This window comes from Gordonia sp. YY1 (genome assembly GCF_009872315.1).
Taxonomy (GTDB): Bacteria; Actinomycetota; Actinomycetes; order Mycobacteriales; family Mycobacteriaceae; genus Gordonia; species Gordonia amicalis.
The window spans coordinates 1-55675 of sequence record NZ_WXYI01000023.1 but is presented as its reverse complement, the minus strand read 5'-3'; the positions used below and the strand labels follow the sequence as shown (position 1 = coordinate 55675).

Here is a 55675-nt window from a genome sequence, read left to right as displayed (position 1 = left end):
GGTCGACTACGAGAACACCGCAGTCACCGAGCCCGAAGCCGCATAGAGGAGTCCTCCACGATTCCGGGGGAACCACAGTGAGCGGCGATCGTGCGTAGTCCCGGCGAGGGCAATCCCACCGCCAGGCCCAGCCACAAACGCAGTACTTCTCTGATCTCTTCCACTGCAACCTCCCGGTAGCCCATGCCCGCCGCCCCTCCTGCGAATCTTGCAGTTGAGTCAACGAGCAAAACGAAGGGACCACCGACGCGACGCGCCGGTGGTCCCATAACTGGCAATCCAGGTGGTCCCATCCTCGTGGCAAAAATCAGCTCACGGTGGTCCCTTCACGGTGGCAACTGACAATCGAGGTCTTGTCGCCAACCTGAACGGCCCTTGACCCACCCGACCAGACCTCGGAAGGCAGTCGCGGTCGCCAACGGCGATCCGAGTCCGAAACCTACGCCTTTGGCCGGATCACCGGCAGCAAGATCGATGATCACTTCCGCCCAGCGCGTCACCTCGTCGAGCTCTCCCGCTTCCAGTCTGCGCGTCGTCGACACTTCCGTGATGCCGACTCTGCCGTCGGGGCACACGAACGCGCCGACGATGATGCTCGCGCACCGAGGCGCCGAGATCCTCTCCCGGGGCGCGTAGTGTCTACACGGCTGATGTTTGGACTCTCCGACGTCCCGGGTACGCCCGTCGGGTGCGTAGCAACTCACCGGTGAACACACACCACGACACGAGTACCTCGCTCGCTCTGCCGGGAGTCGTCCTCGGCATCGGTCTCGGTGGATTCGTCGACGGCATCCTGCTCCACCAGATATTGCAGTGGCATCACATGCTGACGAGCACCGACGACGACCGCGTCGGCGTCGCCTACTACCCTGCCGATACGGTCCACGGACTGGAGATCAACACGCTCTGGGACGGACTGTTCCACACTTTCACCTGGCTGGCCGTGCTGATCGGCTTGGCCCTGCTGTATTCGCGTGTCACCCGTGCACGACAGCGGTTGTGGACTTCACGATCACTGTGGGGCTGGGTCCTGGTCGGATGGGGACTGTTCAACCTCGTCGAAGGAATCATCGATCACCACATCCTGGCAATCCACCATGTCCGGAGCGGTGACCACCAAACCCTCTGGGACATCGGCTTTCTGATCTTCGGTGCAGTCCTCGTAGCCATCGGATGGGCCCTACAGCGGACCGCAACACCACTCACGGCGCCCCCGCGGACAGAGCAGCGCAACCCGACGTCGTGAACACTGCTCATGAAGCGGGTTCCGGTGTCATCTCCGCCGGTGTCCTGCCGGCGATCGGTGCACTAGCTCTGCCGGCGATCGTCTACCTCATCGCCGCCCAGCGATATCATCGACAGCCGCGCGGATGGAACCACTGGCGCACCGCGAGTTTCATCGTCGGACTGGTCATCCTGGGTATGGCACTGCGTCCGAGCACATCCGACTCGTTCCAGGATCACATGCTCGGCCACCTGCTGCTGGGCATGTTTGCACCGCTGGCCCTCGTTCTCGGCGCACCGATGACTCTGGCACTGCGGACCACTCCGGCCTCGGTGGCCAAACCACTTGTGCATCTGTTGCGTTCGCGACCCGCGCGGATCGCCACTCATCCCGCGGTACTCTTCATCGCGACGGTGGGCGGCCTCGCGGCACTCTACTTCACCCCGCTGTTCACGCTCACCGAACGCCACGGAGCCCTCCACATGGTCGTTCACGCCCACTTCTTCGTGGCCGGCTATCTGTTCGCGTGGATGATCGCCGGTCCGGACCCCGGACCTGACCGTCCGTCGGTCCGCATGCGTCTGGTGGTCCTCGGCCTCGCCATCCTCGGCCACGCCGTCATCGCCCAGCTGCTGTACGCCGGATTGTTCGTCGCGGTCGATGCACCGCCCGACGAACTTCGGGCCGGTGGATCCCTCATGTACTACTGGGGTGACATCGCCGAGATCCTGTTGGCCCTGGCACTTCTGCTCACCTGGCGTCCGGACCACCGCGGATTCGGCGCTCGCTCGAGGGCACGAAACCACCCGAAGTCGTCGCCGCGGCGCGCAACCGACCTCCGGCCTCACCGACCGTCGCCGGCCGGCAACTCCGGTTCGGCGGGTCGAAAGGGCTGGACGATCTCGGTTCGCCAACCCGCCGGGTCGGTGGAGGGATCGCTGAAGTAGACCTCCCAGGGATCGCCGACCTTGCCGCCGTGTTCGTTCACCCACGTCTCGAGCGCCTTGTACGCCGGCTCCATCGCGTCGTAGGGCCCGACGTGGACGGTGACGGCGACCTGCCCGCCCGGTAGCTCAGAGGGCCCGACGTCGCCGACCGGATCGATCGGCGACGTCGTGGGAAACCCTGCCTCGATCTCGAATCGGCCACCCCCGAGCATGCGATAGCGAGCGAAGGGCGGCCCGGTGGGACCTGCCTGACGTTCCGACAGCACGCGATCGATGTCCCCGTAGCTCTTCTTCAGCCACGGCCCGATCTCCTCGACTGCGAGCGTGGACCTGACGACTGCTGTCACCTGGGCTATCCGGGACTCCTCATGTACCTCATAGTCCTGCATTCTCACAGGATCGCTCTGCGGAGCAACCGGTCACAGGGCCATTGGTCAACTGTTCGGGATTCGTTCGGTCCGTCGCGACCGCGCCGAGGTCGGCTTCCGCCGGATGGCGATGGCACACGCCGCTTCCTCATCGGCGTGGAACCCGCCGCCGTTCTCCGCCAGGGCAACTCGCGCGCCGTCCACCTGACGCCGGCCGTCGGGCCGTGGAGGCTCTCGGCTATCTAGTCGACTTCGAGCGGCAACGACTCGTCTGCACCCCATTCGTACATCGACGCGTCGTAGACCGCGACGTCGTCGCGGCCCAGGATGGCGAGCTCGAAGGCGAGCAAACTCGCGGCGAGGCCCCCGCCGCAGTAGGTGATGACCTTCTTGCCGGAATCCAGTGCGCCGATCTTCTCGTAGTCGGCGCGCACCTCGTCGAGCGGCCGGAGCAGTCCTGTCGCGTCGATGAGATCGGGATACGGAAGGTTGACACTTCCGGGGATGCGACCGGGCCGACCGTAGGTGTCGGTCTCTCCGCGGAAGGTCGCGGGATCGAGCGAATTGACCAGGAGAACACCGTCGTCGTCGATGGCTCGGAGCACTGTCTCCTTGTCGGCGTACAGCTCGTGTCGTCGCGACGCCTTGAAAGTGGCCACGGGATAGGACTCGACCCCTGGTCGGGTGGGTTGCCCAGCGAGCTGCCAGGCGGGCAACCCTCCGTCGAGGATGGAGACGCTGTCGAATCCTTCGAGATGAAGATTCCACCAGAGACGTGACGACCAGATGTTGCCTCCCTGGTCATAGATCACGACGTGGGAATCCGGACCGACGCCCAATGCGCCGAGGCGTTCGGCGAAGGTCTCGCTGTCGAGGGCCATGAACGGCACCGCCGCATCCGGGTCTGCGAGGTCCCGATCCAGATCGGCGTGCACCGCACCGGGGATATGCGCTCGCGCGTACAAAGCCGGGCCGAGAGAGGGCACGGGACGGCCGGAGCCATCGGGGTGTCCGCGCTCGGCCGTCGCGTCGAGAACCCGCACGTTCTCATCGTTGAGGTGCTCGGTGAGCCATGCGGCGTCGACGAGGAGAGGGTGGGTCGTCATCGGTTCGGCAATCCTTCTGAGTTGTCTTGTCCTGCGACTGCAGAGCAGCCCAGATCGTATGCGGCAAAGACACACTCCACAGCATTCAGATCGCTGGATCTCGGCGTTTCGATCACCGGAGATCGAACCCTTGACACCGCAGTGGGCCTCGGCGCGCGCACGGATTGCGTGATCCACGTCATACCGGTCCGTTCACTCGACATCGGTGCGCAGTCGCCGACCGCGCACTCCGTCGACATCGCATCGCGTCGCCGAAGAGCGGAGACCAGACGCCCATGACTGAGACCACGACCATCGGTGGCGGCACACCGTGTCGAGCAGTATGGGATCGTTCTGGGCCGTGACGAACCCGGATCGACCCGAATCCGGGGTCACCGCAACGCTCTACGCCGCGTCGAAGTCGGCCGCGACGATGCTCACGCTGCAGTACTCCACGATCGAACCGGGGATGAAGTTCAACGCACTCGAACCGGGCTTCACCGACTCCGACATGACCACCGGGGCCGGGATGACCGGCGGGCGTCCCGTGGCGGACAGTGCACGTACCGTCGTTCGGCCGGCGACGATCGGCCCCGACGGACCCACCGGGACGCTGCAGGACGAGAACGGCATACTCCCCTGGTGAAGGCGGGTTCGAGCGTCCGGCTGCGGGGTTACGCTGGGTCATGGTCTTCCAACGCGACGTCGCACCCGGAATCCATCGCCTCGAGCATGCGTACACCAATCAGTACCTCGTCGAGGACGACGACCGGCTCGTGATCGTCGACGCCGGACTGCCCCGCTCCTACGGGCCGCTCGTCGAGGCGATCCACCACCTGGGCCATGACGTCGACGCGGTGTCGGCATTGATCATCACCCACGGACACTTCGATCATGTGGGCACCGCGCGACGCCTGGCCAAGCAGTTGCACATCCCCGTGTACGTCCACCGAGACGATGCGTGGCTCGCCGCCCATCCCTACCGGTACGCGCATCAGAACGCCACCCGGTTCGGGGTCCCACTGCGCAACCCGCCATCGTGGAAGTTACTGAGCCGCATGGCATTTGCCGGAGCATTCACCGTTCGGGGAATCGACGCCGCGCATGTGTCCGTCTTCGACGACGACGCCGTGCTCCCGGGAGCGGCCGAGGTGGTGCCGACCCCGGGCCACACCTTCGGCCATGTGTCGCTGCACTACCCCGACCGCGACGCGGTCATCGCCGGTGACGCACTGGTCACCCTCGACCCCTACACCGCCGCGCAGGGCCCCCGCATGATCGCCGGCTCGGCGACCGCCGACCTCGAGCGAAACCGCGCCTCGCTCGACGCGCTGGCCGCCACCGGCGCGAAGTCCGTCCTACCCGGGCACGGTGTCCCGTGGCACCACGGTGTGGCGGCGGCCGTCGCGCGCGCACGCCACACCGACGGTTGACAGCGGGCGGCGTCACCACGGATCAGTCGAGGCGTTCATAGATCGTCGCGTTGGCGAGACCGCCTGCCTCACACATGGTCTGCAGCAGATAACGTCCACCACGCTGTTCCAGCGCGTTCAGTCCCGTGGTCGTCAAGCGTGCACCACTGGCACCCAGCGGATGACCGAGCGCGATGGCTCCGCCGTTGACGTTCACCTTGGCGAGGTCGACGCCGAGGTCGCGGGACCAGGCCAGGACGACCGGGGCGAAGGCCTCGTTGACCTCGAACAGGTCGATGTCAGCGAGATCGACCCCGCTGCGCGCGAGCACCTTACGGGTTGCCGGGATGATCGCGGTGAGCATCAGCAGCGGATCGTCCCCGGCGACCGCGATGGTGTGGATCCGTGCGCGCGGACGCAATCCGAGTTCGGCGGCCTTCTCCTCACTCATGACGAGAACGGCCGCCGAACCGTCGCTGATCTGGCTTGCACTGGCCGCGGTGATCCGCCAGTCGATCTCCGGGAATCGCCGGGCGATCACTTCGTCGTAGTAGGCGGGCCGCAGGCCGGCCAGTCCGTCGAGGGTGCTGCCCAGCCGGATTCCCTCGTCGGCGGTCAGACCGGAGATGGGCGCGAGCTCGTTGTCGAACAGTCCGTTCTTTGTCGCCCGGGCCGCCAGTTCGTGAGAACGCAGGGAGAATTCGTCGATCTCGGCACGAGAGATGTTCCATCGTGCGGCGATGAGTTCGGCGGAGATGCCCTGCCCGACCAGCCCGTCGGGATAACGCGTGTCGAACGCGATGCCGTTGAGGTCCGAGGCGCCGACCGCGGCCGAGCCCATGGGTACTCGTGACATCGATTCGACTCCTGCGGCCACGACCGCGTCGTAGGTCCCCGCGATGACGCCCTGGGCGGCGAACGCGATCGCCTGCTGTCCGCTGCCACACTGACGGTCGACCGACACGCCGGGCACCGACTCCGGGTAGCCCGCAGCCAGCAGGGCACGACGTGCGAGGTTGAGGCTCTGCTCGCCGACCTGGCTGACGACTCCGGTGATCACGTCGTCGATCTCGGCCGGATCGATCCCCGTGCGGTCGACGATGGCCCGGAAACTGTGCGCGAGAAGGTCGACGGGGTGAACGTCGTGCAAGCCGCCCGACGGCTTCCCCTTGCCGATCGGTGTGCGCACCGCGTCCACGATGACTGCCGTTGCCATGACTGCCCCTCCATCTGTGGGTTGGACCGTCCGCGGACGGTCCGAACGTGGCTGACTTTTGCCTGCCATAGTCAGAGGTCTACGCCCTGACTATAGTCTTGTCAAGTCAGGCTAGAATGGACGGATGATGAAGCTGGTGGGCCCGCTCGCGGAACGTGACCGGTGGGAGGCGACGCACTGTTCGATCGCCAAAGCGGTCGAACTCGTCGGCACGCGGTCGGCGATTCTCATCCTGCGCGAGGCCTTCTACGGCGCGACCCGGTTCGACCAGTTCGCCCGTCGCGTGGGGATCACCGACGCGGTCGCGTCCGCCCGGCTGAAAGAGCTGACCGAGGCCGGCATCTTCACCAAGGTCCCGTATCAGGAGCCCGGCCAGCGGGTCCGTTACGAATACCTGCTCACCGACATGGGGCGCGATCTGTTTCCGGTCGTGATGTCGCTGATGCAGTGGGGCAACGAGCATCTCCAGCCCGATGGCCCGCCGCTCACCGTCACCGACACGTCCCGGAACCCGATCCGGGTCGGCGTGGTGACCGGCGAGCAGGAGACCCTCGGCCCCGAGGATGTCGAGGTGAGGGTCACCCGCCGGTCGAGCTGAATCCGGCCCCCGTCGCCGTATTACCCGGCAGCCGTCCGACGCAGCTTGGTGTTGACGAATTCGCCCAGACCCCAACGTCCCAGTTCACGGCCGTAGCCGGAACGCTTGACCCCGCCGAACGGCAGACCCGGCAGCGTGGTGCCGTGTTCGTTGACGTAGGCCATCCCCACCTCGAGTCGGTCGGCGACCTGCTCGGCCTTCGAGATGTCGTTGCTCCACACCGAACCGCTGAGACCGAACTGCACGTCATTCGCCAGATCGACGGCCTCATCCGCCGAGGACACCTTGTAGACCATGGCCACCGGCCCGAAGATCTCCTCGGAGTAGGCGTCCATGTCCGGGGTGATGTCGGTCAGCACGGTCGGCTGGAAGAAGGCACCGTCGCGGTCGATCGGAGAGCCCCCGGTCCGCAGCGTTGCTCCTTGGTCGACAGCGGTCTTGACCTGTTCGGCGACGGTGTCTCGCGCGGAGATCGATGACAGCGGCCCCATCCGGGTCGACGAATCAGCCGGGTCCCCCACCTCCGTGGCCTCGAACTTCTCGACCAGCCCGCGCACGAAATCGTCGTAGAGCTCGTCGGTGACGATGAAGCGCTTGGGCGAGTTGCAGGCCTGCCCGGCGTTGGACAGCCGCGCCCGAGCGGCGATCGTGGTGGTGCGGTCCAGGTCTGCGGAGTCGAGGAGGATGAACGGGTCCGAACCGCCCAGCTCCAGGACCGACTTCTTGAGGTTCTCGGCGGCGACCTTGGCCACAGCCGCGCCGGCGCCCTCGCTGCCGGTCAACGAGACCCCACGGATGGCCGGATTCGCCAGCAGCTGGGCGACCTGCTCGCTGCTGGCGTACACATTCGCGTAGACATCCGGCGGCACCCCGGCGTCGTGCACGATCTCGGCCATCAGCGCCGATGATGCCGCGCAGATGGACGCGTGCTTGAGGATGATCGTGTTACCGGCCAGCAGGTTCGGCGCGGCGAACCGTGCCACCTGGTAGTAGGGGTAGTTCCACGGCATGACCCCGACGAGCGGTCCGATCGGCGCCGTCTGCACGATCGAGGACTGCGCACCCTGTGGATCGAGTTCCTCGCTGACCAGCAGATCCGGACCGTGCTCGGCATACCACCGGTAGATGTCGGCGGCGAGTTGGACCTCGCCGGCCGCCTCCTTCGCCGGCTTGCCCATCTCGGTCGTGATCGCCGAAGCCAGTTCCTCCGCACGCTTCTCGTAGAGGTCCGCAGTCCGGGACAGGATGTCGGCACGCTCCGCCACCTCGGTGCGCCGCCAGCTGTCGAACGCCTCGAGGGACCGCGCCGCGAGCCCGTCGATCTCGTTGTCGGCGAGTCCGGGAAACTCCTGCTCGGTCCCTCCTGTGGTGGGATTCGCGGTGACATAGGTGCTCACAGAGAGCCGTCCTTCCGATGTCGGTGGTTCTGATCGGCTGCGTTGATGAACCCACTCGATGGGGCACGGCCAGCCTCTCGGTCGGGTACCCGCGCGACCTCTGCGCAAACACGAGCCAGGAGCCCACTCCCGCCAGACTGACTCGTCCGTTCGGTCGAAAATCTGCGAACCACCCTGCAGCGACGCGCCGAGACCGGTCCGATACCTCGGCGGTTCGGCCGCGACTACGCCATCATTGAGCAAGTCATCGCCGGCGCGGAGCGGGGGGCACCCGTCGGAAGATCCCAAAGGGGGGAGCAGTGTCGAAATGGCCGAGAGCCGTGGCGCTCGCGTGCGCCGGCGTCATCGCCATGACCGGAAGCCTCGGCGTCGCGGAGCCTGTCGCAGCTGCGCCGCACGATACGAATGCTCATGAGGTCGCACGCGTCCTGTCGATTTCGCCGACAACCCCGACGCGGGCAACGGTGACGGTCTACTCTCCCGCGATGCAGCGACCCGTCCGGGTCAGCGTCCTCCTACCCTCGGATCGCGAGAAGCGTCGCCCGACCCTGTACCTCCTGGACGGGATCGACGGAGGCATCTACACCAACTACACGCAGAGCGGCTGGACATTCCAGACCGACATCGTGAAGTTCATGGCTGACAAACCGGTCAACGTCGTGATGCCCATCGGCGGCATGGCCGCGTACTACACGGACTGGCAGAAGACCGATCCTGTTCTGGGACGGAACAGGTGGGAGACATTCCTGACGAAGGAACTACCCCCACTGATCGACAAACGCTTCAATGGCAACGGCCGCAACGTCATCGGCGGGTTGTCGATGGGAGCGCTGGGCGCGATGTCGATCGCGGTTCGCCACCCCGACCTCTACCGCGGCGTCGTAGCGTTCAGTGGATGTCTCGACCAGGGTTCACCCGAGTACCGTCAGGCCACGGCCGCGTCGGTGTCCACCCGCGGCGGCAATCCCGACAATATGTGGGGTCCGTTGGGCCACTCGAGTTGGGATGACCACAACCCGGCCGCACACATCGAGGTACTGGACGGCAAGCCGATGTATGTCTCCGTCGGCAACGGACTGCCCGACCCGTCGCTCGGTATCGCAGGCCTCGCGTCCCCGGTGGGCGGCGTTCTCGAGGGCGTCGTTCTCCAGTGCACGCGGAGCTTCAAGCGCCGAGCCGACGCGGCCGGTGTGAAGGTCACCTACGATTTCAGGTCCGGGCTGCACTCGTGGGGCTACTGGAACCAGGATCTCCATCGTGCGTGGCCGACCATTGCCAAGGGACTCGGCGTCCGGCGCTGACGCCGCCTCGTCCCCGCGCGTGGGACGGGCACAGCGCGCCCGTCCCACGCGTAGGTCACCGACCTGCGGCGACGGCTGCGGCTCGCCGGGACTGGCTACGGACCGGGCGGTGCACGCCGGCCGGCGCCTCCCCGATGTCGAGCGTTCGACGAGCCACATCCAGGTGGTGGCGGGCGATGCCGAGCGCGGCGTGATAACCGACCCGGAACTCACTGTCGTCGGCGTCGGCAGCCCACCGGCCCTCGCGCTCGAGCCGGTCCACCAGCCCCTGGACGACGTCGAAGTCCCGGCGCAGACCCCCTGAGAGCACAGCTGCGCCGACGAACGCATCGGGACGGAGCGACTCGGTGGTGATCTCGTCGAGGACGCAGATGCGGGCGAACGTCATGCCCGCCCGGAACCCCCGAAGGAGTTCGGACTGCGGCCGCTCGACCGTCGCCAGGGTCGAGAAGCGGTCGTGGAGATAGGTGAGAACCTCTACGAGGCGCGTGTGCTGTGCCACGTCATCCAACATTCTTTCGTTTCCGAATGATCGAATTGTCTTCATTCGCGCGCTTTTTCTCCCGCCGCAACTTCAATTCTTGGCGACGCTTTTTCGAACTTGAATTTTTCTCTGCCATGATTCCTCGCTGACATGATTGATGAAAGTGGGTCTCGGACCCACTCACCTCCGTGACCATAGCCCAGAAAGAAAAAAAGTCCAGTCGCCGCCGACCACCCCTCGGCGCGCGGTCGACACTTTGCTGAATCTACTGCAGAACAGCGGATTTCAGTCACCACTCCGACGACGAACCCGAGCGAGCTGGCTTTTGCATTTTTTTCGGCTAGAGTCCGTGGGACCGGCCCGGAAGGCCGGTTTTTCAGCGAAAGGAAGAGTGGCCGTGAAAGCGGTTGTCATGGAATGCCGTATACGAGTATGCGGATCGACGGGGCGGCTCAGAGAATTCATCGACCAGGCGTCGTCACGGGCATTGAATGCTTTTCCGAATCCTGTGAAGCACTCACTCGTGGTGGAAGATTCCGACTCACTGCTCCTGCGTCGGCAGTGGCATCGGGAAAATGACGTCGACGACTTCGGGGTACCGGTGGGCAAGGACGTCTGCTTCGCGTTCGCGGACTCCTCGGGTCGGCTCACCGCGTCGAAGCTCGAGAGTCTGTCGCGGGACATCCTCGCCGATCTCGAGCTCGACCCGTGGGCCTCCGAGTTGCCGGCCGGTTCGTCGACGAGCGGGGCCGCCGAGTCCGTGCCCTGGATTCTCACACTGAGCACCGATGTGGACCGTGCCTCGCGAGAGGAGATCGCCGCACGACATCCGATGCTCGATCTACGCGCGAAACCCTTGATCACGACGTCCTGACCGTCACGTCGTGGACATTTCGTCACCGAAGCAGAGGAGTCAGCGATGACCACCGCCACACCTGTCCCGAACTCTCCCCTGACCCGAGAGCTTCTCGAGAACGAGCTGGCCGCGAGGTGCCGCGAACGAGCCTCCGTCAGCGCGGAGGTGCTCGAGCACCGTACCGCCGGAGATCTGGACAACAACGACGCCTACCACCGCGCACTGGCCCGACTCGACTCGCTCGACCGGCGGATCGCACAGCTGTACGCAGCGCTGTCCACCGCAGAGGTCGAGCCGTCTGCCGACGGGACCGTGCAGGTCGGCTCGATCGTCACCGTCGCCTTCGATCACGATCCGACCGACGTCACCACCTTCCTGGTGGGACCTCCGGAGCAGTACGCCCTGGTGGGCGTCGACGTCTGCTCGCCCGACTCACCACTCGGTCAGGCGGTCATGGGTGCCGACGTCGGCGACGTTCGCACCTACCGCCTCCCCAACGGAAAGGAGTGCACGGTCGCGGTGAAAGAGCACCGGATCGAGCTTCTCTGACGCAGCGTCGCGGTGGGCTCGCGGTCACGGCCGACGGGCGGCGTCCCGATGAGGGTCGTCGCAGGATCGGCCGAAGTCCCGGAGACCGGACTCCGGCCGCCTCCACTCCCGACGCGGAACTCCGCACCCGCGGCCGACGTCCTGGTGATCGGACGACCGGGTGCGCTGATGACCCGGTTGCGCCGGGTCCTCCGTGAACGAGGGCTGAGCACGGACGTCTTGGACGTCCGGTCCTCGGGCACGGGGTCCCGGGACGACGCCGGCGACGCGGAATCGATCCGGCGCATCCCGGTGGGTCTCAGATCGTGCGTCGCGCTGCTCGATCCCGCATCCCGGCCCCGGCGCGCGTGGTGGGACCGGCGAGGGCGCCGGCTCGAGAAGCAGCACGAGGACGCACTGATCGACGCGGTCCTGGACGCCGCGTCGAACAGCCGGAAGCTCGCGCTCCTGGTGATCGCGGAGGCCTCCACGTCGCACGAGACCGGCGTCGCCCGCGAACGGGCCCGACACGTCGCGCGCGCCGCCGACTACGAGTCGGCCATCAACGGCAACCCCCTGACCTCCGCTTTCTATCTCGTGACGAGTGCAGCGGACCGGTCATCCGGGGCATTTCCGGCAATCATCGACTGGGCTCAACGCCGACCGGATTTATAGATACTTCCTGTCGATCGATAGGCTGCAGGATGGCGGTGACCGATTTGGGGGTCCACCGCCTTTCCCAGAGGTATCGAAAAGGAAGTGGTGGCCACCGTGGCCGTGCTCGACGAGAAGATCAGCGATCTGTACGAACAGGTGGTTGCGCGCAACCCCGGAGAAGCCGAATTCCACCAGGCCGTTCGTGAGGTCTTCGACAGCCTCGGCCCCGTCCTGGCCAAGCACCCGCACTATGCCGATGCCGGAATCATCAAGCGTCTGACCGAACCCGAGCGGCAGATCATCTTCCGCGTGCCGTGGATCGACGACCGCAACCAGGTACAGGTCAACCGCGGCTTCCGCGTCGAGTTCAACTCGGCGCTCGGACCGTACAAGGGCGGGCTGCGCTTCCACCCGAGCGTCTACCTCGGTGTGGTGAAGTTCCTCGGCTTCGAGCAGATCTTCAAGAACGCACTGACCGGCCTGCCCATCGGTGGCGGCAAGGGCGGTTCCGACTTCGATCCCAAGGGCCGCTCGGACCACGAGATCATGCGGTTCTGCCAGTCCTTCATGACCGAGCTCTACCGCCACATCGGTGAGTACACCGACGTCCCCGCCGGCGACATCGGCGTCGGCGGTCGGGAGATCGGCTACCTGTTCGGCCAGTACAAGCGCATCACCAACCGGTACGAGTCCGGCGTCCTGACCGGGAAGGGACTCGCCTGGGGCGGGTCACAGGTGCGCACCGAGGCCACCGGCTATGGCGCGGTGTTCTTCGTCCGCGACATGCTCGCAGCAGTGGACGACAAACTCGACGGCAAGACGGTCGTCGTGTCGGGGTCGGGCAACGTCGCCATCTACGCCATCGAGAAGATCGAGCAGCTGGGCGGCCGTGTCGTCGCCTGCTCGGATTCGAGCGGCTACATCGTCGACGAGGCCGGCATCGACCTGGAGCTCCTCAAGGAGATCAAGAACGTCCAGCGGGGTCGCATCGGCGACTATGCGGACGCCCGCCCCTCAGCGCGACTCGTCACCACCGGCTCCCTGTGGAACGTGCCCACCGACATCGCCATCCCGTGCGCGACGCAGAACGAACTCAACGGTGCCGACGCCACCCAGCTGGTCAAGAACGGGGTCCGCATAGTCGCGGAGGGCGCCAACATGCCATGCACCCCGGAGGCCGTGCGCATCTTCGGCGAAGCCGGAGTCCGCTTCGCGCCCGGTAAGGCGGCGAACGCCGGCGGTGTGGCCACCAGCGCACTCGAGATGCAGCAGAACGCATCTCGCGACTCGTGGACGTTCGGCTACACCGAGGATCGTCTCTCCGAGATCATGACCTCCATCCACGATCACTGCCTGCACACCGCCGAGGAGTACGGCGCTCCCGGCAACTACGTGATGGGTGCGAACATCGCGGGCTTCACCCAGGTCGCCGATGCCATGCTGGCTCTCGGCCTGATCTGAGCCGCCACCCGCTCTGAATCCGTATGACGTTGTGCCCGGTTTCCGGGTACGACGTCATACGGCTTTCAGCGGACCCTTGACACCGCTCCGGCCCCGGCGCTTCAGTGTGCTCACTGACGGTTTGTCCGGCCGCAGCGATCGGCCTGTCCCCGAAAGATGCACTGTCCGAACAGCAATACCGAGCATTCTTGAGCGGTGGCGGGATCGGCGGCAGCCGTGACGCCGCGAGGATCATCGACGCCTGCCTGATCATCTTGACCAACACCACCGGTCGCCCGATGTTCGGCAACTCCGTTGTCGGAAGCTACGGCCTGTACGTGAACAAACAGGGCATGCTGCAGAGCCCCGCGAACGCGAGCGCGCCCACGCGACAGGTCAATTCGCTGATCGCTCCCGGCGGCTACGTCGGTACATGGCTGCGCAACAACGGGGCGATCGACACCCTGCTGGCGCTCTATCGGTCGGCCTACCCAGCCCCAACGGTCAAGTGCCCTACAGCGAGTAGGCGTCGTACTTCGACTGAGCGGATCGGGTCGTACTCGGACCGCGGTACGCGATCAGTACTCAATCCGTAGTACAGGGTCGCGCTGCAGCGGACGGTTGCGCTGTCGCGATGAGTGTCGTCGCGATCTCCCGACCCACCGTCGACTTCCGTAAGGGCCGGTCACGCAGTCTCATCGCGAGTTCGCCGGTGACCACGACGAGGATCTGCTCGGCCAGGTGGTCGGGATTCGCGCACGGCAGTTGCGCGGCGAGCTCGCGGAGGGTCTGTCGCATGTGGTCGGTGTCGCGCGTGACCGCGTCGGCGATCTCGGGCGGCGGGTCGGACATCTCGGCAGCGGTTCCCAGGAACGCGCACCACCGCGCGCCGTCGGGTCGGGCGGCGAACTCGTCGATGGCGTCGAAGATGGCCAGCAACCGGCCCTCGGCGTCGGGCGCAGCCGCGATGAGACTCCCCCACGTCTCGCGCCAGCGCTCGTGTCGTCGTGCGAGGGAGGCTGCGACCAGCGCCTCTTTGCTGCGGTAGCCGCGGTACAGGGTCGCCGCCGACACGCCCGCCCGCGCGAGGATGGCGTCGACGGGCGTCGATTCGATTCCGCGCGAGAACACCAGGTCATCAACTGCGTCGAGCAGTTTCTCCTCGGAGCTCTTGCGCATCGGCATGGCAATCAGCCTAGACTCGAAAATATGAAACGCACGTTTTCGTTTGGTCTCGGTCGTGAGCCATCGGTCATCGTGGCCGGCACAGCTTTCATCGCGGCGACCTACGGACTGGTGCGACTCGCATACGGGCTGTTCCTACCCGACATCCAGGCGGACCTGGCTCTCGATTCGGCCCGTGCGGGGTATATCTCCTCGGGGTCGTCGCTGGTCTACTGCCTCGCGGCGTTGTGCGGGTTCCGCTACGGACGCCGAAATCCTCGGGTCTTGATCGTCGTCGCCACAGCCACCGCGGCGGGTGGGGTCTGGGGCATGGCCGCCGCCGGGGACCTGCTCACCTTCGGACTCTTCGCCGTGATCAGTTCTGCGGGAGCAGGCCTGGCGTCGCCCGCTATGGTGAGCGTCGTCCGGCGCAACATCGCCGCGAATCGCGTGGACCGGGCGCAGTCGATGGTCAACTCCGGCACCGGACCCGGACTCGTCGGCGCCGGGGCGCTGGCACTCGCCTTCCTACCCGAATGGCGACTGACCTGGGCGATCATCGGCGTGGTCACCGCGGTCATCGCGGTCGCCCTCCTCATCACCGACCAGCCGGGTTCCGCCGCCCAGGACGAGCAGTCGCACGCCCTGTCCGTCGGGTGGATCCGCCGCCACGGCACCGCACTGACCATCGCGGTTCTGCTGGGCGGGGCGTCGAGCGCCATGTGGACGTACGGCCGTGCGATCCTCGTCGACACCGGCGGATCATCCCAACGTGGCACGATCATCGCGTGGATCATGATCGGAATCGGCGGCGCCGCAGTGGCTCTCACCGCCACACCGTTGGCGAGGTGGTCGGCGACCTCGGCGTGGACACTCAGCTGCGGAACGATGACGGTCGGGATTCTCCTGGTCGCCGCTGCTCCGGGACAGATGGCGGTCACGCTCGTCGGCTGCCTCTTCTTCGGGTGGGGTTTCACCTCGGCGACATCCGCGCTCATCGCCTGGACCTCGACCATCGATGCGGCACGATCGGCTGCGGGTACCGCACTCCTGTTCATCGCGTTGATGTTCGGGCAGGCAGTGGGTGCCACCGCCCTCGGTGCCACTATCACCGCCGCGGGTTACGGGCTCGCCTTCGTCGTGGCCGCGGTGGTGTCGAGTGCGTCCATCGCCGTGTCCGCACTCGACCGCACCGGTCACCGGGTGCCCGCGGACCGCGCGGACCACTCAGGCGAACCAGGACATGAACCGTCCGCGGGACCAGCACCGGCCGAGCGCGTCGCCGGCGACATCGAAGCGCGGCAATGCGGTTGACGGCTCGAACACGGTCAGCCCGATGATGCTGTGCCCAGACGCCGGACGATCCCCGAGGGTCGGAATGGTGGGCGCGACCCCGACCCCTTCGACCGACACCCAGGCAGTCCTCCTCGCCGAGGAGAGCTCCTCCAACGCATGCACGAATCGGCGTCGTCTCTCCGGCGAGAACCGCGACAGCGACCAGGTGGTGATGACCACAGGCAGCGCCCGATCCGGGACACACGAGACCGCATCCGACAGCGTCGTGATCGGATCTCCCGAAATCTGTTGCGGTGGAAATGATTCTGCGAGAGCGAGCTCGTCGTCGAGATGGCGTGACCGGTCGTCGGCCAGCCGGATGCGATTCCGGTGCTCAGGGTTACGCATGTCTAGCGGCGCGCGGTCGACCACGATCCGCGCCGCGACATCCGGCATCGGCACACTCGGAATCCGACGATCGCCCACCACCGAGCACTCCAGCTGCACGGGCGATGACACATCGCCAAGGGTCTGATCGTCTCCGTAGAAGATGCCGACGCGGTCGACGTTGAGGTTGAGACCGGCGGGACGGCCGACATCGATCAGCCCCACGCGCTCGGCGGCGCAGCGTCGGGCCGCCTCGGCGATCGCCGGATAGAGGACCGCGTACCGCCCGGTGTGATCTGAGAGCTTCACCGAGACCATCAGGGAGAGCCCCCATCTGACGCGACTCCCCGGACGCTCGTGCCGACCGGTCCGCCAGCGTCGCGAAGGCCGTCCGCAGCTCCTCCGGGCCGATCACCTCGACATCGGCATCGAATCGCGCGAGCGAAGCGCACAGACCGGCAGCGATCCCCGACGTCGCCGTGCAGTACACCGACGCATGACGCTCACGCCTGCTGTCGCTTTATCATCTCGGTGATCCAGGTGGGTAGTCGAGCGGCCGTGTCACCGGTAGCCCACAACGCCGAAGCGAGGTCGTGCTGGGTCTTCAGACGTTTGGCGACGGCCCGCAGCTTGGTCAGATTGACGCCGTGGTCGTCTCCGTGCCTCTCGTTGACCGCGCGGATCTTCGGGTCCTCGAGTTCGGCGAGTTCCGCGAGTACCCGGGCGACGGCAGCCTCGGTGTCGGCGGTTTCGGTCACGACGTCTCCGGTCTCCACCCAGATAGGTTATCGGCCCACGGACACCGTTCCACGGGCCTAGTCTGGGCGGATGGCGTTGGTACTGGGTCCGATCCTTCGGCACGTCGACGAGACATCCGCGCTGGTCTGGGTCCAGACGGACGGACCCGCGGAGGTGGAGGTCCTCGGCAGCCGCTCGCACACCTTCGAGGTCGTCGGAAATCACTACGCGCTCGTCGAGGTCACCGGTCTGACGCCGGACACCACGACCGAATACGAGGTGTTCGTCGACGGTTCTCGGGAATGGCCCCTGCCGGATTCCGACTTTCCGCCCAGCATCATTCGGACGCGCGGACCCGAAAGCGCCCGCCATCACCGGCTCGTCTTCGGGTCGTGCCGCTACCCCAAGGCGGAGGACCCGAAGGTCGACGAAAAACTCGGACTCGACGCACTGGACTGTTATGCGGTCCGCATGCGCCACCTGCCCGTCGACGAATGGCCCGACACCCTCATCCTCCTCGGCGATCAGGTCTACGCCGACGAACTGACGCCGCAGGTCAAGGAGAAGCTCGAGTCGACCAGGACCTCGACCGCCGGTCCGTCTGACGAGGTGGTGAGCTTCCAGGAGTACGAGGGTCTCTACCGGCACACCTGGGGCGACCCGGAGATACGCTGGATCCTGTCCACCGTCCCGACCGCGATGATCTTCGACGACCACGACATCCGCGACGACTGGAACACCTCGGACACCTGGCGCCGGCAGATGGACGACCAACCCTGGTGGCGTGACCGGATACGCGCCGGACTCGCGTCGTACTGGGTGTATCAGCACCTCGGCAACCTGTCCCCCGCGGAACTGGACGCCTCCGACGACTACCGCCAGGTGAGGGAGATCGACGGGGACTGCTGGCCGCATCTGGTCGATCTCGCCGACCGCGCCGATTCCGAAACCGACGGCGTCAAAGGGATCCGGTTCAGCTTCCGGTGGGATCTCGGCGCGACGCGACTGACGATGATCGATTCACGTAACGGCCGCATTCTCGCCGGTGGCGTCCGGAAGATGTTGAGTGACACCGAGTTCGATTGGATCGAAGACCAGGTCAACGACGACGTCGAGTCGGTGGACCACCTGGTGCTCGGGTCGTCGTTGCCGTGGCTGCTCCCGCCCGTCCTCAGCGACGTCGAGACGCTCAACGAGATCGGGGCCCGCCACGACGGCCGGGTCGGACAGCTGGCCGAGAAGATCCGGCAGGGTGCCGACCTGGAGCACTGGCCCGCCTTCTTCGATTCCTTCACCCGGCTGAGCCGGATGATCAGTGGGGTCGCCGGCCTCGGCAACAGCGATCGAACCCTCGGTCCGGCGACCATCAGTGTCCTGTCGGGCGACGTCCACCACAGTTATGCCGCGCGAGCGGATTTCGCCGAAACCACCGGTGCGGTGGTCTATCAGTTGGTGTGCTCACCGGTGCACAACGCCATACCGCCGTACATGAAGGGCGTGTTCCGGCTCGGCTGGTCGCCGCGTCTTGCCAAGATCGTCCGACGCTGGGCCGGTTCCCGCGGAGCGCCGCAACTCCCCGTCACGTGGCACAACGCGCTCGGCCCCCTGTTCGGTAACACCATCGCCTCCCTGATCGTCGACGGACGGGACGCGCGGGTCACGTTCGAACAGCCCGACCTGGACGGCACCCTGCACGTCGCAGCCGACATGTCGCTGACGGACGAATCCGTCGAACGCGTGGGGACATAGCGTCGTCGTCTGCTACGAAATGCGCTCAGTCCAGGCAGAATTCGTTGCCCTCGGGATCACGCATGACGATGTGCCCGGCACCGAGAGGCGGTTCCGGCTCAACTCGTCGAACGCGAGTTGCACCCAGGACCACGAGGCGGGCCGACTCCGCCTCGAGCGCGGCGAGGCGGTCGTCACCGCTCAGGCCGGGTGCGGCCCGGACGTCGAGGTGTACCCGGTTCTTGGCTGTCTTGCCTTCCGGCACGCGCTGGAAGAAGATCCGTGGACCGCGACCGTCGGGGTCGGTGACCGCAGACGCGTCGTTCCTGCGTTCCGGCGGGACACCCATCGCATCGAGCGCGGCGTCCCAGCTGTCGAACCCCGTGGGCGGCGCCTGAATCCGGTACCCGAGCACCTCGGACCAGAAGGCGGCGAGTGCCGCGGGATCAGCGCAATCGAACGTCACCTGGATTTCTGTGGACATTCCTCCACTGTGGCGCACAACGAGGACAACTGCGGTCCTCATCGCGAAGAACTTCGCCGGCGAATCAGCGAAGCCGCTCGCCGTAGACGCGCTTCACCGACATCACCATCAACACCCGACGATCAGAGACCATTACGCTGCGGTACTCGTCCCAGTCCGGGTGCTCCCCCGCGGCCTTCCGGTAGTAGTCGACGAGGGCCTCTACCTCGGGTCCGTGGGGATCGGTGCCGGGACCGATCAACACGACGTCACCTTCGGCCGTCGCCCACGTGTAGCGGTCGGGCCCGGTGACCTCCAGTGCTGCCCGCGGGTCGCGCCGCAGGTTTGCCGTCTTGGCCCGGCCCTCGGTCATCGACACGTAGATCGTGTCGGCATCACGGTCGTAGTACGCGGTCACCGGGGACAGCTGCGGGAGGCCGGAGGACTTGATCGTGGCGAGAACACCGAGCGATGATTCGGCGAGGAGGTCGCGCGGGTCGTACTTCGAGGTGGTCATGGTCTGGGCAACTGCCGAAGATCGGCGACTATTCCGGTGCGACGGCGACACCGACCCCGGTTCGGAACCCCGGCGACGGACAACGGGGACCGGTACTTTCGTACGGTGTTCACGATCGGAGTGGTGGCGGCTTCGCTCGCCGCGGTGGCCTACGGACTGTCGACGGTCCTGCGCGCACTGGGTGCACGGAACGCGGCCGGTACCACCGAGACCGCGTCGGTCACGACCGAGCGCGGACCGTCGCTGCGCTCCACACTCGACACCTTCCGCGATCCGGCCTTCCTCATCGGCACGCTCATGGTGATCCTCGGTTTCGCCGGCGGTGCCGTCGCGGCGCGGCTTCTCCCCCTCTTCCTGGCACAGACGATCGTCGCCGGGAACCTGATCATCACCGCGCTTCTCGGCAGCGTTCTGCTCGGCACGACGCTGAGAGGTCGGGACCTGGCCGCGATGGGCGTCGTCGTCGCCTCGCTCTGCATGCTCGGCGCATCGGCATCGCATGAAGCCGCGACCGCGCACGACATGGCGTTCCACTGGGCGCTGTTCATCGTGTCGACCACTGTCGCCGTGGTCGGTGTGGTCGTAGTGCATCTCCTGGGACGACGCGGCGCCATCCTGGCGGGAGCGCTTGCCGGCGCGATGTACGGCGCCTTGGCGGTGGCGGTTCGCGTTCTGGACGGCGTTCATCCGTTCGACGCCGCGGCGCTCGTCACCGACCCGGCGGCCTGGACGATCGCCATCGCCGGCGCCGTCGCGTTCTACGTACAGACGGTCGCGCTGCAGCTCGGACCGGTCAACGCCGTCACCGCTGTGCTGGTCGTGGGCGAGGTGGGCATCCCATCGGTGATCGGCGTCCTGTTCCTCGGCGACCGCGCCGTCGACGGACTCGGTTGGCTCGCGTACGTCGGTTTCGCGGGAGCGATCGCCGGCGCGTTCGTCGTCGCGTGGCTCACGTCGAAACCCGAGTCCGGGGCCGCGGCCCGCGGACTCACCGCCGGTTCACCCCCATGACGTTGCGACATTCTTCTCTATCTGTGTCTTTGCCCGTACGATCGGTGCCATGGACGTGCGCGAGATGCTGACCACCACCCCGACCGACACCGCCGAGGCGCTCGAGTTGTTCGACTCCTGCGACGCGGTCGAACCGGAGTTCATGATCGGCACCTGGCGCGGTGCGGAACTGCCGACCGGACACCCCCTCGACGGGTTCCTCGCCGCCAGCGGCTGGTGGGGAAAGCAATTCGTCGACGCCGAGACCGTGCACCCGTTGCTCTTCCCCACCCGCGACCACACCGCTCTCTGGGCGATGAACCCGGGGATCGCCTTCAGTGGACTCACGATCGCCGAGAAGGCACCACAGGTCAAAGCGATGTCTTTCGCCACACCGATCGCAGCGACCCGCCTGCTGAGCCAGACCCGCAAGGCACGCGCGCGGCTGCGTACCACCCGCTACCGCGGCACCGACACCGCCACGATGATGTACGACCAACTCCCCATCAACGACGTCTTCCGTCGCATCTCCGACGATGCGGTCATCGGCGCCATGGACCTCAAGGGCTCGCCCGCGCCGTACTTCTTCGTCCTTCGACGCGACGACTCGTTGCGTCTGATCTGAGGCTGTCACCTCGCCGGAAGTGGAGCACCGTCGGCGCACGCGACCTCAGAGATCCGTGACCGCGGCCCTCAGCTTGTTCGACTCGGCAACCGCGTCGCGCAGCGCCACCTTGGCGTCCGACCGGCCCCGCTCGGCGGTCGACAGTCGCTGACGCGCGAAGCGCAGTGAGTCCTCGACCCGCGACAGCTGCTCGCGCAGTTCCCGCGCCCGTGCGACGAGTTCGTCGACCTCTGAGGACGCCTCGTCGACCGCGGTCGACGCATCGCCGAGACCGTCGCGCGCCGTCCGCTCGTCCTCTTCGGCCCGGGACAGGCGTGCCTCGAGTTCGCGTCTGACCGCGGCGTCCTCGTCGGTCTCGCCGGTCTCGTCGGTCTCGTCGGTCTCGCCGGCGGCCACCGCGTCGACATCACTCGAGGCATCCACGCCGTCCTCGGCCGCGTGTTCCGGCTCGGCCGGCAGATCGGGCACGACGAACACCCCGGCCGGACCGAAGCCGCTGTACTCCGCGGAGGTGACGAGGCTGCCGCGTCGAAAGCGTTCCAGGGTCTCGGCGTCTGCGATCGCCGCGCGCAGCGTTGCCGCAACCTCGCGAACCGCACTGTCGGACAACCGTACTCCGAGGGAGTCTGCGGTACCGGCCACCCCGTCGGCGGCGGAATTGATCAACTCCTGGCGTCGGCGGGACAGCTCGCGCATCGCGTCCACTGCCGAACGCCGTTGCGCTGCAGACAGGTCCGCGGCGAGTGCGGTGATCTGACCGCAGTCATCGGGATTCGCTCGGACCCACTGATTGATCGCCCAGGCAGCCTGCGTGGGCCTACGGAGTTGCGAGATGTTTTTGGCCAGAGCGGATTCCCCCTCGGCCTTGACCTCCTTGGCGAGCTCGTTTCGGCGTTTCACGAACAGATCCGGCGTCAGACCGTACAGTTCGTCGACGATCTCGTCGTAGCGAGACATCAGGTCACCCACGGCCGGCAGGACGTCGCTTCCACATGAGCCGATCGTACGTCGTACCCGCGTCACGATCCGACACATCGACAGCACCCAAACTTGAACCATTCCAGAAAAGTGTGCATACTCGAGTCATGCTCACCGACGACGACTGCGCCACCAAGCTGCGCGCAGCACGACTCCGCGTCACCCGACCGCGGGTCGCCGTCATGCGTGCGGTGCATGCGCATCCCCATGCCGACACCGACACGGTGCTTCGCGAGACGCGAACCGAAGTGCCCGACGTGTCGCAGCAAACCGTTTATGACGTGTTGGCGGCGTTGACATCTGCCGGTCTCATCCGTCGTATCCAGCCATCGGGTCACGTGTCCCGCTACGAATCGCGGATCGGCGACAACCACCATCACGTGGTCTGCCGTTCCTGTGGGGCGATCGGCGACGTCGACTGCGCGGTCGGCGCGGCCCCGTGCCTCACCGCGTCCAACGACCAGGGCTTCGTCATCGACGAGGCCGAGGTCGTCTACTGGGGCCTGTGCCCCGACTGCCGGTCCTGACCGCAGCACTGATCCACCACCGATTCACCGTTCACCGTTCGCCGAAAATCAACACATCCGACCGACCGGTCCACATCAAGGGGACCGGGCGCGGTCACGTCTGCATCAGTCACCATCCATCACCATTTCCCGAAAGGAACGACATGGCACAGGAACACCCGCCGATCGCCGAGGCGAACACCGAACCGAAGGCCGGCGGCTGCCCGGTCATGCACGATCGTGCCAAGCAGCCCACCGAGGGTGGCGGCAACCGTGACTGGTGGCCGAACCAGATGAATCTGAAGATCCTGCAGCACAATCCGGATGTCGTGAATCCGCTCGACGCGGATTTCGACTACCACGAGGCCCTCAAGTCCCTCGACGTCGACGCCCTCAAGGCGGATCTGACCGCCCTCATGACCGATTCGCAGGACTGGTGGCCCGCGGACTTCGGTCACTACGGCGGCCTCATGGTTCGCATGTCTTGGCATGCCGCGGGCACCTACCGCGTCCAGGACGGCCGCGGAGGCGCGGGAGCCGGAATGCAGCGCTTCGCACCCCTGAACAGCTGGCCCGACAACGCCAACCTCGACAAGGCACGTCGCCTGCTGTGGCCGATCAAGAAGAAGTACGGCCAGGCCGTCTCCTGGGCCGACCTGCTGGTCTTCGCGGGCAACGTCGCTCTCGAGTCGATGGGCTTCGAGACCGCCGGCTTCGCCTTCGGCCGCGTCGACGAGTGGGAGCCCGACGACGTCTACTGGGGTCCCGAACTCGAGTGGCTCGCCGATCAGCGCTACCAGGGCGACCGCGAACTCGAGAAGCCGCTGGCCGCCGTCCAGATGGGCCTGATCTACGTGAATCCGGAAGGCCCCAACGGTAATCCGGATGTCCTGGGCTCGGCCGCCGACATTCGCGACACCTTCGCCCGGATGGCGATGAACGATGTCGAGACCGCAGCACTGATCGTCGGTGGCCACACCTTCGGCAAGACTCACGGCGCCGGCGACGCGAGCCAGGTCGGCCCGGAGCCCGAGGCCGCAGCACTCGAGGACAACGGCCTCGGCTGGCGCAGTTCACACGGTGACGGCACCGGCGCCGACGCGATCACCAGTGGCCTCGAGGTCATCTGGAACCCGACGCCGACCCAGTGGGACAACGCCTTCCTGGAAACCCTCTACGGCTACGACTGGGAGCTGTACAAGAGCCCGGCGGGCGCCAACCAGTGGCGTCCGAAGGACGGCGCCGGCGACGGCACCGTGCCGAAGGCCTTCGGCGACGGCACGACCCACCCGTCGATGCTGACCAGCGATCTCGCACTGCGCTACGACCCCGAGTACGGCAAGATCACCCGCCGCTGGCTGGATCACCCCGAGGAGTTGGCCGAGGAATTCGCCAAGGCCTGGTTCAAGCTGCTCCACCGCGACATGGGTCCCGCGATCCGCTACCGCGGCCCGCTGGTTCCCGAGGTCACCTACGGCTGGCAGGACAACATCCCGGCGCACGAGGGACCGCTCGTCTCCGATGCCGACATCGCCGCACTGAAGACCATCCTGCTCGAGTCGGGACTGTCGGTCTCGCAGCTGGTGAAGACCGCGTGGGCGGCCGCATCCTCGTTCCGCGGCAGCGACTTCCGCGGTGGCGCCAACGGCGGTCGTCTCCGCCTGCAGCCGCAGGCCGACTGGGAGGTCAACGAGCCCGAGGAACTCGCCGGCATCATCGAGACGCTCGAGGGTGTCGCCGAGTCGTTCACCGGTGGGGCCGGCGCGAGGATCTCCTTCGCCGACCTCGTCGTGCTCGGCGGCGTCGCGGCGATCGAGAAGGCCGCTCGTGATGCGGGTGTCGAGGTCACCGTCCCGTTCACCCCGGGCCGCACCGACGTCTCGCAGGAAGACGTCGACGTCGAGTCGTTCGCCTACCTCGAGTCCACGGCGGACGGCTTCCGCAACTACGTGGGGAAGGGTCTCACGCAGCCGGCCGAGTTCAAGCTGCTCGACAAGGCCAACCTCCTCACCGTGAGCGTACCCGAGATGACCGCACTCATCGGCGGCCTGCGCGTGCTGGGAGCGAACTACCAGAACTCGACGCTGGGCGTGCTCACCGACAAGCCGGGCGTGCTGACGAACGACTACTTCGTCAACCTGCTCGACATGGCGACCGCTTGGTCGAAGACCGACGACGTGAACGTCTTCGTCGGCACCGACCGCGCCACCGGCGAGCAGGCCTGGACCGGCAGCCGCGTCGACCTGGCGTTCAGCTCGAACTCGCAGCTGCGTGCCCTGGCCGAGGTGTACGCCTCGGACGATGCCAAGGAGAAGTTCGTCAAGGACTTCGTCGCGGCCTGGGACAAGGTCATGAACCTGGACCGGTTCGACATCTGAGTCGATCCATCGATCAGTTGAATCGCTGATCACCTCTCACACGACGATGCGGTGGTGCCCGGTACGGGTGCCGCCGCATCGTCGTCTGTGGCGGCGGGTGCCGTTCTGCCCGGCAGGATCGCGGATTCGGAACTATGCTGGCGCTTTCCTCGAGGTGGCGGGTGACCGTCGTGGCAGAAGGAGATCGCGATGTCCGGCGAGCACACATCCCTGGGGCACATCCGACTGACCTCGCACAGCGGCGGCGTCGACGCCCCGCCCATCCACTGGGGCGCGCCTACCGCCGCCGAGCGGGGACCGGTCATCGGCACGACCGGAGTTCGCGCCCACCGCAACGTGATCGGCACCCACAGCGGTTCATACAGTGTCTACCGCGCGCTCGCGGTGGCCGCCGGCGCGCTGGCCCGAGACCATCGCGCAGATCTGACCAACACCTCGCCCACCGACCACATCGGTCCGTACCCACAATGGGGAGATCCGACGGCGATCGTCTCCCTCGATCCCTGGGGCGCCACGGTCGCGGAGAGCTTTCCCGACAAGATCGCCGCCGGCTACGACATCCGGCCGACCATCGCGGTCACGAAGGCACATGTCATCCTCCCCGAGATCGCCGAGGCCATCGACAAGGGCCGACTCGTCCCCGACGGCAGATTGCTCCTGCCCAGTGGCGCCGCCCTGGTGACCAAGGCCGCGGTCGAGCCGGTCTGGCATCTACCCGGCGTCGCCGAACGATTCGGCTGTTCCGAGGCCGAGTTGCGGCGGGTCCTGTTCGAGGAGACCGGGGGCATGTATCCCGAACTCGTGACGCGCTCCGACCTCGAGGTGTTCCTGCCACCGATCGGCGGGCAGACCGTCTATGTCTTCGGGAACGCCCGCGATCTCGCCGATCCCACGGTCGAGTTGACTGCTCGCGTCCACGACGAATGCAACGGCTCCGACGTCTTCGGCTCCGACATCTGCACGTGCCGTCCGTACCTCACCCACGCGATCGAGGAATGCATACGTGGCACGCAGCGCGGTGGCGTCGGTTTGGTCGCCTACTCCCGCAAGGAGGGCCGGGCGTTGGGCGAGGTCACCAAGTTCCTCGTCTACAACGCACGCAAACGCCAAGCGGGTGGCGATACCGCCGACCAGTACTTCGCCCGCACCGAATGTGTTGCGGGAGTTCAGGACATGCGGTTCCAGGAACTCATGCCCGACGTCCTGCACTGGTTCGGGATCACCAAGATCCACCGCCTCGTGTCGATGAGCAACATGAAATACGACGCGATCACCGGTTCGGGAATCGAGGTCGGCGAGCGGGTCAACATCCCCGACGAACTCGTCCCGGCCGACGCCCGTGTGGAGATCGACGCGAAGATGGCCGCCGGATACTTCACCCCCGGACCGGTTCCCGACGCCGAGGCGTTGCGAAAGGTCAAGGGCCGGGGGCTCGAATGAGGGGCACTGCGCAGAAGGACAGCGACGACCCGACCGCCGAAACCACCGCGGCCGCGCTGCTGCGAACGAGCACCGCGGTTCGCGAACGCTCCCGCCAGCTCCTCGACCGTACGCGCGGTGGCCGGTCGTCCTGGTTCACGGTCCACGACGACGCGCTCGCCTCCGCCGCCGACATCGTCGTCGAGATCACCCGTGAACGCCATCCCGACGGTGCGATCCCCCTCCACAGTCGCTGGCGCCATTTCGAAGCCGGCGGCATCGACCGACTCGGGTCGCTCCGGGACATGCTTCCGCCCGCGAACTCCCCTGACCACATCCGCGCACTCATCGACGTCGTCCTGGTCAGCGTCCTCCTCGACGCCGGAGCCGGTCCCGAATGGTCCTATCGGGAGGAGTCGACCGGTCTGGTCCTGACCCGCTCGGAAGGACTCGGCGTCGCCAGCTGGGAGGCGTTCGTCGGCGGACTGTTCTCCGGTGATGCTGCGCAACCGTCACGGGTCGACGCCGCGGGCCTACGTGCGGTGACGGTCGAGAGCCTGGGCGCCGCGTTCCAGGTCTCAGCGGGTAACCCGATCACCGGACTGGAGGGCCGCGTGGAGCTGCTTCGCCGCCTCGGCACCACCCTCGCCGATCAGCCGGCGATCTTCGGTCCCGCCGGCCGACCCGGGGGCCTCTTCGACCACCTGATCGCAGACGGTCGCGGCACCGTGAGCGCCACCGCGATCCTGGACGCCCTCCTGACCTTCCTCGGCCCGATCTGGCCGTCGGACAACAGGATCGGCTCGGTACCGCTGGGCGACTGCTGGCGGCACGAGGCGGTGACCGGTCCGGGCGCCACCGCCGGCTGGATTCCGTTCCACAAGCTGTCCCAGTGGCTGACCTACTCGCTGCTCGAACCGTTCATGTGGGCCGGCGTGGAGGTGACCGGCATCGATGAGTTGACCGGCCTGCCCGAGTACCGCAATGGCGGGCTCTTCCTCGACACCGGCGTTCTCGCGCTTCGGGACGAGGAGTGGGTGGACGTCGAATGGGAGGTCGGCGATCAACTCGTCGTCGAATGGCGTGCCCTCACCGTCGCATTGCTCGACGAGATCGCCGACCTGGTCCGCGATCGTCTCGGAACCGACTCGACGGCGATGCCGCTGGCCTGCGTACTCGAGGGCGGCACCTGGGCGGCCGGGCGTGCACTGGCGGCACGGTTGCGGAACGGTTTGCCGCCCTTGTCGATCCGCAGCACCGGAACAGTCTTCTGAGCACCACGATTAGGGGAACCATGGGCACCGTCGCCGTGATCGATCATCCGCTGGTACAGCACAAGCTGACGCTGATGCGCCGGAAGGACACTTCCACCAACGACTTCCGTCGTCTGCTCAACGAGATCTCCACGCTCATGGCCTACGACGTGCTGCGCGACACCCCGATGCACGAGATCACCATCGACACACCGCTGGAGACCACCACCGCGAGCGTGATCGACGGTAAGAAGCTGGTCTTCGCAGCCGTCCTGCGGGCGGGCGCCGGAATCGCCGACGGAATGCTGACCGTCGTACCGGGTGCCCGCGTGGGCCACATCGGCCTCTACCGCGACCCCAAGACCATGGTGGTGGTCGAGTACTACTTCAAGATGCCCTCGGACCTGGATGAACGCGACGTGGTCATCGTCGATCCGCTTCTGGCCACCGGCTTTTCGGCGGTCGCGGCAATCGATCGAATCAAGGAGTACTCGCCGCGATCGATCAAGTTCGTGTGCCTCGTCGCTTGCCCGGAGGGCATCGACGTGTTGCACGAGGCGCACCCCGAGGTCCCCATCTACACCGCCGGGATCGACCGGGAGCTCGACGACAACGGTTTCATCCGCCCGGGGCTGGGCGACGTCGGCGACCGGGTGTTCGGGACGGCTTGACAGGACAGGCTCACGACACATTCCACGCCACCGCCGCGCCGATGGCGCCGGTGGCGTTGAGAGCCCAGTGCAAGGCGATCGGGGCGAGGAGACTCGTGGTGCGCTGCCGTAACCAGCCGAGCACGAGACCTGCGACGCCGGTGGCGACGACCGCGCCCGCGATCCCGACGACCTGGGCGGCCGTGCCCGATCCGAGGACATCGCTCAGGCCCTCGTTGCCTCCGGTGAGTCCCGTCGAGGACAGGATGTGCCACAGCCCGAAGGCGATGGCGCCGAACACCAGGGTCGCCCTCGGCCCGCACAGCCGTCCGAGAGTCCCCTGCAGGACGCCGCGGAACATCAGCTCCTCCGGGATCACCGTCTGCAGGGGGATGACGACGAAGGCGGCGAGCAGCGCCTCGGATGTGTCGTCGTAGCGATCGGACAGGAAGAAGTCCCGGGTCGCAGGGACTGCCACGGCCGTCGACACGATGGCTGCGACCACGATCACCGACGCCACGGCGAACGCGATACCTGCCCGTAGTTCCGCTCGGCTCAGACCCAGTTCACGCCAGTCGAGTCCGCCGAGCCGCGCGACGAGCAACAGCACGATCGCCGCCACCGGGATGACCACCACCGCGAGCACACCGGCCGACCGGTGTGCGGCGATGTTGGCCGCGATCAGGACCGCGACCACCACCACGAGGAGTGCGGCGTCGTGGCGTCTCGAAGATCCGGTCACCCGTCGAGTGTCGCGCGGCACCGTGCCCGGTGCCGCCGAACGACGGGCAGTGGCCCAGAATGGTGCAGTGCAAGCCACCGCCACGGTCCCCGAACGTCTCGAACAGCACCAGGTCGCGTTGTATCTCCTCGCGATCGGCGCCGGTCTCGGCCTCGGCCTGACACTGACCTCGGCGGCCCAATCGATGGACGTGGCGGTCACCCCGCTGCTCGCCGCACTTCTCTACGTCACCTTCCTACAGGTGAAGGCGACCGATCTCGCTGCCTCCCTCCGCGACCGCAAGTTCCTCGCAGTGGTGTTGTCGGTGAACTTCGTCATCGTGCCCGCGGTGGTCGCGGCGCTGTCTCCGCTGCTACCGGCGGACGACGCCATCCGGGTGGGCGCTCTGCTCGTCCTGCTGTGCCCGTGTGTCGATTACGTCGTCGTCTTCGCCGGGCTCGCAGGCGGTGACAACCAGCGCCTGCTCGCGGCGACGCCGCTGCTGTTGCTCGCCCAGATGCTCATCGTCCCGGTGTATCTGACGCTCCTGCTCGGAGATGGCCGGGCAGCGATCGATCCGGAACCGTTCCTGTGGGCCTTCGCAATCCTCATCGTCGTTCCGCTGGCGCTGGCCTGGGTCACGCAGGCATGGGCTGCGCGAAGCGACGTCGGACGTCGTGCCGGCGACGCGGCCTCGACCACGATGGTGCCGCTGATGATGGCGGTGCTGTTCACCGCGGTGGGTTCTCAGATCCCGCGTATCGATTCACGATTCGACGACATCGCCGGGGTCATCCCGGTCTACGTCGCATTCCTCGCGCTCATGACGATCATCGGTCTCGTGGTGGTGCGCGGATGTCGCCTCACACCGACCTCCGGAACGGCCGTGGTGTTCTCCGGCGCGACGCGCAATTCGCTTGTCGTGCTACCGCTGGCGCTGGCACTCCCGGTCGGTGCCGAACTCGCCGCGGCAACGGTGATCACTCAGACGCTCGTCGAGCTGATCGGGATGGTGATCCTGGTGTGGGTGTTCACTTATGCGGCACATCGGCGCTGAGTCCGCCGTCCATCACGAACTCCGCACCGGTGGCGTAGGACGATTCGTCGCTGGCGAGGAACACCACGAAGGTCGACACCTCGCTTGATTGCGCCGCCCGGCCCATCGGAACCTTGACCATGTCCTCCGGGATGCCCTCGGTCATCGGCGTGCGGACTAGACCGGGGTGGATCGAGTTGACCCGGACGTTGTGCGGGGCGAGTTCGAGTGCGACGGACTTCGCGAGTCCGCGGACACCCCACTTGGTGGCGACATAGCCGTGTGCCCACGGGCTTCCACGAAGGCCTTCCACCGAGGACACGTTGATGATCGACCCGCCGCCGGCCTCGATCATCAGATCCGCAACCGCCTGGATGCCGAGGAAGGTGCCGGTGAGGTTGACGTCGAGGATCTGCTTCCACTTGTCGAGGCGGAACTGCTGGATCGTCGAGCCGTTGACGATGCCCGCGTTGTTCACGAGGACATTGACCCTCCCGAACTCGTCGACCGCGGTCGTGACGGCGGTCTGCCAGTCCTCCGGTGAGGTGACGTCGAGGTGGACGTACCGCGCCGCGGCACCGAGTTCGGCGGCCAGGGCTTTGCCCTCGTCGTCGAGGATGTCGCCGATCACGACCTTGGCGCCCTCCGCGACCAGAGCCCGGGCGTGCTCGGCGCCCATCCCCCGCGAACCGCCGGTGATCACTGCAACCTTGTCGTCTACGCGTCCCATGGCGAGCCACGCTACCTCGGTCGTAGCGAAAATAGAACAGGTTCCACCAAGAAATGGTCTACTGAACAGACATGAGTCCGGACAGGTGTTCACATGACCCGTCCGGCGGATGCCAGCGCAAGGAGACTCTCGCCATGCCCATTCGGGTTGCCCTCGTCGGAACCGGCAACGTCGGCCGGTTGTCTCTCACGCAGTTGATCCAGGACTCGCGATTCGAACTCGTTGCGGTGTGCGTGTCCACGCCGGAGAAACTCGGCGTCGACGCCGCGACCCTCGCCGGCCTCGAGACCCCGACCGGCGTCCGGGCGGTCGACGACCTCGGCGCGGTGATCGCCGCGAAACCGGACTGCGTCGTCTACTGCGCCATGGGCGACACGCGGCCGGTCGAGGCATTCAACGATGTGGTGCGCTTCCTCGCAGCCGGGATCGACGTCGTTGGCTCCTCGCCGAACACCCTGCAGTACCCGTGGGGAGTGATGCCCCAGAAGGCCATCACCAAGATCGAGGAGACCACTGCGGCGAGCGGCGCGAGCCTGTTCGTGACCGGCGTGGATCCCGGGTTCGCCAACGATCTCATCCCCTTCGTGTTCGCCGGGACCTGCCAGCGCATCGAGCAGGTCCGCTGCATGGAGATCGCCGACTACGCCACCTACGACGGCGCGACGGTCATGTTCGACGTGATGGGCTTCGGCAAACCCCTCGAGGAGACGCCGATGCTGTTCCTGCCCGGGGTCCCGGGCCTGGCTTGGGGCACGACGATCCGGCAACTCGCCGCGGGGCTCGGGGTGACGGTCGACGAGATCGAGGAACTCCACGAAAGCGATCCCGCACCAGAGGATTTCGACATCGCCGCGGGCCCGATCGCCAAAGGCACCCGCGCGGCGGTGCGTTTCCAGATCATCGGCAAGGTCGAGGGACGTCCGGCGATCGTGATCGAACACGTCACCCGGCTACGCGGCGACCTGCGTCCGGACTGGGCCCAGCCCGCGCAACCCGGCGGGTGCTACCGGGTCGAGATCACCGGCGAACCCTCATACACCGTCGACATCTGCCCGACCAGCCTCAAGGGCGATCACAACCACGCGGCGATCGTCGCGGCGGCGGGCCGCATCGTCAATGCGATACCGGCGGTGGTCGAAGGGCCCGCGGGACTCCGCACAACCCTCGATCTGCCGCTGGTCACCGGACCCGCGCTCACACCACCCCTGCGGAGTGATGCGGTCCGAGTGAAGTAGTACTTCTCGACCGAACCGGACGCCGCCGACCCGGCGTCGGCGACGTATGGTCGCCGGCGGTAGCCGTCCAGGCACAGTATTGGGCCGAAGTGGACACAGCCCATGTCGCCGAGAAGGGTTCGCTGCTAGCGTTCTTCGGGTTCTGGAGAAAAGAGGAACCCACGTGTCGTCGTCGACCCATGCCAGCGACCCCGTCGTCGAACCTCCTGCCGATACCTCGCCCGGAACCGCCGAGGAGCCCCGCACTCCCGCCGGGAGCGGTGCTGATGACGCGCGTCCGGCATGGTGGCGACGCCGCCTGGACCGCTTCTCCTGTGTGGGCCTGAGTGTCGCGCTCGTCTTCCTCTGGCTGTCGATGACACCGTCGTTGCTGCCCCGTGGCGCACTGTTCCAGGGCGTGGTCAGCGGCGCGTCCGCGGCAGTCGGATACTCGCTCGGAGTCTTCTTCTCGTGGCTGATCCGCTTCATGATCTCGCGCGACAAACCCTGGCCGGCGCCGATGTACCGGGTCTGGGTGGCGCTCGGCCTCGCCGCGGTCGCCGGAACCGTGGTCATGCTGGTGATGTTCCAGCGGTGGCAGGATCAGATCCGCACCATGATGGGCGTCGACTTCCTGTCCTGGACCGCCTATCCGCAGATCGTGATCATCTGCGTGGTGGTGTTCCTCCTGCTCACCCTGATCGGTCAGGCGTGGGGCGACGGCGTCGTCTGGCTGGTCCGGAAGCTCAACCGCATTGCGCCGCCGCGGATCTCCGCGATCGCGGCGCTGGTCGTCGCGATTCTGATCACCGTCTTCGTCCTCAACGGCGTGGTCGCGAACTACGGCATGAAAGCGCTGAACTCGTCGTTCGCCGCGGTCAACGACGAGACCACCGCCGATTCCACGCCCCCGACGTCACCGCTTCGCTCCGGCGGTCCAGGGTCGCTGGTGACGTGGGATTCACTGGGACGCCAGGGACGGATCTTCGTCTCGGTCGGCCCGACCGTCGAGGAACTGTCGGCATTCAACGGCGCCCCCGCGTTGGAACCCATCCGCGCCTATGTGGGACTCGGGTCGGGCGACGACCTGCGCGCCAACGCACAACTGGCGGCCGACGAACTCGTCCGTACCGGCGGACTGCAACGGAAGGTCGTCGCGGTCGCCTCGACCACCGGCACCGGCTGGATCAACCAGGCGACGGTGGACTCCATCGAATACATGTACAACGGCGACACGGCCACGGTCAGCATGCAGTACTCGTATCTGCCCAGCTGGCTGTCGTTCCTGGTCGACAAGGAGCGGGCGCGCCAGGCCGGGCAGGCGTTGTTCGAGGCCGTCTCCGAACGGGTGCGCGCGCTCCCGGAAGCCCAGCGACCCAAGCTCGTGGTCTTCGGCGAGAGCCTCGGCTCGTTCGCCGCCGAGTCGGCCTTCGGCACGATTCCGTCCCTCAACGCCCGGACCGACGGAGCGCTGTTCGTCGGCCCGACCTTCAACAACAAGCTGTGGGTCGACACGACCGGCAACCGCGACGCGGGCACCCCCGAATGGCAGCCGACCTACGAGGACGGCCGACAGGTTCGCTTCATCGCCGACGCCCCCGACCTGTATGCGCCGACGGCAGAATGGGTTCCGGGCCGTGCGGTCTACCTGCAGCACGCCTCCGATCCGATCTCGTGGTGGTCGCCACGACTCATCTTGCGCGAGCCGGACTGGCTGGAGGAGAAGAAGGGACGAGATGTCCTACCGGCCATGCGGTGGATTCCGTTTGTGACATTCCTGCAGGTCAGCGCGGACATGGCAGTATCGACCGGAGTGCCCGACGGTCACGGACACTTCTACCTCGCCGCCATCCCCGCGGCCTGGGCCGAGATCCTGCAGCCGCCCGGTTGGACCCCGGAGAAGACCGAGAAACTCATCCCGCTGCTGACCCGCGACTGATTCGACGCGGGAGCCGTCGGGAAGCGAGCAAGATCGGTCGGGTCGAAACAGGCGCCGGCATCCCATACTCGTAGGGTGACCCCGTGCCCCACTGACCCGACAGCCGACGACCCGACAGCCGACGACCGTACCGGCGGCGACCGTGACCGGTTGCGCGAACTGCTCGACGCCGTGCTGGCCGACGAGCATTCGACTCTGGACGAGATGGCCACCGGCGCGTTCTCGTCACCGTTCCACTTCTCCCGCCAGGTGAGCCGGGGTGCGGGCGAGTCACCGGTCGCGCTCCGTCGGCGAGTACTCCTCGAGCGCGCGGCCTGGCTGCTGCAACACGGCAAGACCGTCACCGAGGTGGCCTTCGACTCCGGGTATGAGTCCGTCGACGGTTTCGCACGAGCGTTCACGCGGGCCTTCGGCCGCAGCCCGGGTCGCGCGGCCTCGACCGGGCGTACCGCACCGACCGAGCACAGCCACTGGCTGCCCGCACCCAACGGCATCCACTTCCATTCGCCCACAGTGCTCTACGTCGACAGCGGTACACCCACCACCGAGAGCGCCGGCGATGTCCTGATGATCATGGTCAGGCACGATCTCGACGACATCGAGACCCTGCTGGACGCCGCCAAGGGGGTCGACGAACGGCAATGGACGCGGCGACGACTTCCCGGCCATGAACCGCTGCACTGGAACGGCCCGGAAGAGTCACTCGCACAGGTGATGTCACATCTCGTCGCGGACAAGCAACCCTGGCTGGCGACCATCGAGGGTGCCGACATGCCGCCCGGTCCGCCGTCGGACCTGTCCGCCCTCGTCGAACTCCAGCGCGAACTGACACCGAGGTGGCTCGCGCTGGTCCGCGACATCGACCGCCGTAACGCCTGGCAGGACCGCGTCATCGACGCACTGTGCGATCCACCCGAATCGTTCCTGCTCTCGCAGATCGTCGCGCACGTCCTGACCTTCTCCGCACATCGTCGTCAACTCGCGCGGTGGATGCTGGGCGACGCAGACGTCGACGTCACGACGCTCGACCCAGACCCGATCATGTGGCACCGCAAGCACTCCGGAGGTTTCTGATGGCATTCCGCTACTACACCGCGACCACTCTCGACGGCTACCTCGCCGACGATCACGACAGCCTCGACTGGCTGCTGACCCAACCGCTCGAAGACGGCGGCGCGATGAACTACGACGACTTCTTCGCCGGGATCGGCACCGCCGTGATGGGATACACCACCTACCAGTGGCTTCTCGACAACGAGATGGCCGACGGCAAGCCGTGGCCCTATGAGATCCCGTCCTTCGTGTTCACCCACCGGACGATCACTCCGGTCGCCGACTCGATCACCGTCCTGGACGGCGACCCCGCCCGCCATCGCGACCTGCTGACCGGAGCAGCTGCGGGTAAGGACGTCTGGGTGGTGGGTGGAGGCGATCTCGCCGCTCAGTTCGCCGAGGCCGGGATGCTCGACGAGATGATCGTCTCGATCGCGCCGGTCACCCTCGGTTCCGGGCGCCCCCTGTTCCCCCGGCGCTACGACCTCGCACTACAGGAGTTCGGCCGCAACGGTGCCTTCCTCTGCGCGCGTTACTCACTCGTCGGAGCACGCAAGCCGCTCGCCGAGGTCTGACGCCGCACGACCGGCGCGAGCGCTCAGCCCTCGCCGACCGATTTGCGCAGCACGTCGGACACCTCGCCGCGAGCCCACTTGGGCAGGATGAAGATCCCCTCGGCCTCGGCGGTGACCTTGCCGTCACGCGTGATCGTGCCGGTGACAAAGGTTTTCACACCCTCGACACGGTCGACCCGCGCCTCGCCGCGGATCCGGCCGAGCGGCGTCGCACTGCGATACCGGACGTTGAGCGTGCCGGTCATGCCGGGAACGCCCTGGAACTCCGCGGTCGAGCCGAGGAGCTGGTCGAGGATCAATGCCAGAACACCGCCGTGGACGAGCCCGGCCGGTCCTTCGTAGGCCGCCCCGAGATCGACTTCGGTCCAACTGAATTCGGCTTCGTGATGCAGCTCGACGGGCGGGGCGATCGGATTGCGCCGCCCTAGAACGGCATTGCCCCAGGACCGCTTGGTGCCGTCGGTGTTGAACCGGATGCCGTAGGCACCGGGCAACTGGTCCTTGCGCAGGATCTCGGTCGCGGCCTCGATGAGGCGCCGCGCCTCGGCGATGTCGGCCTCGCCGACCTCGGTGCGCACCGTCGCGTCGATCAGTTCGCGCACGCTCCCGGCGATCGACGACGCGAGCTCCGAACGATGTGCGAGCTCCTCGGGGTCGATGTCCTCCTGGATGTATCCGCTCATGGGTTCATCTAACAGGGCGCCACCGGCGGTCCGCCCGCCGGACGTCCTGACTGCCGAGTAAGCTCCGTCGCATGACAGACCAAGCCTGGAATGACCGCGACTGGACCGCGTTCGACGTCACCGTCGCCGACCACATCGCCGAGGTCGCGCTCACCGGCCCCGGCAAGGGCAATGCGATGGGCCCCGACTTCTGGCGCGAGCTCCCGGAGCTGTTCGGCTACATCGACGCCGATCCCGCCGTGCGTGCGGTGGTGCTGACCGGCGCCGGCAAGCACTTCTCCTACGGACTCGACCTCGTCGCGATGGGCGGCACCCTGGCCAACGTCCTGGCCGACAACGCCAAGGCGGCGGCCCGCACCGAGTTCTTGGAGTCGCTGCGCAAGCTGCAGGCCGGCATCACCGCCGTCGCGGACTGCCGCAAGCCGGTCGTCGCCGCGATCTCGGGCTGGTGCATCGGCGGCGGCGTCGACCTGATCTGTGCGGCCGACATCCGCTACGCGAGCGCCGACGCCACGTTCAGCATTCGTGAGGTGAAGGTCGGCATGGTCGCCGACGTCGGCACGCTCGCGCGCCTGCCGTTCGTCATCGGCGACGGGCACATGCGTGAACTGGCGCTGACCGGCAAGGACTTCGACGCCGCCCGCGCCGAGAAGATCGGCCTGGTCAACGACGTCGCCGACGACCAGGAAGCCGCTCTCACGCTCGCCCGCGTGACCGCCCGGGAGATCGCCGACAACCCGCCTCTCGTGGTCCACGGCATCAAGGATGTCCTCGACCACTCGCGAAGCGCCGCCGTCCACGACAGCCTGCGCTACGTCGCGGCCTGGAACTCGGCATTCCTGCCCAGCGAGGACCTGTCCGAGGCCATCACCGCCGTCTTCGAGAAGCGCAAGCCGGAGTTCAAGGGTCGCTGAGCCCACGGGCGCCTGACGCTCGCGGCGGTGTTCACAGGTTGCTGCGGTGAACCTCGGCGGCCAATGGGTGCGCGTAGCCGAGATCCGTGAGCAACCGCACTCCGTCGAGCGGTTGCCCGTACGGCGCCCCGATGTCGACGCCGGGCGCGCGTTCGCCCACGACGTCGACGAACCGTCGTCTCAGGCGGTCGTTGGACGTCATCACCGTTCCCATCCAGCTGATCCGAGCGTCGTCGCCGGGTCGGTGGCCACTGCGTTCCAGCGCGGCGACCGCCGACTCGGCGAGTTCGTCCGCGGCGCCGTCGATGACCCGCTGCGCGACATCGTCGCCGGCCTGTGCCGCCGCGTCGACGACCCGGGCGAATCCGGCCACCCGCGCCACGCGGTCCGGATCTCCTTGGATCACCATGTACAGCTCGTCGAGCGGCCCGAAGACCTCTGCGGCACGCTGTTGCAGTAGCGTCTCGCTCCCCCGACCGTCGAAGGCACGCAACGCAGCACTGATCCCGGCGCGGCCGATCCAATAAGCGCTGCCGGCGTCGCCGAACAGATACCCCCAACCGTCCACACGGTGCACTCCGGCGGGTCCGACGCCGAGCGTCACGACACCGGTACCGACCGCGGTGACCACACCGAACTCGTCCCGATTCGCGGCCAGGTAAGCGGTCACCGAATCGTGTGCCAGTGCAACCGCCGTTACCCCGAGATCGGCGACCGCGGCGAGCAATGCCGACGGCCTCGCCGCTTGCGGTGTGAGTCCGGAGACCCCTGCGGCCAGCGACCACGTGCCCTGCGGTATCCCGGCGTCACCGACGGCCTCCCCGATCTGTTCGACGACCGGCCGGTCCGTACGAATCGGCCCGAGTTCGCGGTCGTCGCTTCCGCCGGGCGTCTCGATCCGCAGACGCATTCCCGTCTGTCCGCCGTCGACCAGAATACGTCCCGCCATGTGACCGCCCATGATGTGCACGCTATCGGAGGACGACACGGACGTGTCGGTTCACCACGGTGCCCCGGGCAACGTGCCGACCCGGGGACGGTGTCATGTCACACTAGGCGGATGAAGGTGCGGCGCAGGCTTGCGATCAAGATCGGATCGATCCCCTGGATGCCTCGTTTTCTCCCGCAGATCGTGGTGGGCGACAACGCCATTCAGACCGTCACCGGCAATCGGATGACCCTGCTCGACATCGCCGATCTCCCGAACATCACCATCCGCGTGGCTGGTCGCAAGACCGGCGAGCTGCGGACCACACAACTTCTCGCCGTGCCCGACGGCGAGGACTGGCTGATCGCCGGCTCATACTTCGGCGGGCCGAAGATGCCCGCATGGGTGTACAACCTCCGCGCCGCCGACACGATCGAGATCGTCGTCGGCGGAAAGGTTTCCGTCGCCGTTCCGACCGAACTGGACGGGGCCGACCGCGACGCGGCGTGGCAGAAGCTGCGTACGGTGTGGCCGAACTTCGACCTCTACGAGAAGCGCACCGAACGTCGGATCCCGGTCTTCCGGTTGCGGCCGGCGCCGGCCGGATAGGCAAGCCGGCGAGGTCAGGTGGCCGGTTCGGCGGTGAACGTCGGTGTGCCGGCGGTGAGGTCGACGCTCCCCACCAGGTATTGGGTGTCGGTCGTCTCGACGCGGGGTCCGGTCCGGTCGAAAGCCGGGGTGTAGGCCACCCGCCACTCGACGGCACCGGCGACGTCGACCGTGCCCAGATCTTTCTCGTCCGGTGCCGAGTCGGCCCCCGGAGCCGGCCGCCGGAGCAGATACCGCAGGCCCGACAGGTCGCGCGGAGCGGTCCACCGCACGCTGCCGTCCACCGCAGACCGGAATAGTCGCTGCGTGCATCCGGGCACGTCGGCACCGGCATCGGACCGGGTCGACGCGGCGCACCGGCTGAGCTGTGCCGAGACCGCATCGCTCACCGCCGAGACGCCGGTGGGACTGAGCTCGGCCACCACCCGGACCGACATCGGTTCATGCGGACCGAACGGCGCGGCCTCGACGGTGTGTCCGACGAAGTCGACGTCGCGTGAACCCCAACGCTGGGGCCCGGGGAAGAGGAAGACTGTGTCGCCTGCCTTGACCTGAGCCCCGAACAGCCTCGGGCTCGGCATGAACAGCGACTCGATGCGCACCTCCACCGCACCGTCGACGACCGCCCAGCCGTCCCCGGCCCGCCTCACCTTCACCGGGATGTCGACGTCACGTGACCCGAGGCGATACCGCGCCTGGACACTCCGTCCGGACTCCCCCGGATCGTCGACCTCGATGTCGGTGATCGGCGCTTCGGTTCGCTGCTGCCGCAGGACCCCGTCGGTGAGGAACCGGGTGTCCGGGCGTGGGTCGATGACGGCGAGGGCCGCCGACGCGTCGGCGTCGGCGAGCGCAGTCAGATAGGTGCGGACGGCGTCCTCCGGGGTGCGGGCCCGCTCGTCCTCGCGGGAAAGCCCCACGAGGAGAGCGGACACCAGCACCACGGCGAGGATCAGCGCCCCGACGCCGACGGTGATCGTCCACCTTCGGCGATTCATTCCGGGCGACCGGTCCGGTGCGTCGGGAACCCGATCAGGAATCCGATCCGGCCCCGAACGACTCGGTCAGGCTGCCCGCGAGCAGCTTCGCGAACTCCGCCGGATCCTCGAGTTCGCCGCCCTCGGCGATCACGGCCATGCCGTAGACGAGCTTCGCGGTCGGGACCAGCTTGTCGTGGTCCCCGGCGGCGTAGGCCTTGTTGAGCGCTTCCACCAGCGGATGATCGGGGTTGAGCTCGAGCGCACGCTTGGACTTCGGGAACTGCTGTCCCGATGCCCGGTACAGCTTCTCCAGCTGCGGCGACATCGAGAACGTGTCCCCCACCAGGCAGGCCGGCGATTCGGTCAGCCGCGACGACAACCGGGTCTCGCTGACGTCGTCGGACAGAGTGGTGGTCAGCCACGACAGCAGGTCGGCGTAGGCCTTGTTCTGCTCCTCCTTCGACGTGTCGTCGGACTCCTCGTCGTCGGCGCCGAGATCGACCGCGCCCTTGGCGATCGACTGGAACGGCTTGCCGTCGAACTCGGCACCGGCCGACACCCACATCTCGTCGACCGGATCGGAGAGGACGAGCACCTCGATCCCCTTGGCGCGGAACGCCTCCATGTGTGGGGAGTTGACGATCTGCTGCCGGGACTCGCCGGTCATGTAGTAGATCGTGTCCTGGCCGCTCTTCATCCGGCCGATGTAGTCGGCCAGCGTCGTCAGTTCCTCCTCCGAGTGGGTGCTCGCGAACGACGACGCCTTGAGCAGTGCGTCGCGGTTGTCCGGATCGTTGACGAGGCCTTCCTTGAACACGCGGCCGAAGCCGTCCCAGAAGGTGCGGTAGTCGTCGGGCCGACTGTCGCGCATCTCGGTGACCGTCGAGATCACCTTCTTGGTGAGGCGACGACGGATCGCGCGGATCTGCCGGTCCTGCTGCAGGATCTCGCGCGACACGTTGAGCGAGAGGTCCGCGGCGTCGACGACGCCCTTGACGAAGCGCAGGTACTCCGGCATCAGCTCGGCGCAGTCGTCCATGATGAACACGCGCTTGACGTACAGGTGGATGCCGACCTTGCTGTCGCGCATGAACAGGTCGAACGGCGGCTGCGTCGGGATGAACAGCAGCGCCTGGTACTCGAAGGTGCCCTCGGCCTGCAGGGTGATGGTCTCCAGCGGCGCATCCCAGGCGTGGGACACGTGCCGGTAGAACTCCTGGTACTCCTCGTCGGACACCTCCGAACGCGACTTGGCCCACAGGGCCTTCATCGAGTTGATGGTCTCCGTCTCGACGACCGTCTTGGTCTCGGGGGTCTTGTCCTCGTCGGACTCGGTGTCGGAGTCGGGCGTCTCGACCGGGACCGTCTTCTCGACGTCCATGCGGATCGGCCACGCGATGAAGTCGGAGTAGCGCTTGACCAGCTGACGCAGCTTGGACTTGTCGGCGTAGTCGTACAGGTGGTCCTCGGTGTCGACCGGCTTCAGTGCCAGCGTGACCGAGGTGCCCTGCGGCGCGTCCGGCACGTCGTCGATCGTGTAGGTGCCGTCACCGGTCGACTCCCAGCGGGTACCGGTGGTCTCGCCGGCCTTGCGCGTCACCAGGCTGACCTTGTCGGCGACCATGAACGTCGAGTAGAAGCCGATGCCGAACTGTCCGATGAGTTCCTCGGCGGCGGCGTCGGAGACGCCCTTCTCGCGGGCCTCGGCGAGCGATCGGCGTAGTTCGGCGGTGCCCGATCGGGCCAGGGTGCCGATGAGTCCGACGACCTCGTCGCGCGTCATGCCGATGCCGTTGTCGGCGACCACGAGGGTGCGCGCGTCCGAGTCCGGGGTGAGCGTGATGTGCAGGTCGGACGTGTCGACGTCGAGGTCCTTGTCCAGCAACGACTCCAGGCGCAGCTTGTCGAGCGCATCGGATGCGTTCGAGATCAGCTCACGCAGGAAGCTGTCCTTGTTGGAGTAGATCGAGTGGACCATGAGATCCAGCAGCTGCCGGGTCTCCGCCTGGAACTCGTGAACTTCGGGCGCAGCGCTCATCGCAGACCTCCATGTTCTGTTCTCGCGTGTTCGTGTGGTTTCGGTGGCACGCGTCCGGCGCCGGGCACAGGCCCGACGCGACGACACGTCGTGACGGACACCGACTTTACCGAGCGCCGGTGTGGCTACCCTGGGTCGGGGACCGACTACCCCCGTTGCGGATGGTGCCCGAGAGGCATCACACGCGGGGAACGATCAGGAAGCCAGGTGGATGGGTACGCCTCGACTGCTGCTGGTGCACGCACACCCCGACGACGAGTCACTGTGGACCGGCGGACTCACCGCCCGTCACGTCGACTCCGGCGGCGAGGCGGACCTCGTGATGTGCACCTGGGCGGAGGGCACGATCCGGCACCGGGAGCTGACCGACGCCGTCGACATCCTCGGCATGCCGCGCCCGCCGATCATGCTCGGCTACGCCGACGACCGCCGGCCCGAGTCGGCTCCCGACGCCCCACGGCTGTGTGCCGCGTCGTTCGACGACCAGGTCCGGGCACTCACCAAGCACATCCGTGAACTCCAGCCGGACATCGTCGTCACCTACGACGCTCTCGGCATCTACGGACACCCCGACCACGTCCACGCCCACCGTCTGGCCTGTGCCGCCGCGGACGCCGCCGCCTCGACGAAGCTCTATCACCGGGCCGGGCCGGCCTGGCGGGTCCGGTCCCTGTACTTCGCCACGATCCCCGAATGGATGATGGACCTGCTCGCACCGAGCCTGTTCCCCGAGATCCCTCGCGAACAACTACCCGGTACACCCGATTCCGAGATCGACGTGGTCGTCGACGTGTCCGACCTGGCGGCACGCAAGAAGGCGGGTGTCGTCGCACACCGGTCGGAGATCGCCCGCAGTCGCGCGATCGCGGGATTCATGTCGCTCCCCGAGGAGCTTCAGGACAGGTTGCTCGGCGTCGAGTGCTATCAGCGCCGCGATCTCGTCCCGGGTGGATGTGACCTGTTCTGACCCGTCGAGGCTCGCTTCGCTCGCACCTCAGGGAGCAGTTCGATGTCGCTTCGCTCGCACCTCAGGGAGCAGTTCGATGTCGCTTCGCTCGCACCTCAGGGATCAATCCGAGGGTTTCACGGTTAGATCGCGGTGACCGCGGAGCGTAACCCGCTGGCGCGTTGCACGCGTCGGTTGACGGCCGCCGCGAGGACCTCGGCGGTTCCGACGATGCGCACGCGACTTCGGGCGCGGGTGATGGCGGTGTACAGGAGTTCGCGGGTCAGGAGCTCCGAGCCGGCCGGCGGGAGCACGACGGTCACTCGATCGAACTGGCTGCCCTGGCTGCGGTGGATGGTCATCGCATGGACCGAAACGACGTCGGCGAGTTGGGTCGGGTGGAGCAGCCGGGTTTCGCCGCCCCGGCGGAACGCCACCCGGATCGCTTCCGGCGAACCGGATCGATTCGACGTCTGCGCATCCGAGTCCGGATCGACGATCACCACACCTGTGTCGCCGTTGAAGGTGGCGGTCTGGCGATCGTTCGCCGTCACCAGGATTGGTTGTCCCACATACCAACCCGTGTGCTCGGCCTCGGTGGTCCCCAGCCAGTCGGTGATGCGCGTGGTCCATCCGCGCACACCCCACGAACCCTCGCGGTGCGCGCACAGGACCCGATGACTGTCGAGCGCGTCCAGGGCACCGGTCGCATCACCCTTCCGGGCGGCCGCGCGCAGATCCCGACCCCAGGCCAGGATGTCGCCGGCCACGTCGTCGAGTTCGTCGGGCGCCACCAGTTCGACATCGTCGATGTCCGGCGAGGTGACGAGTTCGAGGACCGCGTCGGGATCGCCCGCGTTGACGGCGGCCGCGACCTGCGAGATGCCGCCGCCGAACCGGAACTGCGTGCGCAAGGTGATGACGCCGTCGGCCAGCCGCGCCACGTCGTCGGGATCGAGGTCCTCGGCGGCGGGATCGAGGCCCACCGCATCGAACGCCTGCGTCGGTGTCGTCAGCGGCACATCCTCGGCCCCGGTGTCCGGCAGGTCGGTCCGTTCGACGAGGTCGGCGAGCACCGCACCCGCCTCCACCGAGGCCAGCTGGTGGGGATCGCCGACGAACACGACACGGGCATCGGGGCGGACGGCGTCGAGCAGCCGGCTCATCGCGGTCATCGACAGCATCGACGTCTCGTCGACGACGATGACGTCGTGGGGCAGCGTGCGCCCGCGCCCGTACCGGGGGTTCGAGCCGGGGCGCCAGCCGAGCAGCGAATGCAGGGTGACCGCGTGAGCCGTGACCGGCAGGGTGGACTCGGACTCGACCGAGGCCTGCAGCTGTGCCGCCGCGCGTCCGGTGGGTGCACACAGCCCGATGCGCAGACCCGGTCCTTGGAGACGGTCGAGGACGGCGAGGATGCGGGCGACGGTGTACGTCTTGCCCGTTCCCGGACCGCCGGCGAGGACCGTCGTCCAGCGCGTCGCCGCCACCGCAGCGGCCAGCTTCTGCAGGGCGCCGTCGTCGGGCGAGGAGTAGACCGTCGCGATGGCCTCGCCGAGCGCCTCCGTATCGACGGCGGGTGATGTCCGGGCCCGCCGGTCGAGGATCTCCCGGATCGTCTGTTCCTGCCGGAAGTACTTCTGCAAGTAGACGAGTGGTCCGTCGACGGAATCCCGGACCACCAGCGGGCGCAACGGTCCGGCCGCGCTGCCGGTGACGAGTGGGCTTGCGACCAGCGCGTCCAGAACATCACGAGGCGAGGGCATCTCGACCTCGGCGGTGTCCCCCGTCGTCAGTTCGCCGATGCGGTCCAGGGCTAGGCAGGTGGAGCCCAGGCGCACGGCCCGAACGGCGAGGGCGGCGCCGAGTCGGGCCTCCACGGACACCGGTTCAGCGCACATCCGGATCAACCGGTCGGTGATGTGCAGATCCGCGGCGGCAAGGAGGCCCGCGGCGTTCCAGTCGGCCAGGGTGCCGGTCGCCGAATCGACGTGCTGGACATCGGGTGTGCTCATCGACCTCTCCCCCCGGTTCCGGCGGACGCGTTCGGCTCCACCCCGGCCAGTGCGTCGGACAGGCCGGCGACGAGACCGCTGGGCAGCACCCATTCGAAGACACCGCATCCGGGCGGAGTGTCCGGTCCGGCCATGCCGCGCACGAAGTGGTACTGCACCGGACCGAGGTGACGATCCGGGTCGTAACCGGGCAACCGCCACCTCAGATACCGGTGCAGCGCAACCGAGTACAACATCGCCTGCAACGGATAGTGGGCGGCGATCATCTCACCGGCCATCGCCTCGGCGTCGAAGTCCTCGACCACGAGGTCGCCCGGGCGGATGCGGTTGGTCTTGTAGTCGACGATCACGTAACGGCCGTCGGGGATCCGCAGCACCGAGTCGATACTGCCGGTGAGGAAACCACGAAGACGCCGACCGGGCACCGCGCGCAGGTGCGTGGCGTACACTCGCAGCGGATCCGATTCCGGCAGATGCAATTCCATCAGATCGGCGAGGCGCCCGAGCGTCGTTCCCCCGCCGGATGTCCGCTCGTCCGCGGGGCCGAGCGGCAGTTCGAAATCGAGTTCGGCGAGGCGATCACGCGGATCGATGCTCCACAGATCCCCGAAACCGAGAGGTGTGGTGAGCACGCCGACCAGCGCGGCGACGAGCCGGTCAGGGTCGATGTCACCGGACAGCGCGCCGAGCTCCCGAGAACACAGTTCCCGGACATGCGCTTCGATGTCGGGCGCAGAGGTGTCGACGTACTCGAGGACCTCGTGGACCAGGGTGCCGAAGGCCGCGCCGAACGGTAGCCCGTTCATCAGCGATGCCATCCCCGGACGACGTGCGTCCGAATCGGTTCCGGCGTCGTCGACCACGTCGTCCGGCCGGGCGATCGGCTCGTCGTCGAGGATGTCGGTCACCTCGTCGTCGGGTTCGCTGCCGGTCTCCACGACGGAGGTCGGCGGCCCTCCGGGTGCACCGTGCGCACCATGCGCGACGTCGGCGGTGAGTGCCGAATACGAGGTTCGACGCCAGTCCTGGTCTATCCGGCGATCGAAGTGCGCGATGCCCAGAGCATCAGCACCCTCCCCGTCGCCGGCGGGTGGCGCCACGACATCCGCATCGAGCCGGCCGGCCGGTTCGACAGAGATCGCGGGATCACGTTCGGTGAGGGTGCGCAGAACACCCACACAGTCGACGTCGGCCTCCGGAATGGGCACCTCCCCGGCAACCGTCCATTCCGGTTCTCCGGTCGACGACCGCACCGCGTTCTCGCGTCCGAAGATCAACCGGTGCAGTGGTCCGGTCGTGGTGTTCCGCGACGGCGCCCACCAGGCGACGACCTGTGACTGGGCGCGGGTGAGCGCGACGTAGAGCAGCCGCAGGTCCTCCCCCGCGACCTCGTCGGCATAACGTCGGCGTCGGGCGGCACGATCCGGTGCCTGCTGTCCTCCCACATCGAGCCGACGGGTCCCCGATTCGTCGTGGTAGGTGATGTTCCCGCGATCGTTGACCCACGTGCCGTCCCACCCGTAGGGCACGTACACGATCGGGAACTGCAGCCCCTTGCTCGCGTGCACGGTCATGATCTGGACGGCCTGGGTGTCGCGGTCGAGACGACGACTCTGATCCTCGTAGCGCCGGCGTGACGAGGTGTCGGCGATCCGCTCGGTCAGCCACTCGACGAGCGCGCTCAGTCCCTCGCCGGTCTCGACCACATGTTTGTTGCACAACGCCGACACCTGGATGAGATCGGTGAGGGTTCGTTCCCCGTTCTCGACGGTGAGAACCCGGGCGGCCACCTCATGCGCGTCGAACAGTCGTTGGGCCATCGCGGCGAATCCGCCCTGCGCGAAAACCCTGGCGAGCATGGACAGTTCGGCACCGAGTTCGGCGACCTCCGGCTCGGTGGCGGTCGCGACCCGTTCGGTGGACCAGCCGAAGAGCGTGGTCAGTGCGGCCATCCGCACCCGGTCGGGGCGTGACGGCTGTTCGACGGCGCGCAGGACCCACAGCCAGTGCTGGGCGGCCGAGGTCGAGAAGACGTTGATGCCCGACCCGATCACCGAGTTGATGCCTCGTTCGGCGAGTTCGGCCTGCAGCGGTTCGATCGTGCTGTTGAGCCGCACCAGGATCGCGATGTCCCCGGGATCGACCGGCCGGGACACCCCGTCGATGTCGATCCGGTCTCCCCGCGCCAGCGCGGTCGCAATGTCGTCGGCGACATCGGCGGCGATGCGCGATCGCACCTCCTTGACACCCGGGAGGTTGAACGAGTTGAGAGACGTGAAGTCGCCGCGGAGAAACGCTCGGAGCCGCAGCGGCGGGCGGCCCTCGAGCCGGCTGCCGGCGAATGCGGCCCGGACGGGACGCGCAACGATGTCCGGATGCCCCAGGGTCGCTTCGCCGTAAAGGTGCTGCAGTGCTTCGACGAGTGCGCCGTCCGACCGGCGGTTCACGTCGAGCGCCCGGAGTGTGTCGGCCGACGACACCGCCGCGAGATAGCTCAGCACCTCGGCACCGCGGAAACCGTAGATGGACTGCTTCGGATCGCCGACGAGGATCATCCGGCGGTGGCCGTGGAAGCAGCGGCGCAGGATGTCCCACTGCAACGGATCGGTGTCCTGGAACTCGTCGACCAGCACCACGGTGAACGTGTCGCGGATCCGTTGGCAGGCACGGTCGCCCACCACCGGATCGTTGACGATGCGGTGCAGGATCGCCTGGAGGTCGTCGTAGGTACGGACGCGGGCGTCCCGTTTGCGGGTCTCGACGTGTTGCCGGACCGCCTTGGCGAAGCTGACCCGGCGTGCCGCGACGTCGTCGGCGGCCGACCCCCCGGACGGCTCGCTCGTGTCCGGTGCGAGTTCGACCGTCGCCTGACGCACCGCGTCGCGCGCGATCTCCCGTGCGTCGGCGAAGCTGAATTCCGGTGCGTCACTGGCCCAGAAACCGCGCAGGTAGAGATCGAGCGCGACCTCCTCGGTGAGTTCGTCGACCTCTTCGACGATGGAGTAGACGAGTTCCCGTTCGCCGAGGAATCCCAGCGCCTCCAGCATCCGGTTGCAGAACGTGTGGGTGGTGGCGATCGTGGACGCATCGAAGTCACTCAGTGCGCGGGCGAGATTCCGTCGGCGCGCGAGGACCTCCCCGGGTGTGCCGCTCGCCAACTGCCGCAACAACGCGTCGCCTGCCTGAGCGGAGCCGGACAGGACCTCCGCGGGATCGGCCAGGGCGTCGAGCAGTTCCCGCACACGCGCCCGCATCCGTTCGCGCAGTTCGGCTGTCGCCGCCCGGCTGAACGTGACGAGCAGCATCTCCGCGATCGGCACACCGTCGGCGAGATACCGTGCCGCGAGTCCCACGATCGCGTACGTCTTGCCCGTCCCGGCGCTCGCCTCGAGCACGGTGGTGTGTTCCGGGAGTTCGGCGGTGATGTCGAAGGTCTCCGGACGTCTCATGAGCCCTCCCGGTGCTGTCCGACGGGGACCCACACCGCCCGGGCGAGTCCGCTGAACAGCGGCTCGTCCTCTGCCACGGCCAATTCCACCCCGCCGAGGGCGCGGTCGGCCGGTGCCCGCTCCTCGAGCAGGGCGTCGAACTCGACGTCGGTCAGGACGTCGCCGCCGAAGGCCAGTTTGAGGTAGCGATCGTGGCGGGGACCGAAGGTGTCGTCGAACACCTTGCGCGCGCTGTTGAGGGCCCAGTGGCTCCGGCGACCGGGACCGTCGTTGTCGACGAACGTGAACGCGGGTTCCAGCGGCAACGGCAGCGGACGGCGCAGACCTTCGTCCCGTAAGCGGACGAGCTGGTCGAGGAGCGGCACCGGATCCTCCGGGCGTCGAAGGGTGAGCGTGGTGGTTCCACCCCCACGGGCGGCGCGACCGACGGACACCGCGGACCCGACCTTCCCCGCGCCGGCGTTGCCCTGGGTCGCGGCCGCCGCGACCGCGAGCAGCGTGATCCAGGCGCTCAGTTGCTGTTTCGCCTTGAGGCGCGAGTACGTCGCGCGGACCAGCCGGGCCTGTCCGTCGTCGGCGGTGAACACCTCGCCGACGGTGCCGTGCACGCGCCGTCCGTCGGGCAGTGTCACGAGGATGTCGAGGGTTTCCGGCGATCCCGGACGCAGTGGCGCCACGACGCCGTGCAGCCGCGTGACCGCTCGCGAGATGGCCGCCAGCTCCCGGGTACCGAAGGCGAAGGGCGGCAGCGTCCCACGGCGCAGTTCAGCAGCTTCACAGTCCACGATGGAAACCCCGGCCAGCATCCGGGTGAGGAAACGGTCGCCGATCCCCCACTTGTCGAGTGGGTCGAGTTCGACGTCGAGCTGGTCGTCGTGAGGTGTCTCGTCGTCGGGTATCCGGGCGCCCAGGCGTTGCCGGACGAAGGCGGTGATCGGATCGACGTGGAAGTCGATGAGCGACGCGAGGTCGATGTCGGCGAGTTCAAGGGTCGGCTCGGGTGCGGGGAGGATCTCCCGGGCGGACGGGACGACCGGATCGGCCGGTCCGCGCAGGGCCGTCGCCCCGGCCAGAAGCGAGGCGTCGTGGCTGAACGGTCCGGCGATACCGCGAACACCCCCGTCCACGAAGTTGCGGGCGTCGAAGCGGTGCAGTGAGTGCCGCCGGACGATCGTCGGCCGGTCCGAACCGGTGAGACCGTCGACGGTGTCGATCAGTTCGCTGACCACCACGGCGGGCGGGATGTGCCGGCCCGACACCGGGTCGGCTCCGCTGTAGAAGACGAGCAGGTTGTCCTGCGCCGCACCGATCGCGTCGAGGAAGCACTGGCGGTCCTCGTCGCGCGGATTGCGTTCGCCCACCAGCGGATCGACACCGAGCACGTCGTCCCCGTCGATACGCTGCACGCGCGGGAAGACCTCGGCGTCGATGCCGAGCAGCACGATGACCCGGTGGGGCACCGAACGCATCGGCACCATGGTGCATACGGTGAGCTCACCGGTCCGGAAATTGGATCGCGTGGGTCGCCCGGCGATCAGGGCCGACAACAGGTCACGCACGTCGGCGAGACGCAGGACCTCCTCGGTGGTGCCGAAGGCGTCCTCGAGCATCCGGATGGCCTGTGCTCGTTGCCAATCGTCGGCGGGAGCGGTCGCGGTGAGCGATCCGACGGCCTCGACGAGGGTCTCGGCCCAACGGTGGGCGGGCGCGGTCGTGGTCAGGTCCGCGAGGACTCGGCCGAGCCGGTCGAGGAATTCGTCGAGCCGGCCGACGAGGTCGATACCGGTACTCTCCACACCGGCGAGTGGCAGGGCGGTGCCGAGCCATTCGTCGTCGGTCTCCTCGGCGACCACACCGAGGGCGATGCGGTCGAGACCCGCGTCGAAGGTGCCCTGCCGGAAACGTTCGAGACCGAACCGCGCACGTTCCGCGGTTCCGAGTCCCCAGCGGACATTGCTGTGGCCCAGCCATTCCCGGACCAGGTCCAGGTCGTCGTCGGTCATCGCGAAACGTGTCCGGACGGGTTCGGCCCCGAGCAGATCGAGGACGTCGCCCGCGGTCACCCGACCGGCCGCGAGTTCGACGACGCCGACGACGGTGTCGATGACCGGGTTCACCTGACGCACGCCGCGGTCGGCGAGGCGGACGCGCAGATCGAAAGCGGGATGCGGCAATCCGGCCTGCCCGAAGGCACCTCGGATGAGGGGCGCGAAGGTCTCCACGTCGGGGCACATGATCAGGACGTCACGGGGTTCGAGGGTCGGGTCGTCGGCGAAGAGGTGCAGCAGTCGGTCCCGGAGCACCTCGATCTGCCGTTCCGGACCGTGGCACGCGTGGACCTCGACCGACCCGTCGTCGGCGCATTCGGCAGGCGGGGACACTCCGGTGTCGTCGCGGGCCCCTGCGTCGTCGCGGATACCCGCCTGCAGGGCGCCGAGCAGCGTGTCGGGCAGCGGGGTGGCCGGCGGATGGTGGACGTCCCGGTCGACGACATCCCCCAGACGCAATTGCAGTTCCTGGAGATCGCGGGACAGCCCGGCCAGCAACGGATTCCGGAGTTCGGGTACCGGGCGCCCGCGCCGCCGGGGCGGGACACCCACCGTCGAGGTCGCCGCGGACACTCCTCCGCCGATGGCTCGGAGCTCCTCCCACAGACGGGGACTCGGGTGCGGGACGAACAGGTGGACATCGTGGTGCGCGCTCACCGCGGAGATGATGTTCCGGAACGACTCGGTGATCCGCGTCGGGCCGAACACGGACAACCGGCCGGGGAGGTCGGCGGCGCCGGGATCGGTGCGCAGGCGCTCACACACCTCGCCGAGGACCTCCGCCGGATGCGGCTGCCCGATCTCGGCACCCACCGCGCGCCAGAACCCCGCCTGCCAGGCGAGGTCGTCGCGCAACGGAGCACCCGCGCCGTCGAGGTCGTCCCCGGCGGCCCAGCCGGCGATCATCGACGGTCGGGAACGTCCGTACCGCTCGAACAATTCGGCCAGGTGGCGTGCCGTCGCATAGCGGCGTCCGACCCGGGGCGACTCGGCGTCACCCGCACCGATGTGACGGGCGATCACCGTCAGATCGGGGTCGTCGATCCGTTCGTCGAGAATCCGGAGCACTGGCCAGGTCAATTCCGTTGCGCGCCAGGGGTTCACGGCCGACAACGGGGTGTCGGCCGTGAACCGGTCACCGGCGAGCACCGCGGTCGAGATGGCGTCGGCCAGCCGTCCGGGACCGGTGAAGTCGATGTTGGCGGCGATGCCGTCCGACAGTCCCGCACCAGAACCGAGTCGGCGGGCGAGGTGCTGTGCGAGCCAGCGTTCGACACCGGCCGCCGGGACCGACACGATCTCGGTACGCATCGGATCGTCGAGCGGTGTCGAGAGGACGTCGGCCAACGCCTCGGCCAACGTATCGGTGCGCTCGGCGCGGTGAAGGATCAGCATCCGGTCAGGCCCGGGGGTCCGGGGTCAGTTCGCGGTGGCGGTGCGTGGCGCATGGAACCGCGCCGGCTCGCCGAGGGCCGCGGTCAGGACGTCCCGTAGGTCGTCGGGTATCGGCGCCGGCCGACCCGCCGCCGGATCCACGACGACCATCGTCGTCTCGGCCGTGGCGCACAGGACCCCTTCCTTGTCGTACAGGCGGAGTGCCATCACGAACGACGAACGGCCGATCCGGCCGACGCAGGAACGCACCAGGACGGGGTGCGTCGAGTAGTGCACGGGCGCCGAGAACTCGACGTCCTGGCGTGCGACGAGGAAGGAGAAGTCCCGCGGACGGTCCGGTATCCACTCATGGAACGACCGGACACGCGCCTCCTCGAACAGGCGCGAGATCTGCACGTTGTTGATGTGGTTGTTGATGTCCATGTCACCCCACCGCAGATGGACGGGGATCTCGAGAACATAGTCCGGTGCCGGGGATTCAGAAGCCACGGCAGCAACCATAACGGCGGGACACGCGCACCGTGAACTGCGGTGCCGACCGTGTCGAGACCGTAGAATCGCGCCCGGATCGCCGAAAGTGAGGGGCCTCGGGTGAACATCGACACGGCACGGGCACGTCTGCGCCCGGTGTCCGCGATGGACATCGACGACCTCGTCCACCTCGACAGCGACCCCGAGGTCATGCGCTTCGTGAGCGGCGGCACACCGACCCCGCGGACGGTCATCGAGGACTGGGTCCTTCCGCGCGCCGAGTCGGAGCGGCGTCTGTACGGAACCGGCACGTGGGTGCTGTGCGACCCGGCGACCGGTGCGTTCCTCGGCTGGGCGTCGTTGCGCACCCCGCGACACAGTCGTCGCCCCGAACTCGAGTTGAGCTACCGCATCCGCCGGACGGTCTGGGGACGCGGTCTGGCCACCGAGGCCGCGTTCGCCCTCATGGCCTTCGCCTTCGACCACCTCGCGACCGAACGTGTCTTCGCGAGCACGGTCGCGGGCAACACCCCCTCACGGCGGGTCATGGAGAAGCTCGGCATGACACTGTCGGCAATACATGTGGGCGACGAAACCGACGATTCCGGCATGACCCCGCATCCGCTGCACCTCGGTCCCGACCGGTACGAGGTGGAGTATCAGATCCTCCTGGCCGAGTGGCAGCGACGATCTCTGCGCTGGTCATCGGCGGGTGACCTCACCGCATGACGGTGAGGCGGGCTCGGCCGACCGAACGTGACCTCGGCTACCGGCCCGGCTGCACCGTCCTGGTCGCGCCGGGTCGCGCATCATTGACTACCGTTGTGGGCAAGTACGGTTTTGCCTCGACCGTCGCCCGACGCGGTTCGGTCACGTGACGACACGGACCCTGCACGGCGCCGAAGCACAATCGTCCCCCAACGAGCGAGAAGGAGATGTCTGGAGATGAGCAGCCCCGCCGTCCAGGCCCCCGCTGTAGCGGCCACCGACCGCAGGAAAGTGGTCATCATCGGCTCCGGCTTCGGCGGATTGTTCGCCGCCCAGCGTCTGGCGAAGGCCGACGTCGACGTGACGCTGATCGCCAAGACCACCCACCATCTCTTCCAGCCGATGCTCTACCAGGTCGCCACGGGCATCGTCGCCGAAGGTGAGATCGCCCCGGCGACCCGCGTCGTGCTGCGCAAACAGAAGAACACCTCCGTGCTGATGGGCGACGTGTTCGACATCGACCTCGAGGCCAAGACGGTCACCTCGCGACTGCTCGAACGCATCACGGTCACCCCTTACGACGACCTGATCGTCGCGGCCGGCGCCGATCAGTCGTACTTCGGCAACGACCACTTCGCCGAGTACGCACCGGGCATGAAGACCATCGACCACGCGCTCGAGCTCCGCGGACGAATCCTCGGCGCCTTCGAGCAGGCCGAGCTGTCCCATGACCCCGCCGAACGCGCCAAGCTGCTGACCTTCGTGGTCGTCGGTGCCGGTCCGACCGGTGTCGAACTCGCCGGGCAGATCGCGGAGATGAGCGACAAGACCCTCAAGGGCGCCTTCCGCAACATCGACCCCACCGAGGCCCGCGTCATCCTTCTCGACGCGGCCCCCGCCGTGCTGCCGCCGTTCGGCCCCAAGCTCGGCGGGAAGGCCGCGGCCCGTCTCGAGAAGATGGGCGTGGAGATCCAGCTCAACGCGATGGTCGTGGACGTCGACTACGACGGTCTGGTCGTCAAGGAAAAAGACGGCACCACCCGTCGCATCGAGTCGCAGTGCAAGGTGTGGTCGGCCGGTGTCCAGGCCAGCCCGCTCGGCCAGCAACTCGCCGAACAGTCCGGTGTCGAACTCGACCGCGCGGGCCGGGTGAAGGTCGGACCGGACCTGACGATCCCGGGTCACCCCGAGGTCTTCGTGGTCGGCGACATGATGGCCGTCGACGGCGTGCCCGGTGTCGCACAGGGTGCGATCCAGGGTGGTCGCTACGCCGCCGATGCGATCAAGGCCGAGCTCAAGGGCCAGACGCCGGACCAGCGCAAGCCGTTCAGCTACTGGGACAAGGGTTCGATGGCGACCATCTCGCGGTACTCCGCGGTGATGCAGGTCCCGATCCCGGGCTTCAAGAAGCCCTTCGAGACCGAGGGCTACTTCGCGTGGCTGGGCTGGCTCGCGCTGCACCTCGTTTACCTGGTGGGCTTCCGCAACCGGCTGAACACGCTGATCAACTGGTTCTTCGCGTTCACCACCCGCGGCCGCTCGCAGCTCGCCGTCACCGAACAGCAGGTCTACGCTCGCACCGCGATCGGACAGTTGTCGGCATTGGAGAAGCAGGCCGCGGAGAGCAACGGAGCCGGACCCGACGCCGAGGCCGCGAAGACCGACACGGGGACCGTGGACTCGAAGGCCACCGACGCATCCGGCTCGGTGCCCACCGAGGGCAAGGACGCCGCCGGCAAGGATCCTGCAGGCAAGGAGTCCGAAGCCGAGGCCAGCTGAGGCCCGGGCAGACAGACCTACCGCAGCGCTGGTCCCCTAACCGTTGGGGACCAGCGCTGCGGTGTCGAGAGCGTCGGTCAGGCGGCGCGTGGCCGTCACCGACGTGCCGAGTGCGCTGGTGAGTGTGGCTTCCCCGGCCAGGCGCAGCCGAGCCGCGAACTCGCTCGGATGCACGGCTTCCGGGCGGTCATCCGGGAAACGGAAGACGTTGCTCATCGCACGATGACCGATCGCGGCGGCGGGTGTCGACGCGCCCAGCATGACCCGATGTGCCAGCCAGACCTCACCGCCGACCGTCACCCGTAGGCCACCGGTCCAGGAGCCGGTTCGGTCGCGGTCGATCCGGTCGAGATCCGTGATCGTCGCCCGGTCGATCTGGACAGCCCGGCCGATCTGCACGTGCTCGTACAGATCGAGAATCCCGGTCGGCTCGATCTCGACGACGACGTCGGAAGTGTGGACCGCGCCGCCGGCCACCACGGTCGGCTGCGGATCGAGACGCAGACGACCGCCCGCACCCACCTCGATCTCCCACCGGGCCCGGGAATCCGCGCGGTCCCGGGCAGGCAGCGCGATCGTGGCGGCGACGGTGCCCACGCTCAGATGTGCGCCGGGCTCCACCCTGATGCGGACCGCGATCTCGTCGCCACCCAGCGGCGTCGCTGCGGTACCGATCAACTGCACGTGGCCGGGTGCGGTCACCCGGACGGCGAGACCACCGGTCGCGCGGTGCCGCACACCGCGGTCGGCGGTCGCGGTGATCTCGACGTCGGTACGCATCGCTAGCTGTACTGACCCGGGACGTTAGGTACCGCGTTCGGCGAGTCGACGTGACATAGGGAAGACCTCCGAGTGAGGT

Annotated in this window: 51 protein-coding genes and 2 pseudogenes; 31 read left to right on the top strand and 22 right to left on the bottom strand. The window is 67.5% G+C overall.

The annotated features are described in order from the left end of the window. Window positions 1-474 precede the first annotated feature (474 nt). The 3 genes from BPODLACK_RS23950 (at window position 475) to BPODLACK_RS21355 (ending at window position 2172) form a co-directional block, all read left to right on the top strand. A complete protein-coding gene (locus tag BPODLACK_RS23950) occupies window positions 475-636 on the top strand; it encodes a GMC oxidoreductase (RefSeq protein WP_159406194.1) in 162 nt (53 codons plus the stop codon). A gap of 70 nt (window positions 637-706) precedes the next feature. After that, window positions 707-1246, top strand: coding sequence for a DUF2243 domain-containing protein (locus BPODLACK_RS21360; RefSeq protein ID WP_191834944.1), 540 nt, complete (start codon window positions 707-709; stop codon window positions 1244-1246). After that, the gene (locus tag BPODLACK_RS21355; protein WP_159406193.1) at window positions 1243-2172 is read left to right on the top strand and encodes a cytochrome c oxidase assembly protein; all 930 of its coding nucleotides are present in this window, start codon (window positions 1243-1245) and stop codon (window positions 2170-2172) included. The genes BPODLACK_RS21360 and BPODLACK_RS21355 overlap by 4 nt, the downstream gene beginning before the upstream one ends. Here the strand turns inward: BPODLACK_RS21355 and BPODLACK_RS21350 are convergent. Together BPODLACK_RS21350 and BPODLACK_RS21345 are read right to left on the bottom strand one after the other, a co-directional pair. Then, window positions 2070-2561, bottom strand: a complete 492-nt coding sequence (locus tag BPODLACK_RS21350) for a GyrI-like domain-containing protein (protein ID WP_024497535.1) — start codon at window positions 2559-2561, stop codon at window positions 2070-2072. The two genes, BPODLACK_RS21355 and BPODLACK_RS21350, sit on opposite strands and share 103 nt — an antisense overlap. A gap of 221 nt (window positions 2562-2782) precedes the next feature. Continuing rightward, window positions 2783-3646: a sulfurtransferase gene (locus BPODLACK_RS21345; protein ID WP_024497534.1), complete on the bottom strand. Its 864-nt coding sequence runs from the start codon at window positions 3644-3646 to the stop codon at window positions 2783-2785. A 340-nt stretch (window positions 3647-3986) separates the two neighbouring features. On the opposite strand from BPODLACK_RS21345, the gene BPODLACK_RS21340 reads away from it, so the two are divergent. Both BPODLACK_RS21340 and BPODLACK_RS21335 read left to right on the top strand, forming a co-directional pair. After that, on the top strand, window positions 3987-4271 hold the full coding sequence (locus BPODLACK_RS21340; RefSeq protein WP_236577744.1) for a hypothetical protein: 285 nt from the start codon (window positions 3987-3989) through the stop codon (window positions 4269-4271). Window positions 4272-4311: 40 nt separating this feature from the next. Continuing rightward, window positions 4312-5058, top strand: coding sequence for an MBL fold metallo-hydrolase (locus BPODLACK_RS21335; RefSeq protein ID WP_159406192.1), 747 nt, complete (start codon window positions 4312-4314; stop codon window positions 5056-5058). Between the two features lie 22 nt (window positions 5059-5080). Here BPODLACK_RS21335 and BPODLACK_RS21330 read toward each other — a convergent pair whose 3' ends face one another. After that, window positions 5081-6253, bottom strand: coding sequence for an acetyl-CoA C-acyltransferase (locus BPODLACK_RS21330; protein WP_024497532.1), 1173 nt, complete (start codon window positions 6251-6253; stop codon window positions 5081-5083). Between the two features lie 124 nt (window positions 6254-6377). Between BPODLACK_RS21330 and BPODLACK_RS21325 the strand changes: the two genes are divergently transcribed. After that, window positions 6378-6851, top strand: a complete 474-nt coding sequence (locus BPODLACK_RS21325) for a winged helix-turn-helix transcriptional regulator (protein WP_024497531.1) — start codon at window positions 6378-6380, stop codon at window positions 6849-6851. A 20-nt stretch (window positions 6852-6871) separates the two neighbouring features. On the opposite strand, the gene BPODLACK_RS21320 is transcribed toward BPODLACK_RS21325, so the two are convergent. Beyond that, entirely contained in the window at window positions 6872-8248 is a 1377-nt protein-coding gene (locus BPODLACK_RS21320) for an NAD-dependent succinate-semialdehyde dehydrogenase (protein WP_024497530.1), read from the bottom strand. A 299-nt stretch (window positions 8249-8547) separates the two neighbouring features. Between BPODLACK_RS21320 and BPODLACK_RS21315 the strand changes: the two genes are divergently transcribed. Next, window positions 8548-9549 (top strand): alpha/beta hydrolase, encoded by a 1002-nt coding sequence (locus BPODLACK_RS21315; protein WP_024497529.1) that lies wholly within the window; start codon window positions 8548-8550, stop codon window positions 9547-9549. A 55-nt stretch (window positions 9550-9604) separates the two neighbouring features. On the opposite strand, the gene BPODLACK_RS21310 is transcribed toward BPODLACK_RS21315, so the two are convergent. Beyond that, window positions 9605-10051, bottom strand: coding sequence for a hypothetical protein (locus BPODLACK_RS21310; protein WP_232512990.1), 447 nt, complete (start codon window positions 10049-10051; stop codon window positions 9605-9607). 505 nt (window positions 10052-10556) lie between these two features. Here BPODLACK_RS21310 and BPODLACK_RS21305 point away from each other — a divergent pair. The 5 genes and pseudogenes from BPODLACK_RS21305 to BPODLACK_RS21285 all read left to right on the top strand — a co-directional run. Continuing rightward, window positions 10557-10907 (top strand): hypothetical protein, encoded by a 351-nt coding sequence (locus BPODLACK_RS21305; protein WP_236577743.1) that lies wholly within the window; start codon window positions 10557-10559, stop codon window positions 10905-10907. A gap of 45 nt (window positions 10908-10952) precedes the next feature. Beyond that, window positions 10953-11438, top strand: a complete 486-nt coding sequence (locus tag BPODLACK_RS21300; protein WP_159406191.1) for a GreA/GreB family elongation factor — start codon at window positions 10953-10955, stop codon at window positions 11436-11438. A gap of 48 nt (window positions 11439-11486) precedes the next feature. Continuing rightward, window positions 11487-12092, top strand: coding sequence for a hypothetical protein (locus BPODLACK_RS21295; RefSeq protein ID WP_024497525.1), 606 nt, complete (start codon window positions 11487-11489; stop codon window positions 12090-12092). Window positions 12093-12176: 84 nt separating this feature from the next. After that, window positions 12177-13535: an NADP-specific glutamate dehydrogenase gene (gene gdhA / locus BPODLACK_RS21290; RefSeq protein ID WP_024497524.1), complete on the top strand. Its 1359-nt coding sequence runs from the start codon at window positions 12177-12179 to the stop codon at window positions 13533-13535. A gap of 128 nt (window positions 13536-13663) precedes the next feature. After that, window positions 13664-14021: pseudogene (locus BPODLACK_RS21285) on the top strand (hypothetical protein); the annotation flags it as partial. A gap of 78 nt (window positions 14022-14099) precedes the next feature. Here the strand turns inward: BPODLACK_RS21285 and BPODLACK_RS21280 are convergent. Beyond that, the gene (locus BPODLACK_RS21280; RefSeq protein ID WP_024497522.1) at window positions 14100-14699 is read right to left on the bottom strand and encodes a TetR/AcrR family transcriptional regulator; all 600 of its coding nucleotides are present in this window, start codon (window positions 14697-14699) and stop codon (window positions 14100-14102) included. Between the two features lie 24 nt (window positions 14700-14723). On the opposite strand from BPODLACK_RS21280, the gene BPODLACK_RS21275 reads away from it, so the two are divergent. Then, window positions 14724-15992: an MFS transporter gene (locus tag BPODLACK_RS21275; protein ID WP_024497521.1), complete on the top strand. Its 1269-nt coding sequence runs from the start codon at window positions 14724-14726 to the stop codon at window positions 15990-15992. Here the strand turns inward: BPODLACK_RS21275 and BPODLACK_RS21270 are convergent. Together BPODLACK_RS21270 and BPODLACK_RS21265 are read right to left on the bottom strand one after the other, a co-directional pair. Beyond that, window positions 15906-16649 carry a DUF2332 family protein gene (locus BPODLACK_RS21270; protein WP_394854769.1) on the bottom strand — a complete coding sequence of 248 codons (744 nt, stop codon included), beginning with the start codon at window positions 16647-16649 and terminating at the stop codon, window positions 15906-15908. The two genes, BPODLACK_RS21275 and BPODLACK_RS21270, sit on opposite strands and share 87 nt — an antisense overlap. Window positions 16650-16885: 236 nt before the next feature. Next, window positions 16886-17116, bottom strand: a pseudogene (locus BPODLACK_RS21265) (DNA alkylation repair protein); the annotation flags it as partial. A 52-nt stretch (window positions 17117-17168) separates the two neighbouring features. On the opposite strand from BPODLACK_RS21265, the gene BPODLACK_RS21260 reads away from it, so the two are divergent. After that, window positions 17169-18827: an alkaline phosphatase D family protein gene (locus BPODLACK_RS21260; RefSeq protein ID WP_024497518.1), complete on the top strand. Its 1659-nt coding sequence runs from the start codon at window positions 17169-17171 to the stop codon at window positions 18825-18827. 25 nt (window positions 18828-18852) lie between these two features. Here BPODLACK_RS21260 and BPODLACK_RS21255 read toward each other — a convergent pair whose 3' ends face one another. Continuing rightward, window positions 18853-19290, bottom strand: coding sequence for a VOC family protein (locus BPODLACK_RS21255; RefSeq protein ID WP_159406190.1), 438 nt, complete (start codon window positions 19288-19290; stop codon window positions 18853-18855). Between the two features lie 64 nt (window positions 19291-19354). Then, window positions 19355-19786, bottom strand: a complete 432-nt coding sequence (locus BPODLACK_RS21250) for a PPOX class F420-dependent oxidoreductase (RefSeq protein ID WP_006357521.1) — start codon at window positions 19784-19786, stop codon at window positions 19355-19357. Window positions 19787-19891: 105 nt separating this feature from the next. Between BPODLACK_RS21250 and BPODLACK_RS21245 the strand changes: the two genes are divergently transcribed. Then, window positions 19892-20797 (top strand): hypothetical protein, encoded by a 906-nt coding sequence (locus BPODLACK_RS21245; protein WP_159406189.1) that lies wholly within the window; start codon window positions 19892-19894, stop codon window positions 20795-20797. Between the two features lie 49 nt (window positions 20798-20846). Further along, window positions 20847-21401 (top strand): DUF4334 domain-containing protein, encoded by a 555-nt coding sequence (locus BPODLACK_RS21240; protein ID WP_006357519.1) that lies wholly within the window; start codon window positions 20847-20849, stop codon window positions 21399-21401. A gap of 45 nt (window positions 21402-21446) precedes the next feature. Here the strand turns inward: BPODLACK_RS21240 and BPODLACK_RS21235 are convergent, their stop codons facing one another. Beyond that, on the bottom strand, window positions 21447-22358 hold the full coding sequence (locus tag BPODLACK_RS21235) for a hypothetical protein (protein WP_024497515.1): 912 nt from the start codon (window positions 22356-22358) through the stop codon (window positions 21447-21449). Window positions 22359-22486: 128 nt separating this feature from the next. Between BPODLACK_RS21235 and BPODLACK_RS21230 the strand changes: the two genes are divergently transcribed. From BPODLACK_RS21230 to upp, 5 genes are all read left to right on the top strand, one after another. Then, window positions 22487-22906 carry a Fur family transcriptional regulator gene (locus BPODLACK_RS21230; RefSeq protein ID WP_006357517.1) on the top strand — a complete coding sequence of 140 codons (420 nt, stop codon included), beginning with the start codon at window positions 22487-22489 and terminating at the stop codon, window positions 22904-22906. A 143-nt stretch (window positions 22907-23049) separates the two neighbouring features. Next, window positions 23050-25263, top strand: coding sequence for a catalase/peroxidase HPI (gene katG / locus BPODLACK_RS21225; protein ID WP_159406188.1), 2214 nt, complete (start codon window positions 23050-23052; stop codon window positions 25261-25263). 189 nt (window positions 25264-25452) lie between these two features. Next, window positions 25453-26703 (top strand): GTP cyclohydrolase II, encoded by a 1251-nt coding sequence (locus BPODLACK_RS21220; protein ID WP_159406187.1) that lies wholly within the window; start codon window positions 25453-25455, stop codon window positions 26701-26703. Continuing rightward, complete coding sequence (locus BPODLACK_RS21215) at window positions 26700-27956, top strand: URC4/urg3 family protein (protein ID WP_159406186.1); 1257 nt, start codon at window positions 26700-26702, stop codon at window positions 27954-27956. Before BPODLACK_RS21220 ends, BPODLACK_RS21215 begins: the two co-directional genes overlap by 4 nt. A gap of 20 nt (window positions 27957-27976) precedes the next feature. Then, window positions 27977-28606: a uracil phosphoribosyltransferase gene (gene upp / locus BPODLACK_RS21210; protein WP_159406185.1), complete on the top strand. Its 630-nt coding sequence runs from the start codon at window positions 27977-27979 to the stop codon at window positions 28604-28606. A gap of 10 nt (window positions 28607-28616) precedes the next feature. On the opposite strand, the gene BPODLACK_RS21205 is transcribed toward upp, so the two are convergent. Further along, a complete protein-coding gene (locus BPODLACK_RS21205) occupies window positions 28617-29327 on the bottom strand; it encodes a CPBP family intramembrane glutamic endopeptidase (protein ID WP_024497510.1) in 711 nt (236 codons plus the stop codon). A 67-nt stretch (window positions 29328-29394) separates the two neighbouring features. Here BPODLACK_RS21205 and BPODLACK_RS21200 point away from each other — a divergent pair, with 67 nt between their 5' ends. After that, complete coding sequence (locus BPODLACK_RS21200) at window positions 29395-30363, top strand: arsenic resistance protein (protein WP_191834943.1); 969 nt, start codon at window positions 29395-29397, stop codon at window positions 30361-30363. On the opposite strand, the gene BPODLACK_RS21195 is transcribed toward BPODLACK_RS21200, so the two are convergent. Then, complete coding sequence (locus BPODLACK_RS21195; protein WP_024497508.1) at window positions 30338-31072, bottom strand: glucose 1-dehydrogenase; 735 nt, start codon at window positions 31070-31072, stop codon at window positions 30338-30340. The genes BPODLACK_RS21200 and BPODLACK_RS21195 overlap by 26 nt on opposite strands. Window positions 31073-31206: 134 nt before the next feature. Here BPODLACK_RS21195 and BPODLACK_RS21190 point away from each other — a divergent pair, with 134 nt between their 5' ends. The 4 genes from BPODLACK_RS21190 (at window position 31207) to BPODLACK_RS21175 (ending at window position 35853) form a co-directional block, all read left to right on the top strand. Continuing rightward, the gene (locus BPODLACK_RS21190; RefSeq protein ID WP_159406183.1) at window positions 31207-32307 is read left to right on the top strand and encodes an NAD(P)H-dependent amine dehydrogenase family protein; all 1101 of its coding nucleotides are present in this window, start codon (window positions 31207-31209) and stop codon (window positions 32305-32307) included. A 163-nt stretch (window positions 32308-32470) separates the two neighbouring features. Further along, complete coding sequence (locus BPODLACK_RS21185; RefSeq protein WP_159406182.1) at window positions 32471-34225, top strand: alpha/beta hydrolase; 1755 nt, start codon at window positions 32471-32473, stop codon at window positions 34223-34225. Between the two features lie 75 nt (window positions 34226-34300). After that, the gene (locus BPODLACK_RS21180) at window positions 34301-35299 is read left to right on the top strand and encodes a helix-turn-helix domain-containing protein (protein ID WP_410471359.1); all 999 of its coding nucleotides are present in this window, start codon (window positions 34301-34303) and stop codon (window positions 35297-35299) included. Further along, a complete protein-coding gene (locus tag BPODLACK_RS21175; protein ID WP_159406181.1) occupies window positions 35299-35853 on the top strand; it encodes a dihydrofolate reductase family protein in 555 nt (184 codons plus the stop codon). The genes BPODLACK_RS21180 and BPODLACK_RS21175 overlap by 1 nt, the downstream gene beginning before the upstream one ends. A gap of 23 nt (window positions 35854-35876) precedes the next feature. Here the strand turns inward: BPODLACK_RS21175 and BPODLACK_RS21170 are convergent, their stop codons facing one another. Beyond that, the gene (locus BPODLACK_RS21170) at window positions 35877-36536 is read right to left on the bottom strand and encodes a PaaI family thioesterase (protein WP_159406180.1); all 660 of its coding nucleotides are present in this window, start codon (window positions 36534-36536) and stop codon (window positions 35877-35879) included. Window positions 36537-36607: 71 nt separating this feature from the next. Between BPODLACK_RS21170 and BPODLACK_RS21165 the strand changes: the two genes are divergently transcribed. Continuing rightward, on the top strand, window positions 36608-37450 hold the full coding sequence (locus BPODLACK_RS21165; protein ID WP_159406179.1) for a crotonase/enoyl-CoA hydratase family protein: 843 nt from the start codon (window positions 36608-36610) through the stop codon (window positions 37448-37450). Between the two features lie 31 nt (window positions 37451-37481). On the opposite strand, the gene BPODLACK_RS21160 is transcribed toward BPODLACK_RS21165, so the two are convergent. Then, the gene (locus tag BPODLACK_RS21160) at window positions 37482-38411 is read right to left on the bottom strand and encodes an N-acetylglucosamine kinase (protein ID WP_159406178.1); all 930 of its coding nucleotides are present in this window, start codon (window positions 38409-38411) and stop codon (window positions 37482-37484) included. A 99-nt stretch (window positions 38412-38510) separates the two neighbouring features. Here BPODLACK_RS21160 and BPODLACK_RS21155 point away from each other — a divergent pair, with 99 nt between their 5' ends. Beyond that, complete coding sequence (locus BPODLACK_RS21155) at window positions 38511-38987, top strand: nitroreductase family deazaflavin-dependent oxidoreductase (protein ID WP_024497500.1); 477 nt, start codon at window positions 38511-38513, stop codon at window positions 38985-38987. Window positions 38988-39001: 14 nt separating this feature from the next. On the opposite strand, the gene BPODLACK_RS21150 is transcribed toward BPODLACK_RS21155, so the two are convergent. Beyond that, entirely contained in the window at window positions 39002-39985 is a 984-nt protein-coding gene (locus BPODLACK_RS21150; protein ID WP_159406177.1) for a hypothetical protein, read from the bottom strand. Window positions 39986-40019: 34 nt separating this feature from the next. Beyond that, the gene (htpG, locus tag BPODLACK_RS21145; RefSeq protein WP_159406176.1) at window positions 40020-42005 is read right to left on the bottom strand and encodes a molecular chaperone HtpG; all 1986 of its coding nucleotides are present in this window, start codon (window positions 42003-42005) and stop codon (window positions 40020-40022) included. A 211-nt stretch (window positions 42006-42216) separates the two neighbouring features. On the opposite strand from htpG, the gene BPODLACK_RS21140 reads away from it, so the two are divergent. Beyond that, the gene (locus BPODLACK_RS21140; protein WP_024497497.1) at window positions 42217-42972 is read left to right on the top strand and encodes a PIG-L family deacetylase; all 756 of its coding nucleotides are present in this window, start codon (window positions 42217-42219) and stop codon (window positions 42970-42972) included. 122 nt (window positions 42973-43094) lie between these two features. Here the strand turns inward: BPODLACK_RS21140 and recD are convergent, their stop codons facing one another. The 4 genes from recD to BPODLACK_RS21120 are packed head-to-tail and all read right to left on the bottom strand — an operon-like array spanning window position 43095 to window position 52359. Further along, window positions 43095-44966, bottom strand: a complete 1872-nt coding sequence (recD, locus tag BPODLACK_RS21135) for an exodeoxyribonuclease V subunit alpha (protein ID WP_159406175.1) — start codon at window positions 44964-44966, stop codon at window positions 43095-43097. Further along, entirely contained in the window at window positions 44963-48415 is a 3453-nt protein-coding gene (locus BPODLACK_RS21130; protein WP_159406174.1) for a UvrD-helicase domain-containing protein, read from the bottom strand. The genes recD and BPODLACK_RS21130 overlap by 4 nt, the downstream gene beginning before the upstream one ends. Continuing rightward, window positions 48412-51858, bottom strand: coding sequence for an exodeoxyribonuclease V subunit gamma (recC, locus tag BPODLACK_RS21125; protein WP_159406173.1), 3447 nt, complete (start codon window positions 51856-51858; stop codon window positions 48412-48414). The genes BPODLACK_RS21130 and recC overlap by 4 nt, the downstream gene beginning before the upstream one ends. Window positions 51859-51882: 24 nt before the next feature. Continuing rightward, the gene (locus BPODLACK_RS21120; RefSeq protein ID WP_035760182.1) at window positions 51883-52359 is read right to left on the bottom strand and encodes an acyl-CoA thioesterase; all 477 of its coding nucleotides are present in this window, start codon (window positions 52357-52359) and stop codon (window positions 51883-51885) included. Between the two features lie 90 nt (window positions 52360-52449). On the opposite strand from BPODLACK_RS21120, the gene BPODLACK_RS21115 reads away from it, so the two are divergent. Both BPODLACK_RS21115 and BPODLACK_RS21110 read left to right on the top strand, forming a co-directional pair. After that, window positions 52450-53058 (top strand): GNAT family N-acetyltransferase, encoded by a 609-nt coding sequence (locus BPODLACK_RS21115; RefSeq protein ID WP_159406172.1) that lies wholly within the window; start codon window positions 52450-52452, stop codon window positions 53056-53058. Window positions 53059-53274: 216 nt separating this feature from the next. Continuing rightward, window positions 53275-54816 carry an NAD(P)/FAD-dependent oxidoreductase gene (locus BPODLACK_RS21110; protein WP_159406171.1) on the top strand — a complete coding sequence of 514 codons (1542 nt, stop codon included), beginning with the start codon at window positions 53275-53277 and terminating at the stop codon, window positions 54814-54816. A gap of 36 nt (window positions 54817-54852) precedes the next feature. On the opposite strand, the gene BPODLACK_RS21105 is transcribed toward BPODLACK_RS21110, so the two are convergent. Further along, window positions 54853-55596, bottom strand: a complete 744-nt coding sequence (locus tag BPODLACK_RS21105; RefSeq protein WP_159406170.1) for an urease accessory protein UreD — start codon at window positions 55594-55596, stop codon at window positions 54853-54855. Window positions 55597-55675: the final 79 nt, after the last annotated feature.

Bases quoted from the DNA above. Each gene is read 5' to 3' on its own strand.
- recD (WP_159406175.1), bottom strand. From the start codon at position 44,966: ATGAGCACACCCGATGTCCAGCACGTCGATTCGGCGACCGGCACCCTG.
- BPODLACK_RS21195 (WP_024497508.1), bottom strand. From the start codon at position 31,072: ATGGGACGCGTAGACGACAAGGTTGCAGTGATCACCGGCGGTTCGCGG.
- BPODLACK_RS21110 (WP_159406171.1), top strand. From the start codon at position 53,275: ATGAGCAGCCCCGCCGTCCAGGCCCCCGCTGTAGCGGCCACCGACCGC.
- BPODLACK_RS21255 (WP_159406190.1), bottom strand. From the start codon at position 19,290: ATGTCCACAGAAATCCAGGTGACGTTCGATTGCGCTGATCCCGCGGCA.
- BPODLACK_RS21330 (WP_024497532.1), bottom strand. From the start codon at position 6,253: ATGGCAACGGCAGTCATCGTGGACGCGGTGCGCACACCGATCGGCAAG.
- BPODLACK_RS21170 (WP_159406180.1), bottom strand. From the start codon at position 36,536: ATGAGCGGATACATCCAGGAGGACATCGACCCCGAGGAGCTCGCACAT.
- BPODLACK_RS21105 (WP_159406170.1), bottom strand. From the start codon at position 55,596: ATGCGTACCGACGTCGAGATCACCGCGACCGCCGACCGCGGTGTGCGG.
- BPODLACK_RS21250 (WP_006357521.1), bottom strand. From the start codon at position 19,786: ATGACCACCTCGAAGTACGACCCGCGCGACCTCCTCGCCGAATCATCG.
- BPODLACK_RS21235 (WP_024497515.1), bottom strand. From the start codon at position 22,358: ATGTCTCGCTACGACGAGATCGTCGACGAACTGTACGGTCTGACGCCG.
- BPODLACK_RS23950 (WP_159406194.1), top strand. From the start codon at position 475: ATGATCACTTCCGCCCAGCGCGTCACCTCGTCGAGCTCTCCCGCTTCC.
- BPODLACK_RS21150 (WP_159406177.1), bottom strand. From the start codon at position 39,985: ATGAATCGCCGAAGGTGGACGATCACCGTCGGCGTCGGGGCGCTGATC.
- BPODLACK_RS21130 (WP_159406174.1), bottom strand. From the start codon at position 48,415: ATGAGACGTCCGGAGACCTTCGACATCACCGCCGAACTCCCGGAACAC.
- BPODLACK_RS21325 (WP_024497531.1), top strand. From the start codon at position 6,378: ATGATGAAGCTGGTGGGCCCGCTCGCGGAACGTGACCGGTGGGAGGCG.
- BPODLACK_RS21295 (WP_024497525.1), top strand. From the start codon at position 11,487: ATGAGGGTCGTCGCAGGATCGGCCGAAGTCCCGGAGACCGGACTCCGG.
- recC (WP_159406173.1), bottom strand. From the start codon at position 51,858: ATGCTGATCCTTCACCGCGCCGAGCGCACCGATACGTTGGCCGAGGCG.
- BPODLACK_RS21300 (WP_159406191.1), top strand. From the start codon at position 10,953: ATGACCACCGCCACACCTGTCCCGAACTCTCCCCTGACCCGAGAGCTT.
- BPODLACK_RS21220 (WP_159406187.1), top strand. From the start codon at position 25,453: ATGTCCGGCGAGCACACATCCCTGGGGCACATCCGACTGACCTCGCAC.
- BPODLACK_RS21335 (WP_159406192.1), top strand. From the start codon at position 4,312: ATGGTCTTCCAACGCGACGTCGCACCCGGAATCCATCGCCTCGAGCAT.
- BPODLACK_RS21160 (WP_159406178.1), bottom strand. From the start codon at position 38,411: ATGGGCGGTCACATGGCGGGACGTATTCTGGTCGACGGCGGACAGACG.
- BPODLACK_RS21345 (WP_024497534.1), bottom strand. From the start codon at position 3,646: ATGACGACCCACCCTCTCCTCGTCGACGCCGCATGGCTCACCGAGCAC.
- BPODLACK_RS21215 (WP_159406186.1), top strand. From the start codon at position 26,700: ATGAGGGGCACTGCGCAGAAGGACAGCGACGACCCGACCGCCGAAACC.
- BPODLACK_RS21155 (WP_024497500.1), top strand. From the start codon at position 38,511: ATGAAGGTGCGGCGCAGGCTTGCGATCAAGATCGGATCGATCCCCTGG.
- htpG (WP_159406176.1), bottom strand. From the start codon at position 42,005: ATGAGCGCTGCGCCCGAAGTTCACGAGTTCCAGGCGGAGACCCGGCAG.
- BPODLACK_RS21175 (WP_159406181.1), top strand. From the start codon at position 35,299: ATGGCATTCCGCTACTACACCGCGACCACTCTCGACGGCTACCTCGCC.
- BPODLACK_RS21240 (WP_006357519.1), top strand. From the start codon at position 20,847: ATGGACGTGCGCGAGATGCTGACCACCACCCCGACCGACACCGCCGAG.
- BPODLACK_RS21120 (WP_035760182.1), bottom strand. From the start codon at position 52,359: ATGGTTGCTGCCGTGGCTTCTGAATCCCCGGCACCGGACTATGTTCTC.
- BPODLACK_RS21350 (WP_024497535.1), bottom strand. From the start codon at position 2,561: ATGCAGGACTATGAGGTACATGAGGAGTCCCGGATAGCCCAGGTGACA.
- BPODLACK_RS21190 (WP_159406183.1), top strand. From the start codon at position 31,207: ATGCCCATTCGGGTTGCCCTCGTCGGAACCGGCAACGTCGGCCGGTTG.
- katG (WP_159406188.1), top strand. From the start codon at position 23,050: ATGGCACAGGAACACCCGCCGATCGCCGAGGCGAACACCGAACCGAAG.
- upp (WP_159406185.1), top strand. From the start codon at position 27,977: ATGGGCACCGTCGCCGTGATCGATCATCCGCTGGTACAGCACAAGCTG.
- BPODLACK_RS21275 (WP_024497521.1), top strand. From the start codon at position 14,724: ATGAAACGCACGTTTTCGTTTGGTCTCGGTCGTGAGCCATCGGTCATC.
- BPODLACK_RS21260 (WP_024497518.1), top strand. From the start codon at position 17,169: ATGGCGTTGGTACTGGGTCCGATCCTTCGGCACGTCGACGAGACATCC.
- BPODLACK_RS21280 (WP_024497522.1), bottom strand. From the start codon at position 14,699: ATGCCGATGCGCAAGAGCTCCGAGGAGAAACTGCTCGACGCAGTTGAT.
- BPODLACK_RS21140 (WP_024497497.1), top strand. From the start codon at position 42,217: ATGGGTACGCCTCGACTGCTGCTGGTGCACGCACACCCCGACGACGAG.
- BPODLACK_RS21230 (WP_006357517.1), top strand. From the start codon at position 22,487: ATGCTCACCGACGACGACTGCGCCACCAAGCTGCGCGCAGCACGACTC.
- BPODLACK_RS21165 (WP_159406179.1), top strand. From the start codon at position 36,608: ATGACAGACCAAGCCTGGAATGACCGCGACTGGACCGCGTTCGACGTC.